Source organism: Xenorhabdus sp. KJ12.1 (assembly GCF_963876495.1).
Classification (GTDB): domain Bacteria; phylum Pseudomonadota; class Gammaproteobacteria; order Enterobacterales; family Enterobacteriaceae; genus Xenorhabdus; species Xenorhabdus stockiae.
In genome coordinates, this window is record NZ_CAWNQH010000127.1 from 57,672 (window position 1) to 115,342 (window position 57,671).

General features: G+C 42.5%; 51 protein-coding genes and 3 tRNA genes (1 of these 54 only partly in view). 34 read left to right on the forward strand and 20 right to left on the reverse strand.

Annotation, left to right across the window (positions count from 1 at the left end):
- The first annotated feature begins 180 nt into the window (after positions 1 to 180).
- The 6 genes from recQ to AACS92_RS20250 all read left to right on the forward strand — a co-directional run bounded on the left by recQ (position 181) and on the right by AACS92_RS20250 (position 8,082).
- On the forward strand, positions 181 to 2,007 hold the full coding sequence (gene recQ / locus AACS92_RS20225; RefSeq protein ID WP_099109333.1) for an ATP-dependent DNA helicase RecQ: 1,827 nt from the start codon (positions 181 to 183) through the stop codon (positions 2,005 to 2,007).
- A gap of 60 nt (positions 2,008 to 2,067) precedes the next feature.
- Positions 2,068 to 3,063, forward strand: coding sequence for a lysophospholipase L2 (gene pldB / locus AACS92_RS20230; protein ID WP_099109334.1), 996 nt, complete (start codon positions 2,068 to 2,070; stop codon positions 3,061 to 3,063).
- Positions 3,064 to 3,084: 21 nt separating this feature from the next.
- Positions 3,085 to 3,885, forward strand: coding sequence for a sugar/pyridoxal phosphate phosphatase YigL (gene yigL / locus AACS92_RS20235; RefSeq protein ID WP_099109335.1), 801 nt, complete (start codon positions 3,085 to 3,087; stop codon positions 3,883 to 3,885).
- Between the two features lie 648 nt (positions 3,886 to 4,533).
- Complete coding sequence (locus AACS92_RS20240) at positions 4,534 to 5,937, forward strand: MFS transporter (protein ID WP_099109336.1); 1,404 nt, start codon at positions 4,534 to 4,536, stop codon at positions 5,935 to 5,937.
- A 148-nt stretch (positions 5,938 to 6,085) separates the two neighbouring features.
- Entirely contained in the window at positions 6,086 to 7,102 is a 1,017-nt protein-coding gene (locus tag AACS92_RS20245) for a LacI family DNA-binding transcriptional regulator (protein WP_099109337.1), read from the forward strand.
- A gap of 2 nt (positions 7,103 to 7,104) precedes the next feature.
- A complete protein-coding gene (locus AACS92_RS20250; RefSeq protein WP_099109338.1) occupies positions 7,105 to 8,082 on the forward strand; it encodes a nucleoside hydrolase in 978 nt (325 codons plus the stop codon).
- A gap of 96 nt (positions 8,083 to 8,178) precedes the next feature.
- Here AACS92_RS20250 and AACS92_RS20255 read toward each other — a convergent pair whose 3' ends face one another.
- Positions 8,179 to 9,387, reverse strand: a complete 1,209-nt coding sequence (locus AACS92_RS20255; protein WP_193756894.1) for an MFS transporter — start codon at positions 9,385 to 9,387, stop codon at positions 8,179 to 8,181.
- 601 nt (positions 9,388 to 9,988) lie between these two features.
- Here AACS92_RS20255 and AACS92_RS20260 point away from each other — a divergent pair.
- On the forward strand, positions 9,989 to 10,342 hold the full coding sequence (locus tag AACS92_RS20260) for a DUF805 domain-containing protein (protein WP_099109340.1): 354 nt from the start codon (positions 9,989 to 9,991) through the stop codon (positions 10,340 to 10,342).
- A 132-nt stretch (positions 10,343 to 10,474) separates the two neighbouring features.
- Here the strand turns inward: AACS92_RS20260 and AACS92_RS20265 are convergent, their stop codons facing one another.
- The 4 genes from AACS92_RS20265 to rsgA all read right to left on the reverse strand — a co-directional run bounded on the left by AACS92_RS20265 (position 10,475) and on the right by rsgA (position 17,191).
- Positions 10,475 to 11,677, reverse strand: a complete 1,203-nt coding sequence (locus AACS92_RS20265) for an MFS transporter (RefSeq protein ID WP_099109341.1) — start codon at positions 11,675 to 11,677, stop codon at positions 10,475 to 10,477.
- 29 nt (positions 11,678 to 11,706) lie between these two features.
- On the reverse strand, positions 11,707 to 15,051 hold the full coding sequence (gene mscM, locus AACS92_RS20270; RefSeq protein ID WP_099109342.1) for a miniconductance mechanosensitive channel MscM: 3,345 nt from the start codon (positions 15,049 to 15,051) through the stop codon (positions 11,707 to 11,709).
- 24 nt (positions 15,052 to 15,075) lie between these two features.
- Positions 15,076 to 16,005 (reverse strand): archaetidylserine decarboxylase, encoded by a 930-nt coding sequence (gene asd, locus AACS92_RS20275; protein ID WP_099109343.1) that lies wholly within the window; start codon positions 16,003 to 16,005, stop codon positions 15,076 to 15,078.
- A 115-nt stretch (positions 16,006 to 16,120) separates the two neighbouring features.
- On the reverse strand, positions 16,121 to 17,191 hold the full coding sequence (rsgA, locus tag AACS92_RS20280; protein WP_099109344.1) for a small ribosomal subunit biogenesis GTPase RsgA: 1,071 nt from the start codon (positions 17,189 to 17,191) through the stop codon (positions 16,121 to 16,123).
- Positions 17,192 to 17,301: 110 nt separating this feature from the next.
- Here rsgA and orn point away from each other — a divergent pair, with 110 nt between their 5' ends.
- The gene (gene orn / locus AACS92_RS20285; RefSeq protein ID WP_099109345.1) at positions 17,302 to 17,847 is read left to right on the forward strand and encodes an oligoribonuclease; all 546 of its coding nucleotides are present in this window, start codon (positions 17,302 to 17,304) and stop codon (positions 17,845 to 17,847) included.
- Positions 17,848 to 17,940: 93 nt separating this feature from the next.
- On the opposite strand, the gene AACS92_RS20290 is transcribed toward orn, so the two are convergent.
- Both AACS92_RS20290 and AACS92_RS20295 read right to left on the reverse strand, forming a co-directional pair.
- A complete protein-coding gene (locus AACS92_RS20290; protein ID WP_099109346.1) occupies positions 17,941 to 18,216 on the reverse strand; it encodes a type II toxin-antitoxin system YafQ family toxin in 276 nt (91 codons plus the stop codon).
- A gap of 6 nt (positions 18,217 to 18,222) precedes the next feature.
- Positions 18,223 to 18,483 carry a type II toxin-antitoxin system RelB/DinJ family antitoxin gene (locus tag AACS92_RS20295; protein WP_099109347.1) on the reverse strand — a complete coding sequence of 87 codons (261 nt, stop codon included), beginning with the start codon at positions 18,481 to 18,483 and terminating at the stop codon, positions 18,223 to 18,225.
- 248 nt (positions 18,484 to 18,731) lie between these two features.
- Here AACS92_RS20295 and AACS92_RS20300 point away from each other — a divergent pair.
- Positions 18,732 to 18,807 (forward strand) — tRNA-Gly (locus tag AACS92_RS20300).
- Positions 18,808 to 18,899: 92 nt separating this feature from the next.
- On the opposite strand, the gene AACS92_RS20305 is transcribed toward AACS92_RS20300, so the two are convergent.
- Positions 18,900 to 20,117 (reverse strand): MFS transporter, encoded by a 1,218-nt coding sequence (locus AACS92_RS20305; protein ID WP_241537916.1) that lies wholly within the window; start codon positions 20,115 to 20,117, stop codon positions 18,900 to 18,902.
- A gap of 334 nt (positions 20,118 to 20,451) precedes the next feature.
- Here AACS92_RS20305 and AACS92_RS20310 point away from each other — a divergent pair.
- Positions 20,452 to 20,527: transfer RNA gene (locus AACS92_RS20310), tRNA-Gly, on the forward strand.
- Between the two features lie 420 nt (positions 20,528 to 20,947).
- A complete protein-coding gene (locus tag AACS92_RS20315; protein ID WP_099109348.1) occupies positions 20,948 to 21,571 on the forward strand; it encodes a hypothetical protein in 624 nt (207 codons plus the stop codon).
- Between the two features lie 79 nt (positions 21,572 to 21,650).
- On the opposite strand, the gene AACS92_RS20320 is transcribed toward AACS92_RS20315, so the two are convergent.
- Positions 21,651 to 25,043, reverse strand: coding sequence for an indolepyruvate ferredoxin oxidoreductase family protein (locus AACS92_RS20320; protein WP_099109349.1), 3,393 nt, complete (start codon positions 25,041 to 25,043; stop codon positions 21,651 to 21,653).
- A 373-nt stretch (positions 25,044 to 25,416) separates the two neighbouring features.
- Here AACS92_RS20320 and AACS92_RS20325 point away from each other — a divergent pair.
- A tRNA-Gly gene (locus AACS92_RS20325) sits at positions 25,417 to 25,492 on the forward strand.
- Positions 25,493 to 25,526: 34 nt separating this feature from the next.
- Here AACS92_RS20325 and AACS92_RS20330 read toward each other — a convergent pair.
- The 4 genes from AACS92_RS20330 to AACS92_RS20345 all read right to left on the reverse strand — a co-directional run bounded on the left by AACS92_RS20330 (position 25,527) and on the right by AACS92_RS20345 (position 30,090).
- Entirely contained in the window at positions 25,527 to 26,438 is a 912-nt protein-coding gene (locus AACS92_RS20330) for an AEC family transporter (protein WP_099109350.1), read from the reverse strand.
- A 103-nt stretch (positions 26,439 to 26,541) separates the two neighbouring features.
- Complete coding sequence (locus tag AACS92_RS20335) at positions 26,542 to 27,450, reverse strand: DMT family transporter (RefSeq protein WP_099109351.1); 909 nt, start codon at positions 27,448 to 27,450, stop codon at positions 26,542 to 26,544.
- Between the two features lie 326 nt (positions 27,451 to 27,776).
- Entirely contained in the window at positions 27,777 to 29,036 is a 1,260-nt protein-coding gene (locus AACS92_RS20340; RefSeq protein WP_099109352.1) for a hypothetical protein, read from the reverse strand.
- Positions 29,037 to 29,190: 154 nt separating this feature from the next.
- Positions 29,191 to 30,090: a LysR family transcriptional regulator gene (locus AACS92_RS20345; protein WP_099109353.1), complete on the reverse strand. Its 900-nt coding sequence runs from the start codon at positions 30,088 to 30,090 to the stop codon at positions 29,191 to 29,193.
- A 101-nt stretch (positions 30,091 to 30,191) separates the two neighbouring features.
- Between AACS92_RS20345 and AACS92_RS20350 the strand changes: the two genes are divergently transcribed.
- Both AACS92_RS20350 and AACS92_RS20355 read left to right on the forward strand, forming a co-directional pair.
- Positions 30,192 to 31,685 carry an MFS transporter gene (locus AACS92_RS20350; RefSeq protein ID WP_099109354.1) on the forward strand — a complete coding sequence of 498 codons (1,494 nt, stop codon included), beginning with the start codon at positions 30,192 to 30,194 and terminating at the stop codon, positions 31,683 to 31,685.
- Between the two features lie 332 nt (positions 31,686 to 32,017).
- Positions 32,018 to 33,451 carry a 4-hydroxyphenylacetate 3-hydroxylase family protein gene (locus tag AACS92_RS20355; protein WP_099109355.1) on the forward strand — a complete coding sequence of 478 codons (1,434 nt, stop codon included), beginning with the start codon at positions 32,018 to 32,020 and terminating at the stop codon, positions 33,449 to 33,451.
- A 537-nt stretch (positions 33,452 to 33,988) separates the two neighbouring features.
- Here AACS92_RS20355 and queG read toward each other — a convergent pair.
- Positions 33,989 to 35,146 (reverse strand): tRNA epoxyqueuosine(34) reductase QueG, encoded by a 1,158-nt coding sequence (gene queG, locus AACS92_RS20360; protein WP_099109356.1) that lies wholly within the window; start codon positions 35,144 to 35,146, stop codon positions 33,989 to 33,991.
- A gap of 254 nt (positions 35,147 to 35,400) precedes the next feature.
- On the opposite strand from queG, the gene tsaE reads away from it, so the two are divergent.
- From tsaE to hflX, 6 genes are all read left to right on the forward strand, one after another.
- On the forward strand, positions 35,401 to 35,865 hold the full coding sequence (gene tsaE / locus AACS92_RS20365) for a tRNA (adenosine(37)-N6)-threonylcarbamoyltransferase complex ATPase subunit type 1 TsaE (protein ID WP_099109357.1): 465 nt from the start codon (positions 35,401 to 35,403) through the stop codon (positions 35,863 to 35,865).
- A gap of 14 nt (positions 35,866 to 35,879) precedes the next feature.
- Positions 35,880 to 37,217 (forward strand): N-acetylmuramoyl-L-alanine amidase AmiB, encoded by a 1,338-nt coding sequence (amiB, locus tag AACS92_RS20370; protein WP_099109358.1) that lies wholly within the window; start codon positions 35,880 to 35,882, stop codon positions 37,215 to 37,217.
- A 76-nt stretch (positions 37,218 to 37,293) separates the two neighbouring features.
- Complete coding sequence (gene mutL / locus AACS92_RS20375; RefSeq protein WP_099109359.1) at positions 37,294 to 39,249, forward strand: DNA mismatch repair endonuclease MutL; 1,956 nt, start codon at positions 37,294 to 37,296, stop codon at positions 39,247 to 39,249.
- A complete protein-coding gene (gene miaA, locus AACS92_RS20380) occupies positions 39,242 to 40,183 on the forward strand; it encodes a tRNA (adenosine(37)-N6)-dimethylallyltransferase MiaA (protein ID WP_099109360.1) in 942 nt (313 codons plus the stop codon). Before mutL ends, miaA begins: the two co-directional genes overlap by 8 nt.
- 107 nt (positions 40,184 to 40,290) lie before the next feature.
- Complete coding sequence (gene hfq, locus AACS92_RS20385; protein ID WP_086955100.1) at positions 40,291 to 40,593, forward strand: RNA chaperone Hfq; 303 nt, start codon at positions 40,291 to 40,293, stop codon at positions 40,591 to 40,593.
- Positions 40,594 to 40,688: 95 nt separating this feature from the next.
- Positions 40,689 to 41,969: a ribosome rescue GTPase HflX gene (gene hflX, locus AACS92_RS20390; protein ID WP_099109361.1), complete on the forward strand. Its 1,281-nt coding sequence runs from the start codon at positions 40,689 to 40,691 to the stop codon at positions 41,967 to 41,969.
- Positions 41,970 to 42,030: 61 nt separating this feature from the next.
- Here hflX and AACS92_RS20395 read toward each other — a convergent pair whose 3' ends face one another.
- A complete protein-coding gene (locus tag AACS92_RS20395) occupies positions 42,031 to 42,180 on the reverse strand; it encodes a hypothetical protein (protein ID WP_193756896.1) in 150 nt (49 codons plus the stop codon).
- 123 nt (positions 42,181 to 42,303) lie between these two features.
- Between AACS92_RS20395 and hflK the strand changes: the two genes are divergently transcribed.
- From hflK to rplI, 10 genes are all read left to right on the forward strand, one after another.
- Positions 42,304 to 43,536, forward strand: a complete 1,233-nt coding sequence (gene hflK, locus AACS92_RS20400; protein WP_099109362.1) for an FtsH protease activity modulator HflK — start codon at positions 42,304 to 42,306, stop codon at positions 43,534 to 43,536.
- A gap of 2 nt (positions 43,537 to 43,538) precedes the next feature.
- Entirely contained in the window at positions 43,539 to 44,546 is a 1,008-nt protein-coding gene (gene hflC / locus AACS92_RS20405) for a protease modulator HflC (protein ID WP_099109363.1), read from the forward strand.
- Positions 44,547 to 44,847: 301 nt separating this feature from the next.
- The gene (locus AACS92_RS20410) at positions 44,848 to 46,146 is read left to right on the forward strand and encodes an adenylosuccinate synthase (RefSeq protein WP_099109364.1); all 1,299 of its coding nucleotides are present in this window, start codon (positions 44,848 to 44,850) and stop codon (positions 46,144 to 46,146) included.
- Positions 46,147 to 46,370: 224 nt separating this feature from the next.
- On the forward strand, positions 46,371 to 46,790 hold the full coding sequence (gene nsrR / locus AACS92_RS20415) for a nitric oxide-sensing transcriptional repressor NsrR (RefSeq protein WP_099109365.1): 420 nt from the start codon (positions 46,371 to 46,373) through the stop codon (positions 46,788 to 46,790).
- A 56-nt stretch (positions 46,791 to 46,846) separates the two neighbouring features.
- Entirely contained in the window at positions 46,847 to 49,333 is a 2,487-nt protein-coding gene (gene rnr, locus AACS92_RS20420; RefSeq protein WP_099109366.1) for a ribonuclease R, read from the forward strand.
- 65 nt (positions 49,334 to 49,398) lie between these two features.
- Entirely contained in the window at positions 49,399 to 50,133 is a 735-nt protein-coding gene (gene rlmB / locus AACS92_RS20425; RefSeq protein ID WP_099109367.1) for a 23S rRNA (guanosine(2251)-2'-O)-methyltransferase RlmB, read from the forward strand.
- A gap of 260 nt (positions 50,134 to 50,393) precedes the next feature.
- Positions 50,394 to 50,792: a 30S ribosomal protein S6 gene (rpsF, locus tag AACS92_RS20430; protein ID WP_086955108.1), complete on the forward strand. Its 399-nt coding sequence runs from the start codon at positions 50,394 to 50,396 to the stop codon at positions 50,790 to 50,792.
- A gap of 5 nt (positions 50,793 to 50,797) precedes the next feature.
- On the forward strand, positions 50,798 to 51,115 hold the full coding sequence (gene priB, locus AACS92_RS20435; protein ID WP_099109369.1) for a primosomal replication protein N: 318 nt from the start codon (positions 50,798 to 50,800) through the stop codon (positions 51,113 to 51,115).
- A 4-nt stretch (positions 51,116 to 51,119) separates the two neighbouring features.
- On the forward strand, positions 51,120 to 51,347 hold the full coding sequence (rpsR, locus tag AACS92_RS20440; protein WP_000135199.1) for a 30S ribosomal protein S18: 228 nt from the start codon (positions 51,120 to 51,122) through the stop codon (positions 51,345 to 51,347).
- 38 nt (positions 51,348 to 51,385) lie between these two features.
- The gene (rplI, locus tag AACS92_RS20445; protein ID WP_099109370.1) at positions 51,386 to 51,838 is read left to right on the forward strand and encodes a 50S ribosomal protein L9; all 453 of its coding nucleotides are present in this window, start codon (positions 51,386 to 51,388) and stop codon (positions 51,836 to 51,838) included.
- Positions 51,839 to 51,902: 64 nt separating this feature from the next.
- Here rplI and AACS92_RS20450 read toward each other — a convergent pair whose 3' ends face one another.
- Together AACS92_RS20450 and AACS92_RS20455 are read right to left on the reverse strand one after the other, a co-directional pair.
- Positions 51,903 to 52,232, reverse strand: coding sequence for a type II toxin-antitoxin system PemK/MazF family toxin (locus AACS92_RS20450; RefSeq protein WP_099109371.1), 330 nt, complete (start codon positions 52,230 to 52,232; stop codon positions 51,903 to 51,905).
- A complete protein-coding gene (locus tag AACS92_RS20455) occupies positions 52,232 to 52,489 on the reverse strand; it encodes an AbrB/MazE/SpoVT family DNA-binding domain-containing protein (protein WP_099109372.1) in 258 nt (85 codons plus the stop codon). The genes AACS92_RS20450 and AACS92_RS20455 overlap by 1 nt, the downstream gene beginning before the upstream one ends.
- 154 nt (positions 52,490 to 52,643) lie before the next feature.
- Here AACS92_RS20455 and AACS92_RS20460 point away from each other — a divergent pair, with 154 nt between their 5' ends.
- A complete protein-coding gene (locus AACS92_RS20460) occupies positions 52,644 to 53,264 on the forward strand; it encodes a peptidylprolyl isomerase (protein WP_099109373.1) in 621 nt (206 codons plus the stop codon).
- A gap of 61 nt (positions 53,265 to 53,325) precedes the next feature.
- Complete coding sequence (gene cysQ, locus AACS92_RS20465) at positions 53,326 to 54,066, forward strand: 3'(2'),5'-bisphosphate nucleotidase CysQ (RefSeq protein WP_099109374.1); 741 nt, start codon at positions 53,326 to 53,328, stop codon at positions 54,064 to 54,066.
- Positions 54,067 to 54,142: 76 nt separating this feature from the next.
- Here the strand turns inward: cysQ and AACS92_RS20470 are convergent, their stop codons facing one another.
- Entirely contained in the window at positions 54,143 to 54,700 is a 558-nt protein-coding gene (locus AACS92_RS20470) for a YtfJ family protein (protein WP_099109375.1), read from the reverse strand.
- A 324-nt stretch (positions 54,701 to 55,024) separates the two neighbouring features.
- Between AACS92_RS20470 and AACS92_RS20475 the strand changes: the two genes are divergently transcribed.
- Complete coding sequence (locus AACS92_RS20475) at positions 55,025 to 55,231, forward strand: DUF1107 domain-containing protein (protein WP_099109376.1); 207 nt, start codon at positions 55,025 to 55,027, stop codon at positions 55,229 to 55,231.
- A 65-nt stretch (positions 55,232 to 55,296) separates the two neighbouring features.
- Here the strand turns inward: AACS92_RS20475 and AACS92_RS20480 are convergent, their stop codons facing one another.
- On the reverse strand, positions 55,297 to 56,625 hold the full coding sequence (locus AACS92_RS20480; protein ID WP_099109377.1) for a hemolysin family protein: 1,329 nt from the start codon (positions 56,623 to 56,625) through the stop codon (positions 55,297 to 55,299).
- 163 nt (positions 56,626 to 56,788) lie between these two features.
- The gene (gene msrA, locus AACS92_RS20485; RefSeq protein WP_099109378.1) at positions 56,789 to 57,436 is read right to left on the reverse strand and encodes a peptide-methionine (S)-S-oxide reductase MsrA; all 648 of its coding nucleotides are present in this window, start codon (positions 57,434 to 57,436) and stop codon (positions 56,789 to 56,791) included.
- A gap of 135 nt (positions 57,437 to 57,571) precedes the next feature.
- Between msrA and tamA the strand changes: the two genes are divergently transcribed.
- Positions 57,572 to 57,671: the 5' portion of an autotransporter assembly complex protein TamA gene (tamA, locus tag AACS92_RS20490; RefSeq protein ID WP_099109379.1), read on the forward strand. Its footprint extends 1,643 nt past the window's final position; the window shows 100 of its 1,743 coding nt (coding positions 1-100); it begins with the start codon at positions 57,572 to 57,574; its stop codon lies beyond the right edge, outside the window.

Here is a 57,671-nt window from a genome sequence, read left to right on the forward strand (position 1 = left end):
TAAATATCCGTTGTTTTTTAAGTTGCCTCTTTGTTGGCAGTGTTCACTCGTTCAGAACACCGTTGTTATAAACAGACGGGTATTTAAGTTCCCGGGGTGCTCCCTTGTCGCCGTGATGCAACTTGAAAACCACAGGGTATAATCATTTTATGAAACCAGCTCTAAACATTGAGGAAAGGCGTGTCTACCGCAGAAGTTATCAGCACGGCATCGCTGGCTGAACAAGTATTACGAAAAACATTCGGATATCAGCAATTTCGCGCTGGACAGCAACAGGTCATCGATGCTGTTCTTGATGATCGAGACTGTCTGGTTATCATGCCGACAGGTGGCGGTAAATCAGTTTGTTATCAAATCCCTGCTCTGATGAAAGACGGGCTGACATTGGTGGTGTCTCCACTGATCTCATTAATGAAAGATCAGGTGGATCAACTCAGAGCGAATGGTATAGAAGCAGAGTGCTTAAACTCCACTCAGGATCGTGAACAACAGAGTGATATTATCCGTCGGTGTCGTCAGGGAAGCATTAAATTGCTTTACATTGCACCTGAGCGGCTGGTGACTGATAACTTTCTCGAACAGTTATCCAATTGGCGTCCTGCTCTACTGGCTGTTGATGAAGCACACTGTATTTCTCAATGGGGGCATGACTTCCGGCCAGAATACCGGGCACTTGGGCAATTACGCAGGCGTTTTCCTGATCTTCCCGTTATCGCATTGACCGCCACCGCAGATAAAACAACCCGGCAGGATATTGTCCGCCTGTTGGAGCTGCGTGATCCTATCATTCACCTCAGTAGTTTTGATCGTCCTAATATTCGCTACACATTGGTTGAGAAATATAAGCCCCTTGACCAGCTTTGGGCATTCATTCGAAGCCAGCAGGGAAAAAGCGGGATTATTTACTGTAACAGCCGGAATAAAGTAGAAGAAACGGCTGAACGGCTGCAAAAGCGGGGATTGAGCGTTGCACCTTACCATGCGGGGCTGGAAAACAATCAGCGAGCATGGGTACAGGATGCATTCCAGCGCGATGATTTACAGGTAGTGGTGGCAACGGTTGCGTTTGGTATGGGGATTAACAAACCGAACGTTCGATTCGTTGTGCATTTTGATATTCCCCGCAACATCGAATCCTATTATCAGGAAACGGGGCGTGCCGGGCGTGATGGTCTGCCTGCTGAAGCGGTGTTGTTTTATGATCCGGCGGATATGGCTTGGCTACGCCGTTGTCTCGAAGAAAAGCCTGCCGGTGAACAACAGGATATTGAACGGCATAAACTCAATGCGATGGGCGCATTTGCTGAAGCGCAAACTTGTCGCCGCTTGGTCTTGCTCAACTATTTTGGCGAAAGCAAACAAACAGCCTGTGGTAACTGTGACATCTGCCTCGATCCTCCGAAACGTTATGATGGTCTGGTGGATGCACAAAAAGCCCTGTCCTGTATTTACCGCGTTGGGCAGCGTTTTGGGATTGGCTATATTGTTGAAATGCTGCGTGGCGCTAATAACCAGCGTATCAGGGAGTCAGGGCATGACAGGTTACCTGTTTACGGCATAGGTAAAGAGCATAGTCAGGAACATTGGATGAGTGTTCTGCGCCAGTTGATCCATCTGGGGCTTATCAACCAAAATATTGCCAATTATTCTGCACTACAACTGACGGAAGCCGCGCGACCTATTTTGCGTGGTGAAATGCCTCTACAACTTGCAGTTCCCCGAATTCAAAGTCTGAAAAGCAGAAATCAACAAAACAAATCATACAGTGGAAACTATGATCGTAAATTATTCGCTAAGTTGCGCAAATTACGAAAATCCATTGCTGACGAAAATAATATTCCACCGTTTGTCGTCTTCAATGATGTAACACTGATTGAGATGGCAGAACAGTGCCCAATAACACCCGATGAGCTTCTGCTAATTAACGGTGTCGGGCAGCGTAAACTCGAACGTTTTGGTGATGCCTTTATGACAGTTATCCGTGAACATTTCGAAGGATTCGAATAAACGTAGCAGTAGCAATTTTGTAATCTGCAACCGGAAAGACCGCGGGTATAGAGGATGATGATGGGACCTGAAAGACTAAAAATAAGCTGGTTAAACCGTGAGCCTCAGTTTTCTGCTTTTACAAATGGATTATTGCTGGATTTTTGGAATATCAGAGATGAACGTGAATTCATGGGTGTTGATAATATCCCTATCCGTTATGTCTCTTTCAGTTCACCTCATCATGATAAAACATTGGTAATATCTCCGGGTCGTAGCGAAAGCTATGTGAAATATCCGGAGGTAGCTTATGATTTTTACCATTTGGGTTACAACATTCTTATTATTGATCATCGTGGTCAGGGGCGTTCAGGCAGAATGCTGACAGATCCCCAGAAAGGGCATGTTGAATCGTTTGATCACTATGTCGATGATCTGGCAAAACTCATTGAACTGGAAATTTCTTCACTTAAGTCGCATCGCTGTTATGCACTTGCTCATTCAATGGGAGGGGCTATCCTGAGCTCTTTTCTGTTGCGTCATGAGTCGGTATTCCGTGCTGCGGCTTTATGTGCTCCTATGTTTGGTATTAATTTGCCAATGCCTCGCTGGATGGCAAACTTTTTGGTTAATCAGGCCGAACCCTATCCTGGAAGGCGTAACAGATATGCGGTCTTAACCGGGCAATGGCGTCCATTACCCTATTTTATTAACCTGCTAACTCACAGTTATGCCCGTTACCAGCGATACTTACGCTATTATGTAGATTACCCTGAATTGCGCCTTGGTGGCCCGACTTATCGTTGGATGCGTGAAAGTATGCGGGCCGGAGATAACCTCATTGAGAAGGCTGGCGAAATTCAGACACCCCTCATCGTCTTGAAAGCAAGCGAAGATAAAGTAGTTAGTAATCGGGAGTTGTTGGCTTTTTGTGCATCTCGCCAAAAAGCCGGAGCAGGAAAAGAAGAATATAATCCTCTGGTTATCCAAGGGGCACGCCATGAAATCCTGTTCGAAAAAGACGCATTGAGAGCACAGGCTCTTAATGCGATTTGTGATTTTTTTGACCAAAATTAATTTAGCTTAGGAATTTGAACCATGTACCATGTTGTTGCTTCAGATTTAGATGGCACACTGTTATCTCCCGATCACGTATTAACACCGTATACAAAGAAAATATTGAATCTGCTGACGGATAAAGGAATTCACTTTATCTTTGCAACAGGGCGTCACCACATTGATGTAGGACAGATCCGGGACGGGCTGGGCATTGATGCTTACATGATCACATCGAATGGAGCGAGGGTACATAACTCACAAGGAGATTTGGTCTTCAGCCATAACCTTGCACCGGAAATTGCCCGTGATTTATGTTTGCTGGAGTTTGATAACCCGGATGTTCTGACTAACTATTACAATAACGATGAGTGGTGGGTTAATCGCGCAAGCGAGGAACAAACCGAATTCTTTAAAGTATCGGATTTCCATTACCAGATTTTCCAGCGCGACAATTTCCCGGTTAATGGGGTATGCAAGGTTTACTATACCAGCGACGACCATGATTATTTGGTTCAGTTGGAAGAAAGGATTGAAGCGCGCTGGGGAGATAAGGTCAATGTCAGTTTTTCACTGAGAAACTGTCTGGAAGTTATGTCAGGCGGTGTATCTAAGGGAGAAGCACTGGCACAGGTCTGCCAGTCCATCGGGTATGAGTTAAGTGATTGCATAGCGTTTGGTGACGGTATGAATGATAGGGAAATGCTGAGCGTGGCTGGCAAAGGCTGCATTATGCAGGGAGCACATCAGCGCCTGAAAGACACTCTACCGGACATGGAAATTATAGGCTCTAATGCTGATGATGCGGTGTCGTGTTATTTGCAGAAAATGTATCAGGTTTGAGGGTATTGGCTTCACCCATCAAAATATAAAAACAGCATCCGATGGGATGCTGTTTTTATATAACTATTTGTTTTTATTTTAAATATTATTGTGTGGAGCATATGTAATTTTGTTGGATTTGAACTTCTATTCAATGCATTGATTTTTAAACATTCGCTTTCTTAATTATAACATGGTTGTGCTTGGGGATTTTAGAAGCGAATTAAAAAGATATAGTGCAAGTATAGAATAATAAAAATGTCATAAATTAGTGTAAAAATAAACCAATCAACTTTCTGTAAGTTAATTATATTTAAAACTTTTATTTTTTAATTAGTCAGTTTTTTCGGGGGTTATATATGTATTGTGTTAATATGCTCCATATTTATAAATTGACGAATTTTATGTGCAACTTATCGGGGTTTTTGTGTAATGTACTGACCTTAAAATAAATTTTAATATAGGGTTGTTATTTTATATGTATTGTAAAAAATTATTTTACCCTTTATATTTTTAAATATAAAAATGATTGTAAATCTTACATCAAATAAATATCTACTCGAGTAGATAAAATAATTTAAAAAATAAAAAATATAGCTATGAAAATAATTTTTTCCGGTTTATAAGATCGGTATTGATTTTACTGTTCCAACATTCAGGGAACATTCCATGCAGTTTGATAATGTAATTGTACCTTCAATCGGAAAACAGCATACCTCCGAAGTGTGTCTGTTAACTCAAAGAGGGCAAAAAGGTTTTTATCGAGCCGTCTTTTCTTGTTGGCTAGGTACAGCAATGGAATATGCTGATTTTGCTCTATATGGATTAGCTGCCGGGATAATTTTTGGTGATGTATTTTTTCCCGATATGACACCTACAATCGCGCTACTTTCCAGTTTTGCAACATACTCTGTTGGATTTATTGCACGACCTATTGGGGCGTTATTATTTGGATGGTTAGGTGATCGTAAAGGGCGAAAAGTCGTTATGGTCACGACTATTACTCTGATGGGGGTTTCAACAACATTCATTGGTATTATTCCGAGTTATGCTCAGATTGGTATCTGGGCTCCAATTTGCTTGGTTATTTTACGTTTCACTCAGGGTTTAGGGGCTGGCGCTGAACTTTCTGGCGGAACTGTAATGCTCGGAGAGTATTCCCCTCCAAAGAAGCGAGGATTGATTTCTTCTGTTATTGCCATAGGTTCAAATAGTGGAACATTACTGGCATCACTAATTTGGTTATTAGTTCTGACAATGGATAGAGAAAGCCTATTGGAGTGGGGTTGGCGAATTCCGTTTCTATCGAGTTTCTTACTGGCTGTAATTGCATTATTTATCCGTAGACATTTAGATGAATCCCCTGTATTCCAACGTTATAAAATGGAGAGAGATACAGAAAATCTAAAACACTCGGGATTGCCTGTGAAGTTTAATTGTCATGCTACGCATGAACATAAAAATTTTTGGAAGAATACGAGAGCATTTTGGGTCATGGTTGGTTTACGGATTGGTGAGAATGGCCCATCCTATCTAGTTCAAGGTTTTATCATTGGCTACGTTGCTAAGGTGCTAATGATAGATAACTCGATACCTACAATAGCAGTTTTCATGGCTTCAATCTTAGGTTTCTTGATTATTCCATTATCAGGATATTTATCTGATCGTTTTGGACGACGAATTATCTATCGCTGGTTCTGCTTACTGATAATTTTGTATGCAATACCCTCTTTTATCCTATTGGAAAGTCGTGAGCCCATTATTGTCATTTCGACCATTGTTGTGGGAATGGGGCTAGCTTCTCTGGGGATTTTTGGTGTTCAAGCTGCGTGGGGTGTTGAATTATTTGGTGTAAAAAATCGTTATGCGAAAATGGCTTTCGCAAAAGAGCTTGGATCCATTTTATCAGGTGGTTCTGCGCCATTAATTGCATCAGCTCTATTGTCTTTTACCGGGCATTGGTGGCCTATCGCATTTTATTTTGCATTTATGGCAGGAATTGGATTTATAACTACATTCTTTGCACCAGAAACGCGTGGAAGAGATCTGAATTTACCAGAAGATGCTATTTAATGCTTTAGTGAATTATCCTATCGTTAATAAACTTGGCATGAATTTATATTATTTGATTCGTGCCAACTGTTTATTGCATTTTAAATCATGGTATTTTAACTCCTAAACTATTTGAATTATTATTTTCACTTGCATATAAAAAAATATCATGACGTTACATGTAAAAAGAGTAACTCGAACTGATGTCGCGAAAGAAGCAGGAACATCTGTAGCTGTAGTTAGCTATGTTGTTAACAATGGCCCAAGGCCTGTCGCAGAGGCAACACGGCAGCGTGTATTAGATGCCATTAAAAAAACAGGCTATCGGCCAAATGGTATTGCGAAAGCCCTTGTTTCTGGAACGACACAAGCGTATGGACTTGTGATACCGAATATATCTAATCCTTTCATCTCATCGATGGCCCATGCTTTACAGCAAGAAGCCTTTAAGCATGGGCAAGTGCTGTTATTAGGTGATTCAGGAGACGATAGAAAGCGAGAGAAAAAGTTGATTAACAATTTACTGCAACGTCAGGTTGATGGATTGATATATACCAGCGTTGACCGCCACCCTTATATTGAGCTTATCCAAGAAAGTGGAACCCCATGTGTCATGTTAGACCGAGTTGATGCAAAGCTAAATGTTAGCGCTATCATTGTAAATGAGCGTCTTGCAGCATTTAAAGCTACCCAGCATCTTGTTCAACATGGTTATCGTGATATAGCAATTATTTGTGGGCCCCGTGATATGTTAAATACACAAGACCGTATTGCTGGTTGGCGTGATGCATTACAACAAGCAGGTTTAGCTGTATATGAAGAATGGATCTTTTATGCAGATTACACTCGCATGGGAGGTTATGAAATGACATTGAAAATGTTAAAAGGGAAGCGACCACGAGCTGTATTTGCAACAAATGAGTTACAGGCGTTTGGGTGTCTCCGCGCATTATCTGAATATGGAATCAAAGTACCGGATGATATTGCGTTGGTTTGTTTCAATGCTACACCACAATCGCAATTTAACGTACCTTCTTTGACGGCGGTGCGTCAGCCGATTAGTAAAATGGCAAAAACAGCTATAGAGATGTTGAAAACATGGAATGGGAAAGCTCGTGAGTGTGAATTTGAATTTGATTTACAGATTGGAGAATCCTGTGGTTGTATATCTATTGTAAAAGAATAAGTATGCGTTTAATTATTGATTGTGATCCAGGGAACGGTATAGCTGGAGCTAATGTTGATGATGGCCTTGCTTTAGCGCTTGCCATAGCAGCACCTCAAATTTCTCTTGAATTAATTTCTACTGTAGCAGGCAATACTCCCAGTGAAATTGGTTATTCTGTAGCAAAATCTCTTTTACAGAGGTTAGGTGAAGATATTCCCGTAATTCGAGGTGCTTCTCATGGTTTATTGGAGCCTATTGCTGCATGGCGTGAGAAACTTGATTATGGTGTTGATCATAATGGTCTGCGTCATTTATGGAAAGATACTATTCCCCCTAAACTATTTCCTTTAGAAGAGTTATCTGCAGTACAAAGTATAGGTGAACTCGTATGCGACAACCCAGGAGAAGTGACACTTGTAGCAATTGGACCTTTAACTAATATTGCTAACGTTATACAGCTATACCCAGATTTTCCTGAATCTGTAGCTGAAATTGTCATAATGGGGGGCGTTTTTAATGTTTCTGGTTATCAAAAGGATACCAATTTTGGTATTGATCCTGAAGCAGCGCATATCGTATTAACCAGTGGGGCAAATATTACACTGGTACCTATGGATGTTACGACACAAACTCAGATGCTTCATTCTGATTTGGACTATTTATCTACTTTTGATAATCCTCTTTGTGAATTTTTGGTTGAAACCATTCGTCCTTGGATGAACTATTCAATAGAAACAAGAGGGCTAAAGGGGTGTTGGATTCACGATGCTCTGACAGTAGTATGGCTTATTGATAGAACTATAGCTACGAGTACTCAAGGCTATGTGGATGTAGTTTTAGAGGGGAAAAATCGTGGAATGACATTCTGTTATGAGCCAGATTCGTCGAATCTAGATAAAAATACTTTAAGTAAGAAGATAAACTCGATCACAATATTAAACACGGTAAATAGTAAAAAATTCTTATCCATTCTTCTCGGCCATATTCAGAATTATTGATTATCTATGCTATTAGATCATAAATTATTCTTGATTGAGCACTTTAAGGTTATTATTGCATTAAATTTGTAAATAGGCAGTTTGAAATAACTGCCACTAATATTCCTTTTGATTAATTACAGTCTGATCTAAATATCGCCTGACCAACAACACGACGGGTGCAATAAGGCTGATAGCAAAGACATAATTCCATACTAATTTGTAATCACTAACAAAAATTAGTGGAACAAGCCCTGTTGCAATGATCCTGCCGCACAGTGCGAAAAATTGCCCATATGAAAATGCCCGGCCAATTACCTCAGAATTAACTTCCTGTAGAATAAGGTTGTTACTTGATATCCGTGATGCTGAATTACTGAATCCGAGGAAAAAACCACAAATCAGAATTACTTCAAGAGTTGGAAACAGAGCGATGATACCGAGTGTCACCGTAAAAATGAGCGTGCACACTAACACCAGATTGCGTTGAGGATAATGATTGGATATTTTTCCCATAATAAAACCAACCAGAATCGCACCACAGCCATAGATAATCCCGTAAGTAGCATAAGAACTGATAGGTTGCTGAAGCACACTATTCATAAACGGGGGTTGGATGATATTGATTGTCATGATGCAGATGAAGGGAATTGCACCCATCGACATATAGCAAAATAAGTCAGTTTTTAAAAATGATAAAGGAAGCGTGGATTGTTGAGATTCAGGAGCACTTCCATGATTGATATTTCTGGCGGTATAAGGGATTACTGTTAGCATAATAAAGGAAATAAACGTCATACATGCCAGCAGCATAAAAATATCAATGTTAGTTGAACCCGAAAAGACAACGACTAATAATGCTGCAATGAGTGTCGAAGACTGGGCTTCTATTTCAAGAATGGCATTAATACGATACAGCTCACTGGCCTGAAAAACATCTTTAATAAACCCCTGCCGGGTTGTATAGAAAACCGCGAAATAAATCTGAATGCAGATATAAGCACAGATCAGTGAATATAACTGGTGCGAAAATGTATTGCCTGAGAGAGAAAGAAACAGAAAAAGTATCAGAACCGCAATGGTGATAAACATCAGGATTGATTTTCGGTTGAAATAATCGATTATTTTACCAATAAAAGGCGTCAGGCAAAGTACTAACACAGCAGAAAACATGGCAGTTGTTGCCAGAGCAGAAGGATCACCTGCATTATTGCTGATATACCACGGAATAAGATACATGCCTATTGCAACAGCAATTGAAGAGAAAAGATTTGCTATCAGGAAAAAAGTTATTAGTAACCATGGCCTGCCGGATAAGGTTTTCATATTATCTCGAACGATAAGAATATGTTTGTTATTTAAGCTGAGATAATAGGCTTGTGTTAAATTTATGTAAATGGCGTGGCTGGTGTAAGCGCATTTTTTGCATTTGTGCGATGATTGATAACTGATTAGAGTATTTTTCAGAGGCACCATTCCTTTTTTTGATGATTTAATTAATTATAAGCATGCTATACACAATGGATTTCAAGTTGCGTCGCGGCGGCAAGAGAGTAAATCCCCAGGAGCATAGATAACTATGTGACTGGGGTGAACGAGCGCAGACAACAAAGAGGCAGCTTGAAAGACGAAATGTATAAATAAATATTATTTTATGGTCGGTTAATGCTGCATTAATTAGCTTTTTTTTTCTGATTAATTGGTGGCTAACTTTGATATGAAGCAGATGAATATATATTGAAATCACATTGTATTTTATATTGGGCAGATTTTATTGATTAAATATCTGAGAATTACATGGTTTGTTTAATATTATTCCTTTAAGGGCTATGTGTGGACTTTAAAATATAAGTGAGTATAAAATCTCGCATCCTTTATAGTTTGTCTCCTTTTGTTTTATTAAATTTTCTTTTAAAGAAGTAATATTATGAATTGGTATGTTCAGGTTTTAAAAAATTACGCTGATTTCTCCGGGCGTGCACGTCGTAAAGAATATTGGATGTTTTACTTTTTTAATATGCTGGCATTTTTGGCCGTTTGCATATTAGGTGCAATTCTCGGTGAGACCATCGGATCTATATTAGTTATTCTCTATGCATTAATCACTTTTATTCCGTCACTGGCAGTAACGGTACGTCGCCTGCATGATACTGATCGCTCTGGCTGGTGGTTCTTGCTGATTTTTGTCCCGATTGGCGGTATTGTCGTATTTATCTTTACTCTTCTGGAAGGTACAGAAGGTAGTAATGAATACGGCGCTGACCCGAAGGGACTGCGTTAATATAGTAATATCTCTTTGATCTTTTTTCTTTAGTTTGCCAAAACTATCAAAACGCTGCTTATGATTTTATAACAGCGTTTTCTTATCAATAAAAAATCATCTTATTCTGTCATCGTTGCCTGATTTTCAATTTTACCTTCTTACTCGCAGAAGTAAGTAAACTAATATTCCACTCAATACTATTACCGCCATAATAATAGGGGTTTGTTGGGCGATTCTGGATTCCAGCACAGCACCGAAAGAGATATACCCGACAGGAACGCTAATAAATCGGGTAGAGGTAAACAGGGTCATTATTCTGCCAAACAGATTTTCAGGTACTTTGCGTTGAATCAACGTAATTTCTACTGGCGCAGCAAAACCAATGCCACAGCCGATGGTAAAAAGTTGGGTAAACAAAACATACTGCCCATTGAATAGAGGCAAAGACAGGAGGCATAACCCAAGTAGGCTGTAACCGGAGAGAAGGATCCGGTGGCTGGAAAAGTATTTTCCATAGAGGCCGTACAGCAAAGAGGAAAGAGCAGTACCTATACCAAAGCATGTCATTGAAACCCCAAGGCTGATAACGGAATTAAATTCGGTTTTATTGACGTAAGGCAGGTAAACGGTCAGGAATGGGGTGATAACAAAATTGATTATTGAACTGAGGACGAGAACAGAAAACAGTTCCCTCTCCGATTTAATGTAGTGCAAGGCTTCAAGGAAATAACGATGTGGCAGAGAAGGTGCTTCGGTTATCTGGTTTATATCAGCGGAAAAATGTTTTTTCAGAATAATAATACCAAGGGCAACAACTAAAAAACTGACCGCATCAAAGTATAATGCGTTGATTGTACCAAGCATGGCGATAATGAGTGAGCCAAAAGCAGGGCCAGCAAGATCACAGATATTTTCAATGGTGCTATTTATGCCATTGATTAATTCATTCTCTCTTTTATGCAGTTTTATTTCCTTTGCTAGCATAATATCTTTTGCCAGACGCCCTGGTGCATCCAGAATAGTTGAAAACATTAATAAAATAGCTAGAAGATAAAGGTGAAGAATATCCATTGTATAGAATACAGGGATTAATAACACACTCAGGAAATTAACGAAATCCGATAATACTGAGATCCGAAATGCGCCGTATCTATCAACCAGCTGTGCACTGAAAAAAACAGATAATATTAATGGCAGCATTTTGGCTGACATCACAGCAGCAACCAGTAATGGACTGCCTGATATTTCCAGAATTAACCAAGGAATAGCGATTTCTGTGATGGTGTTTCCCAGAATAGAAACACCATTTAATGCCAGTAAGCCACTTATCTGAACAGGGATGCGCCTTACCATATTTTTGTTCTCTTTTTCCTTAAATTAAATTATAGATCTCCCGGCTTACGTGGAAGATTGCGACCTGATGTGTTGGTTGTAGCACTGCGGATTTCCTGTCCGAAAATATCAACACGAGCCTGAAATGGAGGGAATGGCAGGGTGATATTGTGGTTATGGAATTCCTGCAAAATATACTGATGTACTTCATGACGAGCAGGCATACGATGCCCCATTTCTGCGGCATAAGCTCGCAGTTCATAAATCTGAATTCCCTGTTGCAGGTCAACCAGATAGGCTTCAGGCATCGGATTATCGATAATTAACGGGCATCGTCTTGCTGCGGTCAGTAATATCTCTGTTGCTTTCGCAGATTCTGTCTCTACGGGAACAGGGATCGTCAGGACAATACGGGTGATGGTATCAGACAATGACCAGTTTATAAATTGTTCAGTAATAAATGCTCTATTGGGAACGATGATCTCTTTTCTATCCCAGTCAGTCAGAGTCGTTGCCCGTGTATTAATTTTTGTGATGCTACCGGTCAGCCCGCGAATAGTGACGGTATCGCCAATACGGATTGGTTTTTCGAACAGGATCATCAGCCCGGAAATAATATTGGCAAAAATTTCCTGTAACCCAAAACCAAGTCCAACCCCCATTGCTGCAACTAACCATTGCAGTTTTGACCATTCAATACCCACTAATGAGAAACCGACGATACTGCCGATCAGCGTAATACCGTATTTGGTTAATGTGGTGATGGCGTAGCCTGTACCGGGCGTCAGTTCCAGATGTTGTAACAGTGCCAGTTCCAGTAATGCAGGGAGATTACGGACAAGCTGAGTCGTAATAATAATGACCAGAATGGCAATCAGGATAGAACCCAGAGTGATTGACTGGATAGTATCAATACCGTTGATGCTTGTGGTGACATCCCATAACCGGATATTTTCAAGGAAAGAGAACGCAGAATGTAGTTCTGACCATAACAGGATAAGTGAAACCAGTGCCAGCATCGTCAGGATGGAGCGTACCAGACCTAAAGACTGGGCACTGATTGCATCCAGATCGATAACTGGCTCTTCAACTTCAATCACCCCTTCAACACTGCTGTTAATATTGCTGGAATCTTCTTCACTTTTAGCGCGTTGGGCAAGGATATCAGCCCGACGTTGTTTTGCCCTTTCGAACGCAATTTTACGACGCTGGATTAACATCCATCGACGGGTTATGTGATAGATGACCAGCAGGGAGAACCAGATGGCAACAGAGGTTTCCAATCGTGCCAACAGGGCCTGCGAAGTTTGCAGATAACCCAGTACAGAAGCCAGTGCGGCCAGAATTGGTGCAGAGAGTAATATCCACCATAAAACAGAGTTGATAACATTGTCACCTGACCCATGTTTATCCATGTACAGTGGAATACCTGCCCGTTTCAGGCTGGTTGTGACCAGACTCAGCGAGACGCAGAGCATTAGAAAACATAATCTGCCGAGAGTTGCACCAAACTCACGATCACTGTAATTGTTAAAGGTAATTAGCGCCATCATCAATGGCACAATCAGGAAAATTGATACCCGATAAAAGCGCATTGCCCGTTTTACACGTTCTTCCGGCCAGCGGAAATGAGCAATAAACAGACCATTCGGATGGGCAAACGCTGCGCTGAGCATGAAAATCCATAGGATAGGTGTTGTTTCGCTGACCCCATTACCGATAGCGGTTGCCATTGGGTACTGCCAGGCATTTTTCAGGCCGTAGCCAATCGCTGACCAGAGCATTGGCAGAGGTAAAGCCGCAACAACAGACCAGAACACTGTCCTTATGGTCAGGGAGAAGTGATCTTGTGTCACCTTGCCGATACGGTTACTGGAACGTTCAAGGAAAGCGTGATACTGGCGGTGTGAACTGATACTGAATATCACCAGCAACAACGTACCCAGCAGATACAGCAAGGTATCCTGCGTTGTCAGCATCACGTGGATTGCAATGCCTAATTGGGAAATTGTATCCAGAGAGAGTAATCGGGTTAAATCCCGTACAACCAACAAAGGGTAATTCAGTGAAATGGGATCGACATCTGCTACCCAGAACAGATAGCGGTGCGTGGCATCCTTAACTTCTTTCAATGCCTCATTTAACTGATTGGTAGAGACTTTGAGTTTTGTTAATTCCAATATTTCGCTGTCATAACCGGAGAGCAGAGAATTCAGTAACTCTTTCCTGGTACGGATAAGGGAATCATAAACCTGTTTTTGAGTTGCTGTCAGGTTGTTATTTGTAATAGGAGTATGTTCGCTTTCCTGCTGAGAGTGTTCCAACATTTCTTCATATTTTAGCCTTTCAACCCGTAATTCAACTATATTTCGGTCGAGCTGCTGAGATTTAGGGACATCAGGGATGCGGGTTAACTGTGCCCTTAACGCAGCGCCTAATGTTGTTGAATCACCCAGCCATTGCGCCTGTTCGCGGATAGTATTAAGGGTTTGGCGTACCCGCAGAATATCATCAGCAGCTTTGCGTTGCTGAGAGCCAATGGAATCCATGCGTTGAGTCTGCTGGTTGAGCATTTGTGAAAGGTGACGGTTTTGCTGAAGTTCATCCAGCAGAAATTGAGGTAGTTTTCCACCATTCTTTTCCGCCAGCATTTCAGTATGCTCAAGAGCTGATTCGGCTTTTTGCTGCCGCTGGGCGTTTAACTGGCTACGAAGTTGCTGGAGCTGAATATCTAGGTTTTGATAGCGTTTTTTAAATAATTCTGCTCGTAAGCGGGCAATCTCCTGCCGATTATTGGCAGAAAGTTGTGCCATCTCCAGTTCACTGGTCACAGTTTTGCGGGCATTCACTTCTGCTTGAGTAAGTGTTAACTGGGCGTCATCCAGTCCCGGGGAAGGTGGGTTTAATGACTGAAGTCGGGAAGTTGCCTCAGCTAACAAACGCCTAGCTTCTGTTTGCTGTTGAGGCATGAGACTTACGGATTCACTAATTTCCCGGATTTTATCCTGTTCTTGTTGTAATTGCCGACCCTGTTCCAGTAATTGACTGTTGAGCTGGATAATCTGTTGTTCCAGACTGCTGATGGTCTGATTCGCCGGAATAGCAGGGGGTGGTTCACTGGCGGCCAGTATTTTCTGACGTAATTCTTTGATTAATTTTGGGAAGTCATCAACTGACTGTTGATACTTTGCAATCCGTTCCTTGGAGGCATTTGTCTCATTAACCCAATTGATAGCCCCTTGCAGTGCTTGCGCAATTTCAGCCTCCTGCGGATTTTTACTGCCTTCAACCTGTTTCAGCTCCTGTTTAAGCTGGCTTTCATCCAGCTGTGTTGTGGAGGCGAAAGCCAGATTCGTAATAAGCAGGCTAAGAAATAAACTGATAATCAGGCGCACGATAAGGGGCTCCTTGGTAATAAATTAACTGGCGCTATTTTGACTCACGGAAACATCGTCAGTTGTGTGCTCAGTATGTTCTTCATCGTTTGAGATAGTCTGTGCCAGCAGGCCACCCATCAGGGTTTGTGAGCCACTGTATAAGTTATTAGCAAACTGAATCTGATTAGGGGCAAACAGGTTGATGACGGTTGAACCCAGTTTGAAACGGCCCATTTCTTCTCCTTTCTTGAGAGAAACAGCCCCTTCTTCACCTTCTGCCGGATAGACCCAGCGTTTGATAATACCTTCGCGTGGCGGGGTGACACAGCCACTCCAGACAGTCTCTATACTACCCACAATTGTGGCACCAACCAGAATTTGTGCCATTGGGCCAAAAGCGGTATCAAACATACAGATAACACGTTCATTACGTGCAAACAAATTTGGTACATTCGCGGCAGTCAGCGGGTTGACTGAAAACAGATCGCCGGGAACATAAATCATCTCTTTCAATACGCCGTCACATGGCATATGAACACGGTGATAATCTTTCGGTGATAAGTAAATCGTCACAAACTGGCCATTACGGAATTGTTCAGCAAGTTGGTGCTGGCCGGCCAACAGCGCTTCTACCGTATAGTAGTGGCCTTTAGCCTGAATAATTTGCTCTTCCCGGATGGCACCCAGTTGGCTGATGGCTCCATCTGCGGGCAGTGCCAACAGGTGAGCTTCATTGACGACGGGACGAATGTCCTCTTTTAATGGTCGGACAAAGAATTCGTTAAAGGTTGAATAAGCCTGAAAAGATGGATTTTGGGCTTCATTCATATCAACTTTATAAACTTTGGCAAAAGCTTTAATGACAAGCTGTGTCAACCAGCCTGCTTTTTTATTGGCGAACCAGCCTGCTAAGTGAGTAATACATTGCTTTGGCAGTAAATATTGTAGTCTGATTTTAATATTATCCAGCACGTCAACCTCTTGAAGTGTTTTATAGGCCAATGTCTTATAGGAAAATTGGGCAAAAGTCCGCTATTCTACCTGCCCTTATCTTGAATGTCAGGGCAACGCATTGCTTATTATTGCCCTATTTTTGACCTTCAGTGAAATTTTTGCGTGGTTTAACCTGAGTCATGCTTTCCAGGATCCGGTGGTAGTTTTCAAAGCGTTCTTCTGCAATAGCGCCTTGCTCCAGTGCATCGCGTAAAGCACAGCCGGGATCATCAAGATGTTTGCAATCGCGGAATTTACAGTTGCCAAGGTAATCACGAAATTCAATAAACCCTTGAACCACCTGTTCTGGTGTCAAATGCCATAAGCCGAATTCCCGGACGCCGGGAGAATCAATGACATCTCCTCCCTGTGGAAAATGGTAGAGGCGTGCTGTTGTTGTCGTATGCTGACCAAGGCCGGAGTTATCTGAGACCTCATTAACCAAAATGGCTTCTTCATTGTCCGGAAGCAGGGTGTTCAGCAGGCTGGATTTCCCGACCCCTGATTGACCTGCGAATATACTGATTTTATCAGCCAGTAATTGGATCAGTTCAGGAATGCTTTCTCCGGTATGGCTGGAAACTTCCAGTACCCGATATCCGATGTGACGGTAAATATCCATGACACCGTTAACCCACTCGCGGCTTTCGTCGTCCAGAAGGTCGATTTTATTAAGCACTATCAAGGGTTCAATATTGAGTGTTTCACATGCGACCAGATAGCGATCGATAATATTCAGTGAAAGTTCAGGCAGGATAGCGGAAACAATCACGATTTGGTTGATATTAGCGGCAATGGGTTTGATACCATCATAATAATCAGGGCGGGTAAGCACGGAAGTTCGTTCATGAACGGCTTCGACGATCCCATTGACTTTAACATCTGACTGGAGCTGTAAGGCAGGACGCCATACGACACGATCACCGGTAACCAGTGAACGAATTGTCCTGCGGATATTACAGCGTTGTATAGAGGCGTCAGCGGCCTCAATATCTGCATGTTGCCCGAATCGGCTGATAACCAGCCCTTCTTGTGGCTCACCAAACTGGCTGTCGTCCAGTTCTGGTTTTTGGGCGTCATTCCTGCTGAGCGGCTGTTTTAGCCTGCGCTGGTGATTGGCCTGCACACGGCGTTGCTGCCCTTTGGAGAGTTTACTTTTAGCCACCGAACCTCACTTATTTCATCTATCTTGCTGGTTATCGCTGTGGGTGATCAAAAACGCTATGATACACCTCTGATACAGATTACCTGTTTTAAAGGAACCTAGGATATATCATGTCAAAAAGTGAGAACAATCTTATCTGGATAGATTTAGAGATGACGGGTCTGGATCCCGAGCGCGATCGCATAATTGAAATTGCAACTATCGTGACTGATTCAGAGCTGAATATTCTTGCAGAAGGACCGGTTATTGCGGTACACCAGCCAGCTGAGCAGCTGGCCCTGATGGATGAGTGGAACGTCAGGACTCACACTGGCAGTGGTTTGGTGGAGCGCGTAAAACAGAGTTCGTTTAGTGAGGCTGAAGCTGAAAAAGCGACGATTGCGTTTCTGGAACAGTGGGTTCCGGCAGGAAAATCCCCTATCTGCGGTAACAGCATTGGTCAGGATCGTCGTTTCCTGTTCCGTTATATGCCTGAACTGGAAAAATATTTTCACTATCGCTATCTGGATGTCAGCACACTTAAGGAATTGGCTCGTCGCTGGAAGCCAGAAATGCTGGCTGGTTTAAGCAAGAAAAATACTCATCAGGCATTGGATGATATCCGGGAGTCAATTGCGGAACTGGTTTACTACCGCGAACATTTTATTCAGAAATAAATGGCGGTATTTTAGTGACATGAGTGGATTAAGTGGGTCTGAAACCCCACTTAATCAACATCAACGTTTATCGTTACTTGCGCTGCTAGCAATTTAAAATAGATCTGAGTGTGTTCCTGTCCGTTCAAATCGGAGAAAGTCACTGGTTATTTTGTAGATGAGGATCCAATCCGGTTCTATATGAGCGTCTCTATAGCCTTTATAGTTACCATGTAGCGGATGATCTTTGTATACAGTAGGCAATGGCAACTCATTGTTAATCAAGAATTTCATTAGCTCTTTCAGTTTTTCTATGTCTTTATGTCTTTTCTGAGCTAATTTCACATCTTTTTGAAACTGAGTGGAATATTCAATAGCTCTTTGTTTCATGAGTTATCAGATACCCAATTTATCAAAGATATCATCAGCATCTTTTGCTTGGTGCACATCAATGCCTTTTTCACTATTGGCAATGGTTTTAGCTGTTAGCTCATTAGGAATATGCATATCAAATGGTAAAGCTTTTTCTGTTGCGACCTTAGTGAGTGTTATGCGAACTAGATCGGAAACGGTTAACCCCATGCTTGCTAGTACAGCTGCTGCTTCATTTTTCAATTTTTCATCTATGCGAGCGCGAACAAATGCATTTGCGGCCATATTTAAACCTCCTTTGGTTAATAAGTATACTGTAGCTCATTTGAGCTACGCGAGCAAATATGGATATGTATCAATCAAAGTAAGATATCCATATCTGAATCACTAAACAGATTTCTCGTTCGATAACTGACCAGTTAAAAAGAAAGTCCGATTTTTTTCGTCTTGGTACTTGCCAGCAGATGAATTATTTGTATAATGCGCTCCCCGTACCGATGAATAATTTCGAGAGTACAGCACACCAAAATTAAGCGGGAATAGCTCAGTTGGTAGAGCACAACCTTGCCAAGGTTGGGGTCGCGAGTTCGAGTCTCGTTTCCCGCTCCAAATCTTTTTTCAGACTCAGCCCTAAATTTCTTACCACTCTCCGAATTCTGACAATACTCCTGATACACACTGCTTTTAAATAAATTTTTTGGTCAGGGCAATGTCATTGCTGTTCTGACACTACGCGGTGTAAGCGAAAGTAAAGCAAAAATAGCCAGAATTAAGCCAATCCAAAGTGGTGATATTAATCCATATCCGGCAGCAATACTTAATCCCCCGGCCCATGAGATAAAGGCAGAACCACTATTAATGAAAGAGACATGGACGCTGTTAACCAAAGGGCCTGCATTTGCCACGCGCATAACCCGTGTAATCAGTGCCGGACTCATAGAGACACCTACAATGCCAATGATTAGAAAAGAGAACACACTGATATAGTGGTTTTCCGGGAAAAGCGCGAATATCAGCAGCGATATGGTCAGTATACTGATCCCGATTGTCAGTACCGCAAAGGTGTGTCGATCAGCAAAACGACCGGTGATCGAAGTACCGATGACATTCGCAACGCCGTAAAAACCAAGAACAATAGGAATGATAGCGGGTAATAATCCTGTGATTTCAGTGAGGATAACGGAGATATAACTGAAAGCAGCGTAAGATGCGCCAATAATCAGAGCGCTTGACGCATAAGCTGCCCAGAGTTTCCCATTTCTGAATGAGGCAAGTTGCTCGCTGATACGGATATTGGCAGCATTGTGTGAAAGTGGCAGCATTGCCCATAAAATCAAGGTACAAATAATGGTGAAGATAACGATTAGCCAAAAACTGAAACGCCAGCCAAGATATTGATCGATCATGATTGCGGCGGGAACACCCAGAACATTTGCCAGCATCATACCTGTGAATACAATCGATGAGGCTCTTCCTCTTATTTCTGTTTTAACAACTTCACCACAGATTGCCAAAGCGATGCCAATGCAGGCAGATCCTGCAAAACCGGTAATAACACGGGCGATAGCCATAACATAATAACTTCCGGCACTTGCGGCTATGATCCCTCCAATACTATACAACGTTAATATCCAAAGCAGCGCTTGCTTGTTGGGAATTCGAAGTACACCAAATACTGTTGTCAATATCGGTCCGCCGATGAGCATTCCTACTCCGTAGAGTGAAAGCAGGTAGCCGATATCAGTGACTGTCACGGCAAATGCATCCATTAACGATGGCATCATGCCAACAACCATAAACGCAGAAGTATTCAGGATGAATATCGTCAATCCGAGCAAATAGATGGAGAGGGGTATATCACGATGTTTTTTATCTGATATTTCTGGCGGGGCTTCTGTATTTATTTTCTCTGATGCCATGTTATTCACGGTGGGTTTCCTCAATGTAGCTGTACTTTGCTTTTTCGGTATGAAAGCTTGTCTTTGATAAAGAGCAGTGTGGGATACAAATACTAATCATTCAATTTAATAATTGAATATTAGACTAATGTGATGTCAAATTTTAGTCAAGAGGCTATACAATTCATGTCTTTTAGCATGTATTTTGAGCACTTGATGTTTTATGGCATGTAAAATACTTGCCATCTTTATTAAAGAAGTTCATAATGGCGCCCATCTTGATGCCGTTAAAGATAAAATACTAACCTAATCAATGGGTTGAATGATTTTATATTTAAAATAGCGCATTAGCTATGCGGGAATAGCTCAGTTGGTAGAGCACAACCTTGCCAAGGTTGGGGTCGCGAGTTCGAGTCTCGTTTCCCGCTCCAAATTCAGGACGGTAGATTTTAATAATCTGCAAGTCATAGAAAAAAGCGCCGAAAGGCGCTTTTTTTGTTTACACAACCCCACTCTTGTGAACTGTGGCGTATCTGTTTATTCTACAAAATCCTGATTACCTACCGACCTCAGCTCTTGTGATTATCCTGTTTATTCCTGAATATTCTGACAAACAGCTTTTGATTGATTTATTTGATAACGGGTGGTCAAATAGCGCGACGGATATAAATATTTTTCAAATATATGCTGCTCCTTTCGATACTATTAGATACATTACAATCAGTTATATCTAAAAGTATCATTCATATAGTTAAACTTTCTAATTTAAAGCAAAGTGATTACCTATCTAATTTATATCGATTTTTAGAAAATAGATTTGATTGGTATCAGGGAATAAATAAGGAATAATTATGAATGAAATTAATAAAAGTGACAGTTATGAATTCGATAATTATATTTTTAAATTAAAGTCTAATCCCACTGAAGATAATTTAATCATAGAAGAAAAGAAAAATAAGGAAATTATCTTCTCAGGTTCTTTTAATGAAATAGATGATGTTTTGTTACTTGGGAAAAAAATACACATTAAATTAATTGATAAAAATAAACCCGTTGTCATTAAATTTTCTGTTTTTTCTAATAAACTGGAAGTATTTAAAGCATATCAAAAGCTAGAGCGCAGTTTTTATGAGATTAAATTAAGAAAAAAACTTAATGATTCATATGGGAAATACAAGGAAGAAGCAGAGGAAGTGTATAAAAAATACATTAAAGTATGTGGTAGGTTTAAGAAAAGCATGCGAGAAGCCGGGAGTATATATGTCAAGCTGAAAAAGGAAAATGAAGAATTAACTAGCAAACTGAATTCGCTGTTAGACCTGCAAAAGGATGAAAATATTAGCCATAAATCAACTAAAAAAAGTATAAAAACATCAACAGGTAAGAGTTTTAATGGCGTACATTATAGCGATAATTTATTAGAAGATGTTTCAGGGCAAGGTTGTGAAAATTATATTAACAAATTCGGGACTTGATATAATCCATTCCCTGAAAATAATAAAATAGATGGATATCACCGTAGCCAGTGATATCCATCTGTTTTGAATATGTATTTCAATAAATGCTTTCAGTAAGTTCTTTTAACAATATTTTTCTGCGTTCCTGCATGTTTTTTATCGTTTTTTGCTTCACATGCCCAAAACCACGGATTTGATCAGGTAAAACAGCGAGCTTCTGACAGATCTCCATGTTATTGCTATTTAATTTTTCTATGAGTAGATCAATTAATTGTTCGTATTCGGATAATAAATTCCTTTCTTGTTTCCGCTCTTCCTGATAGCCAAAGATATCAAAAATAGTACCGCGTAATGGTTTACAGGCAGCGAGAAAACGAAAAACAGGAATTATCCAGGAGCCATACTCCCGTTTTCCTCTTTCGCCGGTTCTGGGATCTTTACGATTGAAAAACGGTGCACTGAGGTGAAAGCGGATGTTATTTGTCTTATCAAACTGTGAACGGAGTTTATCCAAAAATCCGGTTTTGACGTAAAGGCGGGCAACTTCATACTCGTCTTTATAGGCCATTAGTTTGAATAAGTTTTCTGCGATAGATTTCGCCAGTCCTTCGGCATCAATTTGCTGTGTAATTTGTTGGACTTGAGCAATACGGCTGAGATAACGGAGTGCATATTTTTCATTCTGATACTCAACCAGAAGCTGGTATCGGTGTAAAATCAGGTCATCCAGTGTCCTGATGGTTTGTTTCGGTTCAACATGTAGAGAATTATTCAGGATATCTGGTTGTACAGCCGCAATTCTACCGATATGTAAAGCGCGTCGTGCATTCTCTATGACATGATTTGTTATGCCACTTTTCTGTATGGCCTGCTCGATAGAACGTAGACTGATTGGAATTTTACCAAGCTGCCAAGTGTAGCCGATTAAAACGATATTTGTTTGATTTCTGTCCCCAACCAACTCGGCTGCAATCTGCTCGGCATCAATGGATTGCAATGTCCGGCAATGCTGGCGGAGGGTGTCCTGCATTCTGGTTTGATCTAAACTGAGTGTCGGGTCTCTCAGCATGGCGCCGATTTGCGTCTCATGGGTATTCAGTACACAACTGGTTTTTGATTTTGACATTACTTCCAGTGAGTTTTGCCCTGTGACAGTGACTAAATCAGCCGCAATAGCAAGATCTGCACGCCCCCGATCAATTCTGACCTGATGCAATTGTTCAGCATTCTGACTCAATCGAATATGAGTCATTGCTTCACCTCCTTTTTGAGCGAAGCCTGTAAAATCAAGCAGATTAACAGCATATTTTTCTATTTCGGCAGCAAGGCCAAGCATATGACCAGTAGTAATGATGCCGTTTCCTCCGACCCCCGCTAATAAAATTTCAAAGGGAGTATCTGCCATTTTTATCGTTGGTTCAGGCAGTTTAATCAGCAGGTTGTCAATTTCTTCCTGTGACATTATTGTGCTGGGATCCTGAACTGGATTGGCGTTTTCGATAGTAATAAAACTGGGGCAGAAACCTTTCAGACAGGATAGATCTGAATTACAGACATGGTGATCTATCGCACGTTTAGTTCCCAGAGGTGTTTCAATCGGAACAACAGCAAGACAATTGGATTGAATTTGGCAATCACCACAGCCTTCACAAACGGCTTCATTAATCACTGCTCGCCTTTTTGCCTGTGGGATTAACCCTCTTTTTCTTTTACGACGTAATTCTGTTGCACACATCTGCTCATAGATGATGACTGTTACGCCTTTGATATCCCGTAGGCGTTTCTGTACATCTTCGAGATAATCCGACTGATAAATTTTGACATCGGCAGGGAGGCTATTCTGGCCTTTATATTTATCCGGGTCATCGGTAACGACTACAACTTCTTTCGCCCCTTCAGTCAGTATTAAAGAGGCAATTTGCTGGATCGTTATACTGCCATCAAGTGCCTGTCCGCCTGTCATTGCAACAGCGTCATTAAATAACAGTTTATAGGTGATGTTGCTATCAGCAGCGATGGACTGACGAATGGCTAAATGCCCCGAATGGAAGTAAGTTCCGTCTCCCAGATTTTGAAATACATGGGAGCGATTGATAAAAGCGGAATGGCCTATCCAGTCAACTCCTTCTGACCCCATCGCTGTCAGGCCATAACCAGTACTACGATCCATCCATGCTGCCATTACATGACATCCGATACCGATTTGTGCCTGACTGCCTTCAGGCAGACGGGTTGAAGTGCTGTGGGGGCAGCCAGCGCAGAAATAAGGTGTCCGTTTGGGAAGCGTGATGTCGTGTAATGTTGTTTGGACTGTCCATTCCAGAGGAACAGAAAGAAATAAGTCGAATTTTTTTAGCCAATCTGCCAAAAGAGGGGCAAGCAGGGAAGGGCGTAACTCCATATCCGTAGAGACTAGTTTGTTGCCGAGATGATCGTGTTTTCCAATCAGATTAATTTGTCGTGGTAAATTAATGAGATGCTGCGCGAGATGCAGTTCAACAACAGAGTTTTTTTCTTCAATGACAAAAATATCAGCAACCTGCGATGCCATCTCACTGAGAAGTGGTGATAAAGGATAAACCAGTCGAACATGGAGAAGAGCAACGCCGTTTTTTGCCAGCTCAGCAGGTGTCAGGCCTCCGATGCGTAGCGATTCCAGAACATCATGATGAGCTTTACCAACGGTAACTAATAAGGCTCGCGGATGTTGGCATGGTGTGATGAGCTGGTCTATCGGATTGAGTCTGGCGAAGTCCTGAACAGCTTTCAGTTTATAGACCAGCCGTTGTTCTATCAAAGGGCCGGGAAGGTCCGGCCAGCGCCAGTGTAACCCATTTGGCCCGGGATCTATTTCCGGTATCTTATACTCAGGAAGAGTTTTCTCTCCCCTGATAGCACAGCTTTCCACGACTTCACTGATTGCTTTGAATCCAATCCATGTCCCGCTGACACGGGAGGCTGCCCAGCCCCATAATCCCACATCATGGTAGTCAGACACTGAAGCGGGATGTAAGACCGGCATACCCCATGATATCAGCGAGAGATCAGATTGGTGTGACATAGAAGAAGATACGCATCCGTGATCATCGCCCAAAATAACCAGTACTCCACCATTGGGTGAAGTACCATAGGCATTGCCATGCTTGAGCGTATCTCCGGCGCGATCAACCCCCGGCCCTTTGCCGTACCACATACTAAAAACACCGGTAACATTGCGGTCGGGGTCAGATTCAACTTTTTGAGTCCCATAAATCGCAGTAGCTGCAAGATCTTCATTGATTGCGGGGTGAAAACGTATATTGGCCTCAGCCAGTTTTTTCCCGTTTTGCCATAATGCCTGATCCAAGCGGGCTAATGGTGAACCCCGATACCCTGAAACAAATCCTGCTGTATTGAGATTATGGCTTTTATCCAGCTCTGCCTGAGCGAGAAGAAGATCGACAAGCGCGTCATTGCCAGTAACAAATTTAGGTGGAGAGTATAGAGTCATATAATTCGGCCTTTACTTAAGAGCATTACCGTTTGAGATACGACTAAAAATGGATCTAATCTATTTCCAGCAAATTATTCCGACAAGTACAAATCTTATTAGAGGTTAATTGTATATATTATGTTAATTTTTAGATAACGTAATGTACCATATTGCAATGGCAGCGTTCTATAAACATATGCAAAGTATGCGGTATATACAGATTTGAATGTCTTTTGAGCGGTTAGTGTTGATGTCTGGGTAAATGGCTTGCCATCTTTATCTGAGGCGTTCATAATAGCGCGTGTTCCTGAGATGCAGGAAGTTGATAGTTACGGGTGTTTACCGTAATTTCAAACTCAAGTTAAAGCATTTCTGGTTCACCATCAATAATGCGGGAATAGCTCAGTTGGTAGAGCACAACCTTGCCAAGGTTGGGGTCGCGAGTTCGAGTCTCGTTTCCCGCTCCAAATCAAATTTCCATTCTGTAAACTAGTCAATCAATTAGTCGAATCTCAAACCTAATACAATAGGTAATGTAATTACTGCAAGCATTGTTTGCAATGTGATAATCGCTGACATTAACTGACTGTCTCCATTTAACTGGCGGGTTAAAATATAAGCTGTCGGTGCAGTGGGTATGGCGAAAAAGAGAATCAGTAAGTTGATTTCCAACACATTGAGCCCAAATAAGCAGCCAATAATACCGGCAACCAAAGGCATCAGTAATAATCTGGACAAGCTGTTAATGATAATTGGTTTTTTCTCTGTTCTTAGCATTGATGGCTGCAACGATGCGCCGATGCAAATTAACCCCAGAGGAAGGCTTGCTCCTGCCAGAATTTTTAAAAATTGCCCTGAGCCGTAAGGTAAGCCAATATTAGTGAGATTGAGGGTTATCCCGATGAAACAGGCTAATATCAGAGGGTTTTTAGTAATTATCATGACAAACTGCTTAATTGATAACATCTTGATATCTGGTGTTAGTGCAAACACAGAAATTGCATTGCAAAGAGGAACCAAGATAGCGAGTATCAGCGACGCTACAGCGATCCCATGAGAGCCGAAAATATCTACCGTAATGGCTAATCCGAGATAAGTATTGAAACGCAATAACCCTTGTACATAAACACCAAAACGTTGTGCTGGCCATTTGAGTAAGAGTTTAATGACTATTAATGCCATTAAACCGGTGCTAATTACAGCGAGAATGGCCCAAAATAGCTGTGGTAACTGAGGGTTATCTAAAGATGCTGTTGCCAGGCTATTGATTAATAAAGCAGGAAAAAGCAGAAAATAATTAAGTTTCTCTGCTCCTTGCCAGAATAAAGGATTAAATGAGGTATTACGCTTTAGAATAAAGCCTAATAGTATCAGTGCAAATAATGGCCATAAGATGGTAATAATCTGATTCATATATTATCTTAAATTTTGCTATCTACTGTCTTCCGAATCGCTTCTTTGCTGGTTGTATCGAAATCCATTGGTATATATCCCAATATGGTTTTTTAGCCGTATATTATTTTGTTATCTTTTTATTGGTCATAAAAATTCCTGCAATAATGAAAATTCCACCAATACATATAGATACAGTAAACGTTTCCTGTAAAAAGAGTACTCCGCCCAATATCGCTGTCAGTGGATTTAATGCAATAAAAACACCTGCTCTTGTGGCACCAATCTTACCAATGCCGTCATAGTATAAAACATACGCAATCGCTGATCCGATGACGCCTAAATACGTCAGGCTTATCAAATCGCTCATGGATAAAGAAACTAATGCAGTAGAGTTAATATCATCCGTCACGAACGCTGTTATTGTTAACATTATTGCACCCGCAATGACGGAGTAAGCGACAGTATATAATGCACCAATTTCATTGATTGTTTTCCTGCCGAAAACACTATAAATCACCCAGCTGATGACACATCCTAAAATAGAGATGTCACCAATTATATTACCTTTATTACTCAATAATGATGATAAGTTGTTTCCGATAATAACGATCCCGGCACCAAACAAACAGAATGAAATCCCGATAGTTTTTATGGTGGACATTTTTTCCTTAAACAAAAAATACGAGACTGTTGCTATCACTGCGGGATTTATTGCGACAATCAGAGAAGCTCTGGATGCATCGATATATTTCAGGCCATAAAAAAAACAAAGGTTATAGACATAAATACCAAAGAAACCCAGCATGACAATATTTGCCATTTGTGATTTATTGATTTTGATAAATCCTTTTTTAGAAAAAGCGATAATCACTATTAGCACAAATGCTGCAAAGATAAACCTAACCGTAGCTGATAATAACGAACTGGTATCAGAAGAGATAAACCTTCCTGCTATGAACGTTCCGCCCCATATAATGGAAACAATAGTTAACTTAATGTAGCTTGAGTAATCATCTGGTTTTGTTGTCATACTTATTATCGCCTTGTGATGTTTTCTCACTTAATATTTTCATTAAGAAATGATAATAATGAACTATGTTCTTGTCTGATTTTTATATCAATTACATTATGTTATTGACGTTAGTCAACTCAGCATAGCAATATCATCATAAAAAACAAAGAGGAAAGACTATCTCTGATGAGGATTATTAGGCGTTAATGTAATTTAATGATAAGTAATCTATCTTTTTAACGTTTAACATTATTTTTGCTGAGCAGATAAATTAACTTAGCCATATAATTAACTATATGGCCAAGATTAATTTAGTCAATGCTGTAATTATATAAAAAATTGAATTATATCTCAGAGGGTATTAAAGTTTTTTGGATTTTATTTTTTATTCCCAGCTTTAATTTAGCATCATTAAATATCTCATTGATAATACTTCGTTGGATTCGGCTCCCGCCCATGAATTGATAGTTCATAGGTTCTTGCAAAAGTAAGACTACATTTTTGTAATTTTCCTGACTATAATTTTTTATCGATTCAAGGATATTTATTTTTGTATTATAGTAGCCTATCGGGTTACTTTTCTCTGTTTTTTCAATCAAGAAATCTATCATATCGAATCGCTTATTAATGCCAAAAACTAACGCTGCATGGAAATCATTGAAGAAATAAAAACCAAGTTCTTCTTTATTATTCCATGACTCAAAAAGTAAATTTGCATGTTTTTGTATATATTGGTCATCCCTTCCATGCGTGAATTTCATTTTAAATAACAAAGAGGTGGCGTCCAAATCTTCAAGGCCATGCCTGTCATTTTTATGACGAATCTGATGATATATATCTAATGCCTGATCAATTTCGTTAATTTCCATGAGAAACATCGCATAGTGCCAGAACAGGTGGATTCTCATGCCATAGTTGTTATGCCAAATGTCCTTCCTTTCATCCATCCACTCCTTTCCCTCATGAAATAATTTCTTATCATAAAAATAGTGGCAGATGGCATGAATCGCATAAATATCGAAACTATTTATTTTTAATGAACTGGCTGCACTGTCATAAGACTCATCATGATACCCGTTTTCATTCAGGATAAAGGCCTTAATACCTTTGAAATAGCTATAAAACTCATCGTTAATATCCCAGTGCTTGTTAACAAGACTGAGCGTTTCAAGCATGGTTCCGGTCATACCATTGTTGAACTCAATCATATGACATGTATAAAAACTGAATATATCTTTAGGGTTTTTTAGTAAGCATTTATAGAAATAATTTCTGGCTTGATAATAATTTTCATTAATTAATGAAATTATTCCGGAGTTGATTAAATCAGCGCGTTTATCCGATTCTTTTTTACTTATTTTTTCTAGTATCTCGATGAGTGATTTAGCCTGTTTATACTTACTTTTCTCCATTGAGAGAAGTAAGTCAACTATATGTATTTGTAATATTGAAAGAGAGATATCACTTGAGTGAAACCAATTTATATTTGTGAGTTTTTCGTTTCTTTTCATTCCCAGTATGCAATGATAACATTCATGTATGAGTGATAAATCATCAATTGTATTAACAACTTGAGATACATTTGACTTATCATTAATAATCATAGGTAACAACCTCATTTAGAGTTGATTGATATGTTATTTTTATATAAGTTTATATTTAATTATTCTATAGTGAATATATAATAAAAAGGAATGAAAATTAATGTGTTCTTTTAAAAGAAACAGTTTATTAGTATAGGGTGTGTATCGAATATTGTTATATATTCTCAACCTGTTGCCAGCATTCTGTTATCCAGTCACTTAATATTAATATCCGGTTGAGGACATAGCTATTTTGTACTCTTAAAAGGTGAACTGGTAGTGAAGGAAGAATCCAGTCAGGTAATAATTGGACTAAAATTCCATTTTTGATAGCACTATTGAATAACCACTTTGGTCCCGCATGGATACCGGCTCCATCACATACAGCCTGATAAATTGCCCCTACATTGTTAAGGTAAAAACTACCGAATAACTCTACTCGTTCGAGTAATTCATTACGGGATAATTTAAGGTTGGTTGGATGGGTATTCTGATGTAGTGAGTAAATAATAGACTTATGTTTCGTTAAATCCTGTGGATACATTGGTGTTCCATATTTTTCCAGATATTTAGGGCTGGCGCATAATACCCCAGAAATATTTCCCAATTTTTTAGCGATTAGGGTTGAGTCAGGTAATTCGCCAATTCGGATCGCGAGATCAATCCCCTCCTGCCGAAGATCTAGACAATTATCTGAAAGTACTATGTCAAATATAATGTCTGGATTTTTATTTTGAAATAGGGTTAACCATTGTGTGACGTAGTGTTCTCCAAAACTCACCGGAGCAGTAATCTTAATTATTCCAGACAATACATTACCGCTGATATCACTCAATGTATTATCTATTTCATTAAGCAAAGGTAACATCCGGAAATAAGCTAACTCACCTGCTTCTGTCAGGCTTAATTTTCTGGTTGAACGATTAATTAATTGAACCTTTAGCTGTTGTTCAAGAGCAGCTAAACGTCGGCTAGCAACAGAGGGATCTAATCGTAAGTCTTTTGCTGCTTTTATCAGGCTTCCTTTTTCGACAATTCGAAAAAAAAGATGCCAGAGTGCCAGATCATGATTCATGCTATTTCCACAATTTTCATTTGAACATATAGCAATATTATTATGATGGTACAGAAGTAAAATAAAGCTATTAAAAACTTTTGTGGAGGCATAGATCGCAAATGGCGAAAAAGTCATGGCGTCGGTATTGGGTATTGGCTGCTGTTTGTATTGCCGGGCTGATTTTACCTCTTGAATATACGGGACCAGCTGTAGCTTTACCTGCGATTCAATCTGAGTTGAGGGGGAGTGCAATTGCATTATCTTGGGTTATTAATGCATTCGCATTAAGTTTTGGTAGTGCTGTAATGGCAGCAGGAGCGTTAGCTGATCAATATGGACGTAAGAAAATGTTTGTGAGCGGTATAACGGGTTTCACACTATTCTCTCTTCTTGTTACTGTTGCCAATAGTGTTGTTTATCTTGATTTATTACGTGGAATACAAGGTTTTTTCGCAGCACTGACTATGGCGGGGGGGGATGCCGCTTTAGCACAGGAATTTAATGGAAGAGCAAGAACAAAGGCTTTTGGTTTGTTAGGGACTGCTTTTGGTGTGGGTTTAGCATTTGGGCCGGTGATATCAGGTGCTTTGATAGAGATATTTGGTTGGAGATCTGTATTTTTACTGGGGGCTTGGTTTGGAGGAATTGCATTGGTAATTGGTTGTATCCAAATGCGTGAGTCACGGGATCCTAATGCAGCAAAACTCGATATTAAAGGTGTAATTAGTTTCACTGCATTTTTAGTGTTATTAACATTTGGTATTATGCAAATTCCACAAAGTGGTCTTGGAAGCGTTTCTGTTATTTTACTATTTGCTGCTTCCGTCATGATGTTGTGTATTTTTATTATTTGCGAATTAACGCATACTCGCCCAATGCTGGATTTGTCTCTTTTTCGTTTTAAAAAGTTTGTTGGGGTACAGCTTTTGCCACTGGCAACTGCGATTTGTTTTATTGTTTTGCTGATTTTGTTTCCAATTCGATTAATTGGTATTGAGGGCTACAGTGCAATTGAAGCTGGCGAAATAATGCTTGCATTGTCAGCACCCATGCTTATTGTTCCTTTTTTCTCGGCTTTGTTAACGCGCTGGTTTTCATCGCCGGTACTTTCATGTTTGGGTTTGTTATGTGCAGTAGCAGGATTAGCATGGTTAGCAAAAATACCTGTTGGTACACAACCGACAGAGTTAATATTGCCATTGATGTTGATAGGTGTTGGTGCAGGTTTTCCGTGGGGATTGATGGATGATCTTGCTATTAGGGTAGTGCCTATAGAACGGGCAGGAATGGCAACAGGGATTTTCACAACTATGCGAGCTTGTGGTGAGGCCATATGCGTTGCGGGAGCATTAGCAATGCTGAATTTTTTACTACAAATAAGTTTACAGCAAGTTTCACAACAGCCCACCAAAGTGATTTCTACGGCGGCAAGTAATTTGACAACAGGTAATTTTGACAATGCCAGAAGTCTGATTATTCATTTTTCTGATCAGGAGATTCTGACTATTTATAATGACGCTTTCAATACATTGATATATATATTAATGGGAATGACAATATTGGCTTCTATTATTTGTTTTATAACATTAAAAAATGAAAGGAGAGTTATTTAACATTAAGTTAATATGGTTGTTTTTTGCATGAAAATCCTCCCAGTATATTACTTATCACGAAGGTGCTGTAATTTGATATGGCTTTTCTGGTTAATTCGAATAATTATATTCTATTTCTTTTAATGTGTATTTTTTCCAGGAAAAGTAATCACAGTCTGTATTAGTGTAGTTTATAGGTCGTTGTTCTCTGGCGTATTTTAATGAGGGATATTGTAATTATACAATTTCCAATTGTGGACAGTTTTCTTTTTATATTAGATATCCAGTGCTGACTGAAAAGATTTCTCTGCTTGACCTTTAAAATTATCATTATCGATAGGAGCATGGAAAGTATGATAAGAACCGGAAAGCAATATATAGAAAATTTGCGTGATGGGCGCACCATTTTTATTAATGGAGAAAAAGTTACAGATCATGTGGATCATCCTGCATTCAGGAATGCGATTAGATCTGTAGCAAGCCTGTATGATTATAAAATCCAACATGCAGATACAATGACTTTCAGGACAGAAACTGACGAGCAGATGAGTCTGTACTGGCAGTTACCTTCCACCCCTGAGAAGCTGATTGCACGTGGTCAGGCTGCATATGAGTGGGCGAAGCAGACTGTCGGCTGGCTTGGCAGAAGCCCGGATAATGCAGCAGCTGTGCTTACCGGAATGGTCACGCATATTGAGTTATTCGAATCTTATTCTCAGGAACGCGCTGATGCTTTACGGAATTATTTTGCCTATGTGAGTGAGAATGATCTTTATCTGGCCTATGCGCTGATTAACCCACAGGGCGATCGCTCAAAAACACCGGGTGCGCATGAAAAGAATATTTATCATACCCTTGGGGTTGTGGAAAAAAATGCTAAAGGTATTGTGGTTCGGGGAGCAAAAATGGTTGCTACCGGCGCAGCATTAGCAGATGAAATATTAGTTGGTTCGCATAAGCCGATGAAAAAAGGCGTTGATGAACGCTATGCGCTCTCTTTTGCTATGCCGATCAATACAAAGGGCATAAAAATTATATCCAGACGCTCTTATGAACAGGGAGCTAACCCCGCTGATTATCCGCTATCATCCCGTTTTGATGAGAACGATTCCACCATCTATTTCGATGATGTTTTGGTTCCCTGGGAAAGGGTATTCGTCTGCGAAGATATCGAGATGTGTTTTAAGCAGGTGGATTCAACCGCAACGGAACTCCTGATGGATATTCAGAGTATTGCCCGTTACGCGGTAAAATTACATTTTCTGGCTGGTATGGCGCAGGAAATGGCTGAAAATAATGGTGTCAGCGAATATCCACCCGTAAAAGAATCACTGGCACAGCTTGCTTCTTATGCCATGAATATTGAAGGATTATTTAAAAGTGTGCTCCATTGTCCAAGAATTGATAATGGATTTTATCTACCTGACAAAACGTTGCTTTATACATATCGAGTCATCGGGCAGTCCACATATCCAAATGTACTGGAGACGATCAGAAAGTTGGCGGGCGGCGGAATTTTGATGGTGCCATCAAGTCAGTCTGATTTAGAAAATTCTGAAATTTTGAGTATTATTGAGAAAACACAATATTCATCTATCGTTTCCCCTGCTGAGAAGGTCAAGTTCATGAAACTGGTCTGGGATGCTATTGGCTCTGAATTTGCCTCAAGACATCACCAATATGAACTGTTTTACGCCGGAGCGCCTCATCAGACACTGGGACGGCTTTATAATCAATACGACTGGGGATTATCAAGAGAATTAGTGGAAAAGATAAAAGCCCTTTAACTCACGTTTTATTGCCATACTTGCCCCCGTTGTGACTACGCTGTGGGGCAATAGTTGCAACTATTTGCTATCTTATTCCCATCAAAAATAATTTGCTGAAAGCGCTTGCCATCCTGCTTTAACAGGTCCATAATGCCGCCTCATTTTTGGATAGGCAGAGGAAAATTTCTCCACTAGTGTCTAGAATGGATGAAGAGTTTCCATTTTTACTGCTGATCCCTGATGCTTTCCAGTGAAGTGCAATTTCTATTTTTTATCCACAGAATTTAACATAACAACCATTTTGAGTTGCCCTGTACTGATTTGCTTGTTTCACAGAGTTATCCACAGGCGATATGATCGCATCTAACTTTTTTAATTTATTATCTTAAATAAGATATATCAATTAACTAATTGATAAATTTGAATAATTGATTTTTATTTAAAGTGTCTTAATTGATATTTATCTTTCCTTTGCACTTTGAGTAGAAAAGCATTTTTATTTTATTCACAAGGAAACAGAAGCTTTTTTTAAGCAAAAATCAGGCTGATTGTATATTAAGCATCTCGGGGCAACCCTTTGGTAATTGCCCGTATTAACCGTTTTTGTTGTGATGTTTGAACGTTAATTGCATCAATACTTCGGCGGGATAGTTGTTGGGCAATAGCCCAGTGGATATGTTCATCTAACACCTCACTTAGCCCAATTCTTTTTTCTAAAACCAGTACGATTTCATCACGGTATGGGGCATTGCCCAATGCAACTGAAATATTACGCAGCCAGCGTAAATAGCCAATACGACGTATTGCTGAACCCTCTGTTATACGCAGAAACTTTTCTTCGCTCCAATTGAACAAATCGAGTAATTCAGGAGTATGCAGTGCTGCGCGAGGGTTAAAATCTGCTTCGTCTGTTAATTGTGAAAAACGATTCCAAGGGCAGATAAGCTGACAGTCATCACAGCCATAAATCCGGTTGCCCATTAATGGGCGAAACTCTTCCGGGATCACACCCTCAAGCTCAATTGTCAGATATGAAATGCAGCGGCGGGCATCAATGGTATAAGGCTCGACAATGGCACCTGTCGGACACGTGGTCATACAGGCAACACAACGCCCACATTGCTCTTCTTGGGGGGAGTCAACAGGGAGGGGAAGGTTAACCAGTAATTCGCCGAGAAAGAACCAAGAGCCTGACTCTCTGTTTAATATGAGTGAGTGTTTACCAACCCAGCCAATACCGGCTTTAGCGGCAAGCGGGCGTTCCATAATCGGAGCTGAATCAACGAAAGGCCGGAAATTAAGTATTCCCTGATATTCATGGGCGGAGCAATATTCCTGAATTTGCTCACCCAGCTTTTTAAGCCGCTGGCGTAGCAGTTTATGATAATCTCTGCCCAGTGCATAGCGACTAACATATCCCTGCTCAGGATTATTCAGGGTACTGGCGAAAGCGGCTTTGGCCGGCAGGTAATTCATGCGCACGCTGATAACCCGCAAAGTACCGGGTAGCAATTCATGAGGACGTGCTCGCATCATGCCGTGACGTGCCATCCAGTCCATTTCGCCTTGGTATTGCTTATCGAGCCACTCCTGTAGTCTCGGTTCTTCAGTAGATAAATCGGTATCACAAATACCGACTTGCTGAAAACCGAGAGAAAGGCCCCATTGTTTGATGTTTACTGCCAGAAGGTTCAGATCGAGAGGGATTGCCATTGGATATTAAGTGACAGCTGTAAAGGATACTTAGCATAGGTTAACACAGCATAGATTGAGATAAAAAATAGGGTACCTGCTTTGTTTCTGAATAGAAGATAATAAATGATAATCGCTGAGTTATGTTATGGTTATTGGTTAAACTATCTAACTAATATGTCTTTCATATATCCTATGGGTTTCAGGCGATGGTCTGGGAAACGATGGGTATATTCCAATAGGCTTTAATTCAATAAAACAATAGATAATTTTCTATGAAAGAACTTGTTTTATCACTTCCGAATGAAAATGCCACTGTTGCATTGGGCAATACAGTGGCAGCAGCCTGCGAACGCGGCTATGTTATTTATCTATATGGCGATCTTGGTGCCGGAAAAACAACGTTTAGCCGTGGTTTTCTACAGGCGCTGGGCCATCAGGGGCATGTGAAAAGTCCGACTTATACACTGGTTGAACCTTATGCTCTACAGCCACGCCCTGTTTATCATTTTGATTTGTATCGTCTGGCAGATCCTGAAGAACTGGAATTTATGGGGATCCGCGATTATTTTCATCAGGATGCCATTTGTCTGGTGGAATGGCCGCAACAAGGAGCAGGGTTTTTACCCAACGCTGATATTGAGTTGCATCTAGCCTATAACAATGAAGGGCGGCAGGCGCATTTTGTGGCGTTATCTGAATATGGTGAAAGTTTACTGGATAATCTGAAATCCTTATGAAGGAATCCCTGACCATGATGAATGCCTTCTGCGTGAAGACGATAAAAAAATGGCAATCCCATTGGCTGATATTTTTTACGTTGTTTATTGTTCTTAGCCAATGGGTTATGACAACGGCGGTAGCATCGACACTATCAAATGTGCATGTGAGTAACCGCTCATCTGAAGCTACTGTTACGTTGGGGTTCACTGGCGGGCATCCTGAATATCGCTTTTTTCCTCTTCATAATCCTGAAAGGCTGGTTGTGGATATTCGTCAATCAGCCGGTATCACAGGATTGCCGATGCGTTTATCTGGTCAGAATCTGGTGAAGATAGTCCGAACGAGCCAGCCGCCTGATGCGCAACATAAGCGGGTTGTACTGGAACTGGCTCAGAAGGCAACGGCGACTTCCGTTGTAAAGAAATCAGGGAATCAGTATCAGATTATTTTCACTCTGAAGGCCGGGGGGACTGCAAATAGCCCTTCAATATTCAAAGAGAATACTGCACCTAGTGAGATTTCAACTCCGCATAAGAGTAAGCAGCCACTAACAAACAAGCCGGCTGAAGTCACTTCTGTAATGCAGGAAACAAAACCTGTGTCCGCGCATAATGCTCCGGTTGTGAAAAAGCAGATAAATAAAACTGCTCAGGGGAAATATCCGATTGTGATTGCTATTGATGCCGGGCATGGAGGACAGGATCCGGGAGCCATCGGGCCAAGAGGATTACGGGAAAAAAATGTCACCATCAGTGTGGCGCGCAGGCTGGAAGAGCTTTTACGTAATGACCCGATGTTTAAACCTGTTTTAACACGCAATGGAGACTATTTTATCTCGGTAGCCGGACGCTCTGAGGTGGCCCGTAAGCACAAAGCAAATATGCTGGTTTCCATTCATGCGGATGCTGCTCCTAATCGCAGTGCCAGAGGGGCTTCTGTCTGGGTATTGTCTAATCGTCGTGCAAACAGCGAGCTGGGAAACTGGCTGGAGCAGCATGAGAAACAGTCTGAATTATTGGGGGGCGCGGGAGATGCTCTGGCTAATGGTACAGATCCGTTTTTGAGTCAGGCAGTGCTAGATTTACAATTCGGGCATTCACAGCGGGTAGGTTATGACGTTGCGGTTAAGGTGCTGCAACAGTTATCTCAGGTTGGCTCTCTGCATAAGCGCACACCGGAACATGCCAGCTTAGGGGTTTTGCGCTCACCGGATATTCCTTCCATTCTGGTGGAGACAGGATTTATCAGTAACACATCAGAAGAAGAGCTGTTAGGCTCCAATCAGTATCAGGAAAAGCTGGCGCAGGCGATTCATCTTGGGTTGCGTCACTATTTTCAGGCAAATCCGTTGCAGACAGCACCAAAATAATTTTAAACGGTACGTAAGAAACCCGGTAATTTAAGAAGAATCGTAAATTATCAAGAAAAAGTAGGTAAGGTCGAATATGGCTATCAGGATATTACCCCCACAATTAGCAAACCAGATTGCTGCTGGTGAAGTGGTTGAACGCCCGGCATCGGTAGTGAAAGAGCTGGTGGAGAATAGCCTTGATGCCGGCACGACCCGTATTGATATCGATATTGAACGTGGTGGCGCAAAATTGATCCGCATACGTGATAATGGCTGTGGAATTAGCAGACAGGATCTCACATTAGCGCTGGCCCGTCATGCGACCAGTAAAATAGCCTCTTTGGATGATTTGGAAGCCATTGTCAGTATGGGATTCCGCGGTGAAGCGCTTGCCAGTATCAGTTCTGTTTCACGGTTGACTCTGACTTCCCGGCCTGAGGAGCAGGCGGAAGCATGGCAGGCTTATGCCGAAGGGCGTGATATGGAAGTGATGGTAAAACCTGCCGCCCACCCCGTCGGAACAACGGTTGAGGTTTTGGACCTGTTTTACAATACCCCTGCCCGACGTAAGTTTCTGAGAACAGAAAAAACCGAGTTCGGCCATATTGATGAGGTCGTGCGCAGAATAGCTCTTGCTCGTCTGGATGTGGCGATTAATCTGAATCACAATGGAAAGCTCGTGCGTCAGTATCGTCCGGCTAAAGATGAATCCCAGCATGAACGGAGGCTGGCAGCGATTTGTGGTGTGGCATTTATGCAGCAGGCGCTGGCACTGTCATGGCAGCATGATATGTTGTCCATCAAGGGCTGGGTTGTTGATCCCAAAAGTTCTCATGTCGCGGCGGATATTCAGTATTGCTATGTGAACGGGCGTATGATGCGGGATCGGCTGATTAATCATGCTATCCGTCAGGCTTATCAGGATTTACTGCAAGGTGAACAGCAACCGGCTTATGTCCTGTATTTAGAGATAGATCCACATCAGGTTGATGTGAATGTACACCCAGCTAAACATGAAGTACGTTTTCATCAGGCTCGTCTGGTGCATGATTTTATTTATCAGGGCGTTGCTGCGGTGCTGAAACAGCGCAGTAACGGCACTGAGCTGGGGCTTGATTGTCAGGAAGAGACAACAGACTGGATACCAGAAAACCGACCTTCTGCGGGGGAAAACCATTTTCTCCGACAAAAACAAGCAACGTCGGCAGGGGCATCGCAAAAAACGTCATCCTCTCCCCGTACCGCTTCTGAAACACCATCTTCAGGCCATCAGACAGGACATAGTGGTATCAGACAGCCTTATCAGGGGGAAAGTTACCAGAAAAAACAAGGCGAGCTGTACCAGAAATTGATGCAGTTTGCGCCAGAAGAAAAGCAGCCACTTTTTCCTGAACGGTCAGATGCAGAAAGAAAAACTGCCGAAAAGTCGGCTTCTGTCACAGAAAAAACACCGTTAATGCCAGCTCGTTCAACTCCTGTACAGGTAAAAAATAGTAGTTATAGTTTCGGTAAAGTATTGAGTATCTATGCTCCCCACTATGCATTGCTTGAATCAGCCTCGGGTATTGGACTATTGTCACTGCCTGTTGCTGAACGTTGGTTGCGGCAGGCTCAATTAACGCCGGGGGAGCAGGGGCTTAAACCACAGCCACTTCTCATCCCACTGAAATTGTCTCTCAGTGAGACAGAGGTCAATGTTTTGCGACAGAATAGTGAGCTATTGAAGACTTTTGGCATTGAATCGACTGTCGCACATGGAAAAGTGACCATTCATGCGGTATCGTTGCCTCTGCGCCAACAAAACCTGCCAAAGCTTTTTCCGGCGTTGTTGGGTTATCTGATGGAACAGGCATCAGTTTCAGTACAGCAGGTGGCAATCTGGCTCGCCCGTCATTTGGGCAGTGAACATGAAACGTGGAATATTGCACAGGCTGTTCAGCTTTTAGCTGATGTTGAGCGTCTTTGCCCTCAATTAGTGGGATCTCCGCCAGAGGGTTTATTACAATTAATTGATTTACAAGCAGTGGTGGCACTTTTTAATCATGAGTGATTTAAAAACTCAACATTTGCCCACAGCCATTTTTATTATGGGGCCGACAGCCTCAGGAAAAACGGCACTATCAATCGCTTTGCGTCAGCATCTTCCGGTTGAACTGATTAGCGTTGATTCTGCACTGGTTTATCGTGGCATGGATATTGGGACTGCGAAACCATCCGCAGAAGAGCAGGCACAGGCTCCGCACCGTTTGATTGATATTCTGGATCCTGCCGAAGTGTATTCTGCTGCTGATTTCCGTCGCGATGCACTGGAACAAATGGCAGAAATTACGGCTGCCGGGAGAATTCCGCTCCTGGTCGGCGGAACCATGCTATATTTCAAAGCATTACTGGAAGGGTTATCACCACTACCTTCTGCAGACCCTGAAGTCAGGGCGGTCATTGAGCAGGAGGCAGAGGAACATGGGTGGGAGGCATTGCATCAGCAATTGCAGGAGATTGATCCGGTTGCAGCAGCAAGAATCCATCCAAATGATCCACAACGTCTTACTCGTGCACTGGAAGTTTTTCGGATTTCGGGTAACACTCTAACTACATTGACAGAAACGTCTGGGGAAGTACTGCCTTATCGTGTTCATCAGTTCGCTATTGCGCCTGCAAGCCGTGAAATTTTGCATCAGCGCATTGCAGCCCGATTTGAACAGATGATCAAATCAGGGTTTGAAGATGAAGTTAAAGCGCTTTATGCTCGTAGCGATTTGCATACGGATTTACCCTCCATTCGTTGTGTTGGTTATCGTCAAATGTGGTCTTACCTCGCAGGCGAGATTTCTCATGATGAGATGGTTTATCGTGGTATCTGCGCAACTCGCCAGCTGGCGAAGCGTCAGATAACCTGGCTCAGGGGGTGGGACGATGTGGCCTGGTTGGACAGCGACCAGCCTGAGCAGGCCCTGAAAACAGTCATGCAGGTTATTGGTACATAAATTCGTTGATTGTGTACAATTATCAGTACAAAGCGTCATTTTTGAGTAGTTACTTTTTCGAACCAATGGGTTCTTAGTTAAAAACAACAAAATAAGGAAAATATAGAATGGCTAAGGGGCAATCTTTGCAAGATCCATTCCTGAACGCATTACGTCGTGAAAGGGTCCCGGTTTCTATTTATTTAGTCAACGGCATCAAATTGCAGGGTCAAATTGAGTCTTTTGACCAGTTTGTCATTTTGCTGAAAAACACGGTTAGCCAGATGGTTTATAAACACGCCATCTCTACTGTTGTGCCTTCCCGTCCGGTATCTCACCATGGTAGCAATGCTAATATGGCATCCAGCGTGGGAAATTATCAGGCTGGTAACAGTCCGGCAGCACAACAGGAAAATGATATCGCTGAATAAATCAGTGATAATGCCTGACATAAATAAAAACATAGGTAGGGAGACTTTACCTATGTTTTTCCTATGGAATTTTATTCAGCCTGAGGGTTGCACCATTGTTTGATCGTTACGAAGGCGGAGAACTAGCCGTTCTGGTGCATGTTTTTTTCTCACAGGAAAAAGACACGGAAAATCTCAGTGAATTTGAATCATTGGTGACTTCCGCAGGTGTTTCTCCTGTGCAGATTGTGACAGGAAGCCGTAAGGCTCCGCATCCGAAATATTTTGTCGGGGAAGGCAAGGCAGAAGAAATTGCTGAAGCAGTCAAAAACAGCGGTGCAGATGTAGTGCTGTTTGATCACGCACTTTCTCCTGCTCAGGAACGTAATCTGGAACGCTTGTGCCAATGTCGTGTTGTTGATCGTACAGGTGTAATACTGGATATTTTTGCCCAGCGGGCGAGAACACATGAAGGTAAGTTGCAGGTAGAACTTGCACAATTACGCCATTTATCTACTCGCTTAGTCCGAGGCTGGACTCATCTTGAACGCCAGAAAGGCGGGATTGGTTTGCGTGGACCCGGAGAAACCCAGCTGGAATCAGATCGCCGTATGTTGCGCGATAAAATTAAGCAGATTCTGGGGCGTCTTGGGAAAGTAGAACGACAGCGTGAACAGGGGCGTCAGGCGCGCAACAAAGCAGATATTCCCAACGTTTCCCTTGTTGGTTACACCAATGCCGGAAAATCAAGTTTATTCAATAGAATAACCTCGGCTGAGGTATATGCTGCTGATCAGCTTTTTGCTACTCTCGACCCGACATTGCGTCGGATCGCTGTGAATGATGTCGGCCCGGTTGTTCTGGCTGATACCGTTGGTTTCATTCGTCACTTACCCCATGACTTGGTGGCAGCGTTTAAGGCTACTTTGCAGGAAACAAGGCAGGCAAGGTTATTGCTTCATGTTGTTGATGCGGCTGATAACCGGCTGGATGAGAACATTCTTGCAGTGGACAGTGTTCTGGAAGAGATTGAAGCACATGAAATCCCTTCTTTGCTGGTGATGAATAAAATCGACATGCTGGAAGATTTTGAACCCCGGATTGACCGTGATGAAGAAAATCGTCCGGTGCGAGTCTGGCTTTCAGCCCAGAGCGGGGAGGGTATACCCCTGCTATTACAGGCACTGACTGAACTTCTTTCCGGTGAGATTGCACATTATGAATTGCATTTGCCTCCGGAAGCCGGGCGTTTACGTAGCCGTTTTTACCAGCTTCAGGCCATTGAGCGTGAATGGATGGAAGAAAGCGGTCAGCTGGGGCTAGAAGTCAGGATGCCGATGATAGACTGGCGTCGTCTGTGTAAGCAGGAGCCAAATTTACCAGACTATGTTGTCTGATTGATTGGCGCAGGGCGACAAACAAGGTATTATTTTGGCCGCCATTTCAGGGTACTTAGCGTTATGGAGTAACGGTGATGAAATGGCGGTGATGAAATGATTGTGCCAGAATTGCAGTGACGAAATCAGCACTGTCATCAGCACTGTCAAAAGGTATCACCCAAAAATATTGGTTGCTTATGAAACGGTGAAGTTTATCGTTTTTGCCCATGGAGGTTGTGCCTGATGTATCTATCAGTAACAGCGGCCTGTGAAGTGGGAAGCCTCACCCGTGTGGGTGGAAGAGCAGTCACCTCTGAAAAACCAGTGAAAAACTAAAAAGTGGAGCTAAAACATGGCGTGGAATCAGCCCGGTAATAACGGACAGGACCGCGACCCGTGGGGAAGCAGCAAGAATAATGGCGGCAACTCCGGCGGCAACAATAAAGGTGGTCGAAACCGTGGGGCAACTGATCTCGACGATCTGTTCCGTAAACTGAGCCAAAAACTCGGCGGCCTCGGTGGAAACAAAGGTGGAAATGGTTCTGGGCAGAACCCTAAATTTGGTGGACGTCTTATTGGTCTCGCCATTGCTGTTATAGTTGTTGTTTGGGTTGTCAGTGGTTTCTATACAATCAAGGAAACAGAACGTGGCGTTGTTACCCGTTTGGGTAAATTCAGCCATATCGTACAGCCCGGCCTGAACTGGAAGATGACATTTATCGACCGTGTTCGTGCTGTTAACGTTGAATCTGTTCGCGAACTGGCAACATCGGGTGTCATGCTGACATCGGATGAAAACGTAGTGCGTGCTGAAATGAACGTTCAGTATCGTGTTACTGATCCTGAAGCCTATCTTTTCAATGTCACCAATCCTGATAACAGTCTTCGTCAGGCGACTGACAGTGCTGTGCGTGGGGTTGTCGGCAAATACACAATGGAAAAAATCCTGACAGCGGATCGTACTATTGTGCGTAATGATACCCAAAAGGTACTGGAAGAAACTATTCGTCCATACCACATGGGGATCACCCTGCTGGATGTTAACTTCCAGACTGCGCGTCCGCCTGAAGAGGTGAAAGCGGCATTTGATGACGTTATCGCAGCTCGTGAAGAAGAACAGAAAACCATTCGTGAAGCAGAAGCCTATAAGAACTCTGTCTTACCAATTGCCAAGGGTAATGCTCAGCGTATTATCGAAGAAGCTAAGGCTTATAAGGTCAGTGTGGTATTGAATGCACGGGGTGAAGTAGCAAGTTTTGCCAAAATCCTGCCTGAATATAAAGCGGCGCCGGAAATTACCCGTGAGCGTCTTTATATCGAGACAATGGAACGAGTTCTGAGTAATACCCGTAAAGTGATTGCCAATGAAAAGAGCAACAACATGCTGGTATTGCCACTGGATCAGGTTCTTCGTAGTCAGGCTGAAGCAGCAAAGGCTAATAAGTCACCGGAAGTGAAAGTAACACCGGAGCATCGCAGCACGACTCATTCTACACCAGCACACGAGCAATCAGGTTATGGCAGTTCTGGCTATGGTGATTCAAACAACCTGCGTGGTGATACGATAAGACAGGGGAGACCATAATCATGCGTAAGTCGTTCGTCTTTGTTATTGCCGCCATATTGGTTGTGCTCTATTCATCAATATTTATCGTATATGAAGGCCAGCGTGGGATCGTACTGCGTTTTGGCAAAGTAGTACGTGATGCTGAAAATAAGCCAGTGGTTTATCAGCCGGGCCCACATTTCAAGATCCCATTTATTGAAACTGTCAAAACACTTGATGCCCGTATCCAGACAATGGATATTAAGGCAGACCGTTTCCTGACCAGTGAAAATAAAGACTTGATTGTTGACTCCTATCTGAAATGGCGCATTAAAGATTTCAGCAGCTATTATCTGGCTACCGGTAATGGTTCGATTTCTCAGGCTGAAGTTCTGTTAAAACGTAAATTCAGTGACCGTCTGCGCTCTGAAATCGGTCGTCTGGATGTTCGTGGTATCGTGACCGACTCCCGTGGTCGTCTGACGACGGATGTACGTAATGCTCTGAACCTGGGAACGAGTGATGAAGATTCTTCCGCAGACGATGCAATCGCTTCTGCTGCTGCCCGTGTGAAGAAAGAAACTAAAGGTGCACAGCCTGCATTCAATCCGAACAGTATGGCTGCACTGGGGATTGAGGTTGTGGATGTTCGTATCAAGCAGATCAACCTGCCGGATGAAGTTTCAGGAGCAATCTACCAGCGTATGCGTGCAGAGCGTGAAGCGGTAGCACGTCGTCACCGTTCACAGGGGCTGGAAGAAGCTGAGAAGGTTCGCGCAGCGGCTGATAAATCAGCGACTGAAGTCAAAGCAGCTGCATATAGTGAGGCTTTGATTTTACGCGGGGAAGGTGATGCGGAAGCAACAAAACTGTTTGCCGATGCTTTCAATAAAGATCCTGATTTTTATGCCTTTATCCGTAGCCTGCGTGCGTACGAGAATAGTTTCAGGAATGAAGGGAATATCATGGTCCTCAGCCCTGATACAGACTTCTTCCGCTACATGAAAGATCCATCTAAACAGCGCACTCATAGTCGTGCTAATGACTGATAGTTTCTGATAGGTAAATTGATTACAGATAAATGGTCTGATATTTACCTGAATTAGCAGGAATAAACGTCATCTCTGAGCCACTGTAAGAAAACTTACAGTGGCTTTTACGTCATTTTTTATCCCCACAGTCTTTCAAATTGCTTCTTTTATAGCTCTTATGAGTTATTCCGTCATTACCAATGCTTACTTATCAGCCCATTAATATGACGAAACGAAATAACAGAAGTGAGAAAAAATACTGAAAGGTGCTAAATGAGATGGTAGAATCCATTTTTAAGCAACCGAGTGAACTTTTGAAATGGGTAAGAACGTTGTCGTATTGGGCACCCAATGGGGTGACGAGGGCAAGGGTAAAATCGTCGACTTGCTGACTGAGCGGGCTAAATATGTTGTCCGTTATCAGGGGGGCCATAATGCGGGCCATACATTAGTCATTAACGGTGAAAAAACCGTTCTCCACTTAATCCCATCTGGGATCCTGCGTGAAAATGTCATTAGCATTATCGCTAATGGGGTCGTTTTAGCACCAGATGCTTTGATGAAAGAAATGAAACAGCTTGAATCACGTGGGATTCCTGTACGTGAGCGCTTGCTTATTTCTGAAGCTTGTCCATTGATCCTGCCTTATCATGTTGCATTGGACAATGCTCGTGAAAAAGCGCGTGGTGCGAAGGCAATCGGTACAACCGGTCGTGGTATCGGTCCTGCATACGAAGATAAAGTGGCTCGCCGTGGTCTGCGTGTGGGTGATTTGTTCGATAAAGAAACTTTCGCAGCTAAACTGAAAGAAATCATCGATTATCATAACTTCCAGCTGGTTAATTATTACAACGAACCTGCCGTTGATTTCCAGAAAACTCTGGATGATATTCTGGCGATTGCGGATATCCTGACTGGCATGGTAGTTGACGTTTCTGACCTGCTTTACAAAGCAACTCAGAAAGGTGAGCTGGTAATGTTTGAAGGTGCTCAGGGTACATTACTGGACATCGACCACGGTACTTATCCTTATGTAACCTCTTCTAATACTACCGCGGGTGGTGTTGCAACGGGTTCAGGTCTGGGTCCGCGTTACGTTGATTATGTACTGGGTATTGTCAAAGCTTACTCTACCCGTGTTGGTGCAGGTCCATTCCCAACAGAACTGTTTGATGAAACCGGTGAATATCTGCGCCAGAAAGGTCAGGAATTCGGTGCTACCACAGGCCGTAGCCGTCGTACTGGCTGGCTGGATATCGTTGCTATCCGCCGTGCTATTCAAATCAACTCCCTGTCTGGCTTCTGTATGACCAAACTGGACGTACTGGATGGCCTGAAAGAAGTTAAGATCTGCGTAGGTTATCGTCAGGCTGATGGTACTGTCATCGACACTACACCATTGGCAGCGGAGAACTGGGAAGGTCTGGAAGCAGTATATGAAACTCTGCCGGGCTGGGATGAAAGCACTTTCGGTGTGAAAGAGCACAGCCAGTTGCCAGAAGCTGCTCTGAACTACATTAAGCGTGTAGAAGAACTGTCCGGTGTTCCTGTTGATATTATTTCTACAGGCCCTGATCGCTCTGAAACTATGATCCTGCGCGATCCATTTGATGCTTAACTGATCATTTTTAATCACTAAGTGTCTATAACCGGGCTTTATGCCCGGTTTTTGCATTTTTGGGACACAGACAGCCGTACCTCTATCATTTTTCTGGTGACAGCTTGCTTTGCTTAATTTTTAAAATACCCACATAATGTGACCAGTTAATGATGATAAACCAATAATCTTTACTTGTTTGGTTTCCAATAATCCCCGTTATATCCAGCCACCCAGAGGTAAGTGTGCAGTTAACCAGTTTTACCGATTACGGCTTGCGTGCCCTGATTTATATGGCTTCTTTACCTGAAGGCCAGATGACAAATATTACTGAAGTAACAGAAGTTTACGGTGTATCACGTAATCATATGGTAAAAATCATTAATCAACTGAGTAATCTGGGATTAGTGAATGCTGTCAGAGGAAAAAACGGCGGCATTAGTCTGGGAAAACCCGCCAGTGAAATTAAAATTGGTGATGTGGTACGTTTACTGGAGCCACTTGGATTAGTTAACTGCGACAGTTGCCATATTACTCCAGCCTGTCGTCTAAAATCAGTATTGAATCAGGCAGTGGAAAACTTTTTGGAAGAATTAAATCAATATACTTTGGCCGATATGGTTGAAGACAATCGTCCCCTTTATCAATTGTTGCTGACAAAATGAAGCAGGAAATAAAGCGCGGGGATAAACAGCTTACTGATGACAACAGAGGAATAGCGATGTCAAAAGATCCTTTTCAGGAACGAGAGGCTGCAAAATACGAATCTCCTATCCCAAGTCGGGAATATATCTTGGATATCCTTTCTAAACACACCACTCCGGTAAGTCGTCAGGAAATAGCACAAGAACTTCAATTAACCAGCGCAGATGCGCAGGAAGCATTGCGTCGCCGTTTGCGCGCAATGGAACGTGATGGACAGTTAGTTTTCACTCGTCGTCAGTGTTATGCGTTGCCGGAAAGATTGGATTTATTAAAAGGAACTGTCATTGGGCATCGTGATGGTTATGGATTCTTACGGGTGGAAGGCCACAAAGAGGATTTTTATCTGTCAGCAGAACAGATGAAGATGGCAATCCACGGTGATGTTGTTTTGGCTCAACCTTTACGTCCGGATCGTAAAGGCCGTATTGAAGTACGTATCGTCCGGGTATTGGAGCCAAAGACCAGCCAGATTGTCGGGCGGTATTTTATCGATGCCGGCATGGGTTTTGTGGTTCCTGATGATAGTCGTTTGTGTTTCGATATCCTGATCCCGAAAGAAGAAATTTGCGGAGCAAGGATGGGGAATGTCGTTGTTGTGGAACTGACAAATCGCCCAACCCGCCGTACTAAAGCCATCGGCAAAATAGTTGAAGTGCTCGGTGAAACAATGGGAACGAGCATGGCGGTGGATATCGCCCTTCGCACCCATGAAATCCCTTATAACTGGCCACCAACGGTGGAGAAACAGTTAGCTGGTCTGGATGAAAATGTCCCAGAATCAGCGAAAGAAGGTCGGGTTGATTTACGAGCACTGCCGTTAGTCACTATCGATGGTGAAGATGCCCGTGATTTCGATGACGCAGTATATTGTGAAAGAAAACGCGGTGGCGGTTGGCGCTTATGGGTTGCCATTGCGGATGTCAGTTACTATGTTCGCCCACAAACGCCTCTGGATGCCGAAGCATGTAGCCGTGGTAACTCCGTTTATTTCCCGTCGCAGGTTGTACCGATGCTGCCGGAAGTGTTATCAAACGGATTATGTTCGCTAAATCCAGAGGTTGATCGCTTGTGTATGGTGTGTGAAATGACGATTTCCGCTCAGGGAAGGTTGTCTTCATACAAATTTTACGAAGCGGTGATGAATTCTCACGCCCGTTTGACTTATACCAAAGTAGGGAAAATCCTACAGGGCGATCAGGAACTGCGGGAACATTATAAGCCGCTGGTGAAGCATATTGAGCATCTGCATGAACTTTATCAGGCGTTGGATGTATCCCGTGATGAGCGGGGAGCCATTTCGTTTGAATCTGAAGAAGCGAAATTTATCTTCAATGCAGAAAGGCGTATTGAGCGTATTGAGCCGGTTGTGCGTAACGATGCTCATAAGTTGATCGAAGAGTGCATGATTCTGGCAAATATTGCGGCTGCGCGTTTTGTCGAAAAACATCGTGAACCTGCTCTGTATCGTATTCATGATCGACCACGAGAAGAAAGTATTCTGAATTTGCGTTCAGTCTTTAATGAACTGGGATTGGAACTGCCGGGTGGTATGACGCCAGAGCCGAAAGATTTCGCTGAACTGATGAAACTTGTCTCTGAACGTCCCGACCATGAACTGTTGCAAACGATGTTATTGCGTTCTATGAAACAGGCCATTTATGATCCGGAAAATCGCGGTCACTTCGGTCTGGCCCTGCGCGCTTATGCACATTTTACATCGCCGATCCGTCGCTATCCTGATTTAGTTTTACACCGGGCAATTAAGTATCTGCTGGCACAGGAAAACGGTACTGCGGAACAGCACTGGACACCAACCGGTGGCTGGCACAACGATATGGCGCAGATGCTGCAATTGGGTGATCACTGCTCAATGACTGAGCGCCGTGCTGATGAAGCGACACGAGATGTGGCTGACTGGCTGAAATGTGATTTCATGCAGGATCAGGTGGGTAAAGTTTTCACCGGCCTGATTACCAGTGTGACGGGCTTCGGTTTCTTTGTCAGGTTGCATGACCTGTTCATTGATGGTTTGGTACATGTTTCCACACTGGATAATGACTATTATCGTCATGACAATGTTGGTCAGCGTCTTATCGGTGAATCTTCCGGGCAGACTTATCGGCTTGGCGATGAAGTAGAAATCCGTGTAGAAGCGGTTCACATGGATGAACGTAAGATTGACTTTGCTCTGCTTTCTACGACCCGCAAAGCCCGTAATAAAGGCAAAACAGCACGGGATAAAGCGAAAAAAGGCGCATTTGAGCGTAAAGGTGGCAAAAAAGGCCGTGATTATAAAAAATCAGATAATTTTGAGCCAGATAGCCATTTCCGTAAGAAGAAAAAAACGGAAAAAGCCAGTTCAGGTAATAAATCAGATAAAGCGTCAGACAGTCTGTCAGGAAAAGCAGCTAAAAAGAAGAAAATTTCAGACAAAACTAAAAAGATCACAGCAAAGCTGAAAGCTAAACGCGCGAAAAAAACGCGGAAAACAGCTGATAGTTAACTAGCGAAAAATAGAGACAATAGGGCGGTTTTCGCCGCCCTCCATTTTTTAGGTATCATCCAGTCATGAGTGAAATTATCTACGGTATTCATGCCGTTAAAGCCTTATTGGAGCGTGATCCACAGCGCTTCATGGAAGTTTATGTCCTGAAAGGGCGCGAAGATCGCCGTTTGACCCCGCTGTTGCAGGAACTGGAAAGTATCGGGATTTCTGTTCAACTGGCTAACCGCCAATGGCTGGACACACAGACAGAAAATGCGGTACATCAGGGTATCATCGCGAGAGTTAAACCCGGACGCCAATATCAGGAGAATGACCTGCCTGATTTACTGGCTCAGTGTGAGCGACCTTTCCTGCTGGTGCTGGATGGTGTGACTGACCCACATAATCTGGGAGCCTGCCTGCGTACTGCGGATGCCGCAGGAGTTCATGCCGTTATCGTTCCCCGTGACCGTTCGGCACAGCTGAATGCAACCGCGAAAAAAGTTGCCTGTGGTGCCGCAGAAAGCGTACCTCTGATCCGCGTTACTAACCTCGCCCGTACTTTGCGTTTATTGCAGGAACACAACGTCTGGATTGTGGGTACAGCGGGAGAAGCTACTCATTCCCTGTATCAAAGCAAGCTGACCGGCCCGATGGCACTGGTCATGGGTGCTGAAGGTGAAGGCATGCGCCGTCTGACTCGTGATCATTGTGATGAGCTGGTCAGTATTCCGATGGCAGGTTCTGTTTCTTCTCTGAATGTCTCAGTTGCAACGGGCGTTTGCCTGTTTGAAATCATGCGTCAGAGAAGTGCTTAAAAATATACTCTATGGATTTCGAGATGCGTCGCGGCAGCAAGGGAGTGAATCCCCGGAAGCATAGATAACTATGTGACCGGGGTGAGTGAGCGCAGCCAACAAAGAGGCAGCCTGAAAGACGACGGGTATTACTTGAGTTTTTTCTACTACGCAGGTATAGTGACGCGTCGATTTTTCAGCCGTACTTAACACGTTCCTTGCCTCCATGGGCCACGGCTGACCCTGACAGGAGGCTGAATAATCCGTAAGGAGCAATGATAATGCGTCATTACGAAATCGTTTTTATGGTCCATCCTGACCAGAGCGAACAGGTTCCGGGCATGATCGAGCGTTACAGTGCAACTATCACTAACGCACAAGGTCAGATTCATCGTCTGGAAGACTGGGGCCGCCGTCAACTGGCTTATCCAATCAACAAACTGCACAAAGCTCACTACGTTCTGTTGAACGTTGAAGCTCCACAAGAAGCGATTGATGAGCTGGAAACTAACTTCCGCTTCAACGATGCCGTTATCCGCAGCATGGTTATGCGTACTAAGCACGCAGTAACTGAACCATCACCAATGGTTAAGGCTAAAGACGAACGTCGCAGCCGTGACCTGGTCCTGGAAGAAGGCCTGGTTGATGATGTTGATGAAGCTGGGGATTCTGAAGAGTAATCTCTGTGACAGCTAATCGTTTGGTGCTTTCTGGCACAGTGTGCAAGACACCGATACGAAAAGTCAGTCCATCCGGTATTCCACATTGTCAGTTTGTGCTCGAACATCGTTCACAGCAGCAGGAAGCCGGATTCAGCAGGCAGTCATGGTGCAGAATGCCCGTTATTGCCAGCGGACAATTGTTACAAGAATATACTCACAGTATAACGGTCGGTAGTCGAATAACCGTTTCAGGATTCATTAACTCCCATCATGGGCGCAATGGTCTAAGCAAACTGGTTCTTCATGCCGAGCAGATTGAATTGATAGATTCTGGAGACTAGCCAAATGGCACGTTATTTCCGTCGTCGCAAGTTCTGCCGTTTCACAGCGGAAGGCGTACAAGAGATTGATTATAAAGACATTGCTACGCTGAAAAACTACATCACTGAAAGTGGTAAAATTGTACCTAGCCGCATCACCGGCACTCGTGCAAAATATCAGCGTCAGCTCGCTCGTGCTATCAAGCGTGCACGCTACCTGTCTTTGTTGCCTTATACTGATCGTCATCAGTAATAGGCACAGTCCATTCACGACTTTGAGAGGATAAGGTAATGCAAGTTATTCTGCTTGATAAAGTAGCGAACCTGGGTAGCCTGGGTGATCAAGTTAACGTTAAAGCGGGTTATGCCCGTAACTTCTTAGTTCCTCAGGGCAAAGCTGTTCCTGCAACTAAGAAAAACATCGAATTTTTCGAAGCTCGCCGTGCTGAACTGGAAGCTAAACTGGCTGACGTTCTGGCAGCAGCACAAGCTCGTGCAGAGCAAATCAAAGCACTGGGCACTGTGACTATCGCTTCTAAAGCGGGTGACGAAGGTAAACTGTTCGGTTCTATCGGTACTCGTGACATCGCTGATGCAGTTACTGCTGCTGGTGTTGCTGTATCTAAGAGCGAAGTTCGCCTGCCTAACGGCGTTCTGCGTACTGTTGGTGAGCACGAAGTTCACTTCCAGGTACACAGCGATGTATTCGCACAGTTGAACGTTAGCATTGTTCCAGAAGCTTAATCTCTGATTAGCTATAAGAACATGTGAACAAAAAACGCTGGCAATGCCAGCGTTTTTTGTTTTCTTATGAAATGATCACCTTAGCTATTTCACTCACTTTTTCGATGATATCTTGAGGTGCTCTCTCAATAAATTCGATCTGGCGATCGGCAAAGTCTAAGGATTTTATCTGATGAATAAGAATTGCTCCTTGAGTAGATAGATCCCTGGGTAAGATCACTTCCATATTCATCCCTCTTTTCATACTGGTAATCGGGGCTACAATAGCAAATCCTGTATGCTCGTTGAACATTTTGCGAGAGAGTACAAATGCAGGGCGACGTTTCATGATTTCTTTACCTGCACTTGGATCAACATCTAATGAAACAATGTCTCCTTTTTCTGGTACATACATCAGAGTATTTCCTTACCAACAGGCTTGGAGTTAAGCCATTCTTTATCTTCTTCTGTTATTGTAAAACATTCTTTGGGACTTCCTGCTAATAGTGATTCCAGAGTTAACTCTTCTTCAATTGGTGTGAGTACAATTCTGTTATCCTGAATAGACAGTTCTAACTTTGAGCCAGTATGCAGATTCAGTGTTTTCACAATAGCTTTTGGAATACTAACAATGTTAGCTCCTCCAGATTGACGAATAACGACAGCAGCCATAATTGTGTCTCCTCCTGCTTAATTTATGCTCTAATATAGCAATAGATAATGTTTTACAAAAGTAAAACTCCCTGTTTTTAATTCCTTAGTGCGTTTACCCATCCAGACAGGGCTGTTATGCTTGGGCCTTTATTTATCCAATAAAGGTAATTTCATGACAAAACCTTCTTTTGAATCTATTGAAGCACGTGCAAGCTACGGTATTGGTTTGCAGGTTGGACAACAATTGCAGGAATCCGGTTTGCAAGGGCTGGAGCCAGAGGCTTTACTGGCAGGTCTGTGTGATGCACTGGAAAGCCGTGCTCCGGCGCTTCCTGTAGAAGAACTGCATCGTGCTCTGCGTGAAGTACATGAGCGTGCCGACGGTGTTCGTCGTGAGCGTCAGCAGGCGATGGCAGAAGAAGGCAAAAAGTTCCTGGCAGAAAACGTACAGCGTGAAGGTGTGAGCAGCACTGAGTCTGGTTTGCAGTTCTCTGTTCTGACTCAGGGTGATGGCGCAATCCCGGCTCGCAGTGACCGTGTTCGTGTTCACTACACCGGTCGTCTGATCGATGGCACTGTATTTGACAGTTCTGTACAGCGTGGAACGCCAGCAGAATTTCCTGTCAGCGGCGTTATCCCTGGCTGGATTGAAGCTCTGACGCTGATGCCTGTTGGCTCCAAATGGGAACTCTATATTCCTCACAACCTGGCTTACGGTGAGCGCGGTGCAGGTGCTTCTATTCCTCCTTACAGCACTCTGATCTTTGAAGTAGAACTACTTGAGATCCTGTAATTCTGAACAATAAAATAGCTGGATAACCGGCTATTTTATTTTAGAAAATGCAGAGGTGTATATGTTACAACAGATCTGCCAACTTGCACGGGAAGCAGGCGCAGCCATCATGTCCGTTTATCATGATGAGCAACCGATGCAAATAAAGCATAAAACCGATGATTCACCCGTTACTGCTGCGGATATTGCCGCTCATAAGATCATCAAAGCAGGGCTGACACGTATTTCGCCTGATATTCCATTGATATCAGAGGAAGATCCTCCAACGTGGGATGAGAGGAAAAACTGGCGTCGTTACTGGCTGGTTGACCCATTGGATGGCACGAAAGAATTCATTAATCGGAATGGTGAATTTACGGTCAATATCGCACTGATTGAAGAGGGTATTCCTGTCATGGGGGTTGTGTATGTCCCGGTACGTGACGTCCTTTATTCAGGGCATGAGCGGCATGCGTGGAAGGAAACTAACGGGCAGAAATTCCCTATCAAAGTTGTCTCTGCAACACCACCCACTGTCGTGGTTAGTCGTTCTCATATGGATGATGAGCTGAGGGATTATCTTACTCAGTTAGGGGCTCACCAAACACTGTCAGTCGGATCATCACTTAAATTTTGTATGGTAGCAGAAGGGAAAGCCCAGCTTTATCCTCGCTTTGGGCCGACAAATATCTGGGATACTGCCGCAGGCCATGCTGTTGCACTTGCTGCAGGCGGGCATGTTACTGACTGGGCAGGTAAAACGCTGGACTATACGCCGCGTGAATCGTTTTTAAACCCGGGATTTAGGGTGACGATTTTTTAATGGGGTAAAGTGATAATGGTTCCTGAAGAAACCATTATCACCAGCCAATATCATCGGGTATTTTTAATATAACCGATTAATTTTTCAGTTCTTCTTTGATCAAGGCAAGGACATGCTTGATATCTTCATTGTTCAACTTACCATCTTTGACAAACTGTACGATACCGTTTTTATCCAGCACAATAATTGCTGAACTTTTGGGTTCCAGACCCCACGCTTGTTTGGCAACACCATCACTATCGACAATAAATTGTGACCACGGGAACTCTTTCTTACTGTCTTCAAGGCTGCTACGGACGAAAGCACTGGTGCCGAAGATAGCATCATCAGTGTTTACAACGCTGGTTGTCTGATATTTATCTTTCGGAAGATCAGCGGCTTTTAGGGCCTGAATAAGAGGGTCATTCATTTCTTTGGCAGAGCTGCGTCCGGCAATATGCTGGATAGTTCTGACTTTCCCCGGCAGTTCTGCACTGCTCCATTGCTGATAGCTAAACTTACCGTTGTTGAGAAGGAGTTCACCTTTGTCTGCTATAATTACGGCAGGCACAGGTTGGCCGACAGTAATGTTATGAGCAAATGCAGTAATTGAAGTTAAGCTCAATATTAAAGCTAACACTATGTTTCTTAGCATATTTATTCCTTACTTAGCATGATGTGACATGTTATCAGGGAGTATCATACCCAGCATAGCGACTGTTAACTGGTCTGCTCTCATAAAATAAAACAATTTGGTAACATTTAAAATAAAATATAAGTAAACCTTCAACAAGGATAACATAATGCTCTATTTTTTCATTATGTTACGCCTAAACAGCGGTTGAATCTTCAGTATTCGGGAACGAATTTCCAGATGCAGAGTCTATAGAACGTACACAGCCGTGATGTACCTTTTGATTCACTAATTGCGCAGTACAGAAAAATAGTATCGTAAGAAGCATGGAGGAGTAAAAAAGAGATGAAAATCTTTCAGCGCTATAATCCACTAAAAATTGCTCTCTACGTAAAAACCCTATTCCGTGGACGGTTATACATCAAAGACATGGGTGCCTTTGAATTTAATTATGGGAAAATTCTACCTCCCAAAATAAAAGATAAACGCCATTTCAATGTCATGAGTGAAGTTAACCAACAGGTATTGCTTCTACAGGCCGAAATGGGGTAGTTCCAAAATAAAATAGTTTTGGGAATTGAATTAACGGCCTTTCGGCCGTTTTTTATTATTGCGAGTTATTCAGATATTGCCTGTTCTGTGGGGTTGCTGGAAGGCGTTGGGGTATCAACAATTTTGGTTACCAATAATTGGTCGATTTTATAATTATCAATGTCTACCACTTCGAATTTATATCCGCTGAACTTCACATAATCAGTACGCTTCGGAATTTTACGCAGGCGGAACATCATAAAACCAGCGATAGTTTCATAATTGCTGGAATCCGGGAAGTCTTCAATATCCAGAACTCGTAACACATCTTCTATAGGCGTGCCGCCTTCGACTAACCAGGAATTTTCATCACGGACAACAATCTGTTCTTCCTGCCCCTGACCGATTAAATCCCCCATTAAAGTTGTCATAACATCATTCAGCGTTATCACACCCATTACCAGTGCGTATTCATTCAGAATGATGGCAAAGTCATCTCCGGCAGCCTTGAAACTTTCCAGTGTGTCAGATAGCGAAAGAGTATCAGGGATCATCAGTGCATTGCGGATTTGAACACCATTTTTCAGGTTGAGACTTTGCCCACTCAGGACACGGTTCAGTAAATCTTTGGAATCTACATAGCCCATGACGTGATCAATATCGCCGTCGCAAACAAGGAATTTCGAGTGTGGATGAGTAGAGATCTTTTCTTTGATACTGTTTTCGTCTTCATTCTTATCAAAATAAACCACACTTTCGCGGGAGGTCATGGCAGACGGAACTGTACGGGATTCCAGCTCGAAAACATTTTCAATTAACTCATGCTCTTGCTTACGTAATACACCAGCGACAGCTCCAGCCTCAACGACAGCATAAATATCATCAGAGGTAATATCTTCATTACGGGCCATCGGGATTTTAAAAATCTTGAATATGCAGTCGGCAAGCCCGTTGAACAGCCAGACTAAAGGCCGGGATATTGCCAGACAAAAACGCATTGGGTTAACAATCCGGATAGCAACGGCTTCAGGCTTAATCATCCCAAGACGTTTGGGTGTTAGATCAGCAAGTAGAATGAAAAGGCTGGTTACGATAATAAAAGAGCAGATAAAGCCGAGTTGCTCTGCCCAGTCATGGGGCATGAAACGGGTCAGTAGTGACTTAATGGCAGGCGAAAATGCCGATTCTCCAACAACACCAGCGAGGATTGCTACTGCATTCAGACCAATTTGTACTACAGTAAAAAACCGGCCCGGAGTTTCCTGTAACTTAAGAACGCGGGCTGCATTAATATTTCCCTCATTCACCATCAGTTTTAGTTTTATTCTTCTTGAAGCGGCCAGAGAAATTTCAGATAACGAAAAAAATGCGCTGATAGCACAAAGCAAAAGTATGATTAATAAACTGTTTAACATAAAGTATCCAAGTCTTATCTTCAGTGGCAGGGTAGTTTTTTATTTGAATAACACTGAAGAAAGGAGTGAAAAATTACACAAATAAAAACTTACGGCAAAGGTAATATGCCGTAAGTTAAATGAATTTAGTCAAATAATTATAACATTGTGTTGACTAAACTGGCTAGTTTCTGGACGTAGGCGGGAAACAGATCCCCGTTCCCCCCAGCCCACAGTACCCTTCAGGGTTTTTCATCAGGTATTGCTGGTGATAATCTTCCGCAAAATAGAATGGTCCGGCTGCCCGGATCTCTGTGGTGATCGTGCGCTGATCGCCATTCTCATCCATCGCCAGCTGATATTGTTCGAGACTAGCGACTGCCTGCGCATATTGTTCAGGAGAAACGGTATAAAGAGCTGAACGATATTGTGTACCAATATCACCATGCTGACGCATCCCTTGTGCCGGATCGTGATTTTCCCAGAACAGTTTTAATAATTGGCTATAGGTAATTTTTGTCGGGTCAAACACAATTCTGACAACTTCAGCATGCCCGGTTAATCCGGAACAAACCTCTTCATAGGTCGGATTTGGCGTGATGCCGCCACTGTAGCCGGCTGAAGTGGTATAAACCCCTTCTTGTTGCCAGAACAGGCGCTCGACACCCCAGAAACACCCCATTCCGACATAAGCAATTTCCATATTTTCAGGGATGTTATCTATCGCATGCTGTGTAACGTAATGATAGGGTGATACAGTTAATGGTAATTCTCTACCGGGTAATGCACTTTGTTCAGAAACATGTTGGCTTTCATTAGTTGAATTTGGCAAGATTCTCTCCTGTTTATCATCTATTTTATGGTTATAGAGTTGCTTGTGTATCTATAAAGCTTTACCAAAATTAATTTATGGCAGAATTTTTATACTGCTGAATATTACCCCTAAATAAATTTATTAGGAGTTAGCGTGTCACGATACTCTTTCATATTTGTGCTTTGTGTGTCTATCGCAACTCCATCGGTTTATAGTGCAAATTTACGATTGAAAGTGGAAGGACTTTCTGGCG

Bases quoted from the DNA above. Each gene is read 5' to 3' on its own strand.
- pldB (WP_099109334.1), top strand. From the start codon at position 2,068: ATGGGACCTGAAAGACTAAAAATAAGCTGGTTAAACCGTGAGCCTCAG.
- yigL (WP_099109335.1), top strand. From the start codon at position 3,085: ATGTACCATGTTGTTGCTTCAGATTTAGATGGCACACTGTTATCTCCC.
- AACS92_RS20240 (WP_099109336.1), top strand. From the start codon at position 4,534: ATGCAGTTTGATAATGTAATTGTACCTTCAATCGGAAAACAGCATACC.
- AACS92_RS20245 (WP_099109337.1), top strand. From the start codon at position 6,086: ATGACGTTACATGTAAAAAGAGTAACTCGAACTGATGTCGCGAAAGAA.
- AACS92_RS20250 (WP_099109338.1), top strand. From the start codon at position 7,105: ATGCGTTTAATTATTGATTGTGATCCAGGGAACGGTATAGCTGGAGCT.
- AACS92_RS20255 (WP_193756894.1), bottom strand. From the start codon at position 9,387: ATGAAAACCTTATCCGGCAGGCCATGGTTACTAATAACTTTTTTCCTG.
- AACS92_RS20260 (WP_099109340.1), top strand. From the start codon at position 9,989: ATGAATTGGTATGTTCAGGTTTTAAAAAATTACGCTGATTTCTCCGGG.
- AACS92_RS20265 (WP_099109341.1), bottom strand. From the start codon at position 11,677: ATGGTAAGGCGCATCCCTGTTCAGATAAGTGGCTTACTGGCATTAAAT.
- orn (WP_099109345.1), top strand. From the start codon at position 17,302: ATGTCAAAAAGTGAGAACAATCTTATCTGGATAGATTTAGAGATGACG.
- AACS92_RS20290 (WP_099109346.1), bottom strand. From the start codon at position 18,216: ATGAAACAAAGAGCTATTGAATATTCCACTCAGTTTCAAAAAGATGTG.
- AACS92_RS20295 (WP_099109347.1), bottom strand. From the start codon at position 18,483: ATGGCCGCAAATGCATTTGTTCGCGCTCGCATAGATGAAAAATTGAAA.
- AACS92_RS20305 (WP_241537916.1), bottom strand. From the start codon at position 20,117: ATGGCATCAGAGAAAATAAATACAGAAGCCCCGCCAGAAATATCAGAT.
- AACS92_RS20315 (WP_099109348.1), top strand. From the start codon at position 20,948: ATGAATGAAATTAATAAAAGTGACAGTTATGAATTCGATAATTATATT.
- AACS92_RS20320 (WP_099109349.1), bottom strand. From the start codon at position 25,043: ATGACTCTATACTCTCCACCTAAATTTGTTACTGGCAATGACGCGCTT.
- AACS92_RS20330 (WP_099109350.1), bottom strand. From the start codon at position 26,438: ATGAATCAGATTATTACCATCTTATGGCCATTATTTGCACTGATACTA.
- AACS92_RS20335 (WP_099109351.1), bottom strand. From the start codon at position 27,450: ATGACAACAAAACCAGATGATTACTCAAGCTACATTAAGTTAACTATT.
- AACS92_RS20340 (WP_099109352.1), bottom strand. From the start codon at position 29,036: ATGATTATTAATGATAAGTCAAATGTATCTCAAGTTGTTAATACAATT.
- AACS92_RS20345 (WP_099109353.1), bottom strand. From the start codon at position 30,090: ATGAATCATGATCTGGCACTCTGGCATCTTTTTTTTCGAATTGTCGAA.
- AACS92_RS20350 (WP_099109354.1), top strand. From the start codon at position 30,192: ATGGCGAAAAAGTCATGGCGTCGGTATTGGGTATTGGCTGCTGTTTGT.
- AACS92_RS20355 (WP_099109355.1), top strand. From the start codon at position 32,018: ATGATAAGAACCGGAAAGCAATATATAGAAAATTTGCGTGATGGGCGC.
- queG (WP_099109356.1), bottom strand. From the start codon at position 35,146: ATGGCAATCCCTCTCGATCTGAACCTTCTGGCAGTAAACATCAAACAA.
- tsaE (WP_099109357.1), top strand. From the start codon at position 35,401: ATGAAAGAACTTGTTTTATCACTTCCGAATGAAAATGCCACTGTTGCA.
- amiB (WP_099109358.1), top strand. From the start codon at position 35,880: ATGATGAATGCCTTCTGCGTGAAGACGATAAAAAAATGGCAATCCCAT.
- mutL (WP_099109359.1), top strand. From the start codon at position 37,294: ATGGCTATCAGGATATTACCCCCACAATTAGCAAACCAGATTGCTGCT.
- miaA (WP_099109360.1), top strand. From the start codon at position 39,242: ATGAGTGATTTAAAAACTCAACATTTGCCCACAGCCATTTTTATTATG.
- hfq (WP_086955100.1), top strand. From the start codon at position 40,291: ATGGCTAAGGGGCAATCTTTGCAAGATCCATTCCTGAACGCATTACGT.
- AACS92_RS20395 (WP_193756896.1), bottom strand. From the start codon at position 42,180: ATGGGCAAAAACGATAAACTTCACCGTTTCATAAGCAACCAATATTTT.
- hflK (WP_099109362.1), top strand. From the start codon at position 42,304: ATGGCGTGGAATCAGCCCGGTAATAACGGACAGGACCGCGACCCGTGG.
- hflC (WP_099109363.1), top strand. From the start codon at position 43,539: ATGCGTAAGTCGTTCGTCTTTGTTATTGCCGCCATATTGGTTGTGCTC.
- AACS92_RS20410 (WP_099109364.1), top strand. From the start codon at position 44,848: ATGGGTAAGAACGTTGTCGTATTGGGCACCCAATGGGGTGACGAGGGC.
- rnr (WP_099109366.1), top strand. From the start codon at position 46,847: ATGTCAAAAGATCCTTTTCAGGAACGAGAGGCTGCAAAATACGAATCT.
- rlmB (WP_099109367.1), top strand. From the start codon at position 49,399: ATGAGTGAAATTATCTACGGTATTCATGCCGTTAAAGCCTTATTGGAG.
- rpsF (WP_086955108.1), top strand. From the start codon at position 50,394: ATGCGTCATTACGAAATCGTTTTTATGGTCCATCCTGACCAGAGCGAA.
- rpsR (WP_000135199.1), top strand. From the start codon at position 51,120: ATGGCACGTTATTTCCGTCGTCGCAAGTTCTGCCGTTTCACAGCGGAA.
- rplI (WP_099109370.1), top strand. From the start codon at position 51,386: ATGCAAGTTATTCTGCTTGATAAAGTAGCGAACCTGGGTAGCCTGGGT.
- AACS92_RS20450 (WP_099109371.1), bottom strand. From the start codon at position 52,232: ATGTATGTACCAGAAAAAGGAGACATTGTTTCATTAGATGTTGATCCA.
- AACS92_RS20455 (WP_099109372.1), bottom strand. From the start codon at position 52,489: ATGGCTGCTGTCGTTATTCGTCAATCTGGAGGAGCTAACATTGTTAGT.
- AACS92_RS20460 (WP_099109373.1), top strand. From the start codon at position 52,644: ATGACAAAACCTTCTTTTGAATCTATTGAAGCACGTGCAAGCTACGGT.
- cysQ (WP_099109374.1), top strand. From the start codon at position 53,326: ATGTTACAACAGATCTGCCAACTTGCACGGGAAGCAGGCGCAGCCATC.
- AACS92_RS20470 (WP_099109375.1), bottom strand. From the start codon at position 54,700: ATGCTAAGAAACATAGTGTTAGCTTTAATATTGAGCTTAACTTCAATT.
- AACS92_RS20475 (WP_099109376.1), top strand. From the start codon at position 55,025: ATGAAAATCTTTCAGCGCTATAATCCACTAAAAATTGCTCTCTACGTA.
- AACS92_RS20480 (WP_099109377.1), bottom strand. From the start codon at position 56,625: ATGTTAAACAGTTTATTAATCATACTTTTGCTTTGTGCTATCAGCGCA.